Origin of the sequence: Martinezella lusitana (assembly GCF_014207095.1) — a bacterium.
In the GTDB taxonomy this organism is placed as follows: Bacteria; Pseudomonadota; Alphaproteobacteria; order Rhizobiales; family Rhizobiaceae; genus Rhizobium; species Rhizobium lusitanum_B.
In genome coordinates this window covers 1-57,671 of the sequence record NZ_JACHBG010000027.1, presented here as the reverse complement: position 1 = coordinate 57,671, position 57,671 = coordinate 1, and the positions used below count along the sequence as shown (strand labels likewise).

Annotated in this window: 39 protein-coding genes; 27 read left to right on the top strand and 12 right to left on the bottom strand. The window is 58.9% G+C overall.

Annotation, left to right across the window (positions count from 1 at the left end; genetic code table 11):
• Window positions 1–418 precede the first annotated feature (418 nt).
• The 3 genes from GGD46_RS29850 to GGD46_RS29840 form a co-directional block, all read right to left on the bottom strand.
• Complete coding sequence (locus GGD46_RS29850; RefSeq protein ID WP_184710595.1) at window positions 419–1,237, bottom strand: endo alpha-1,4 polygalactosaminidase; 819 nt, start codon at window positions 1,235–1,237, stop codon at window positions 419–421.
• Between the two features lie 321 nt (window positions 1,238–1,558).
• On the bottom strand, window positions 1,559–2,803 hold the full coding sequence (locus tag GGD46_RS29845) for a hypothetical protein (protein WP_184710593.1): 1,245 nt from the start codon (window positions 2,801–2,803) through the stop codon (window positions 1,559–1,561).
• A 290-nt stretch (window positions 2,804–3,093) separates the two neighbouring features.
• A complete protein-coding gene (locus GGD46_RS29840) occupies window positions 3,094–3,252 on the bottom strand; it encodes a hypothetical protein (RefSeq protein WP_184710591.1) in 159 nt (52 codons plus the stop codon).
• 434 nt (window positions 3,253–3,686) lie between these two features.
• Between GGD46_RS29840 and GGD46_RS29835 the strand changes: the two genes are divergently transcribed.
• The 3 genes from GGD46_RS29835 to GGD46_RS29825 are packed head-to-tail and all read left to right on the top strand — an operon-like array spanning window position 3,687 to window position 6,204.
• Entirely contained in the window at window positions 3,687–4,187 is a 501-nt protein-coding gene (locus GGD46_RS29835) for a hypothetical protein (protein ID WP_313206341.1), read from the top strand.
• Between the two features lie 2 nt (window positions 4,188–4,189).
• A complete protein-coding gene (locus tag GGD46_RS29830) occupies window positions 4,190–4,855 on the top strand; it encodes a response regulator transcription factor (protein ID WP_184710589.1) in 666 nt (221 codons plus the stop codon).
• Window positions 4,852–6,204 (top strand): sensor histidine kinase, encoded by a 1,353-nt coding sequence (locus tag GGD46_RS29825; protein WP_184710587.1) that lies wholly within the window; start codon window positions 4,852–4,854, stop codon window positions 6,202–6,204. The genes GGD46_RS29830 and GGD46_RS29825 overlap by 4 nt, the downstream gene beginning before the upstream one ends.
• 195 nt (window positions 6,205–6,399) lie before the next feature.
• Here GGD46_RS29825 and GGD46_RS29820 read toward each other — a convergent pair whose 3' ends face one another.
• Window positions 6,400–7,386 (bottom strand): zinc-dependent alcohol dehydrogenase family protein, encoded by a 987-nt coding sequence (locus tag GGD46_RS29820; protein WP_184710585.1) that lies wholly within the window; start codon window positions 7,384–7,386, stop codon window positions 6,400–6,402.
• 102 nt (window positions 7,387–7,488) lie between these two features.
• On the opposite strand from GGD46_RS29820, the gene GGD46_RS29815 reads away from it, so the two are divergent.
• Complete coding sequence (locus tag GGD46_RS29815; RefSeq protein ID WP_184710583.1) at window positions 7,489–8,388, top strand: LysR family transcriptional regulator; 900 nt, start codon at window positions 7,489–7,491, stop codon at window positions 8,386–8,388.
• A 122-nt stretch (window positions 8,389–8,510) separates the two neighbouring features.
• Here the strand turns inward: GGD46_RS29815 and GGD46_RS29810 are convergent, their stop codons facing one another.
• Window positions 8,511–9,341 (bottom strand): oxidoreductase, encoded by an 831-nt coding sequence (locus tag GGD46_RS29810; protein WP_184710581.1) that lies wholly within the window; start codon window positions 9,339–9,341, stop codon window positions 8,511–8,513.
• 115 nt (window positions 9,342–9,456) lie between these two features.
• On the opposite strand from GGD46_RS29810, the gene GGD46_RS29805 reads away from it, so the two are divergent.
• The 6 genes from GGD46_RS29805 to GGD46_RS29780 all read left to right on the top strand — a co-directional run bounded on the left by GGD46_RS29805 (window position 9,457) and on the right by GGD46_RS29780 (window position 15,868).
• Window positions 9,457–10,356 carry a LysR substrate-binding domain-containing protein gene (locus GGD46_RS29805; RefSeq protein WP_184710579.1) on the top strand — a complete coding sequence of 300 codons (900 nt, stop codon included), beginning with the start codon at window positions 9,457–9,459 and terminating at the stop codon, window positions 10,354–10,356.
• A gap of 308 nt (window positions 10,357–10,664) precedes the next feature.
• On the top strand, window positions 10,665–12,194 hold the full coding sequence (locus tag GGD46_RS29800; RefSeq protein ID WP_184710576.1) for an ABC transporter substrate-binding protein: 1,530 nt from the start codon (window positions 10,665–10,667) through the stop codon (window positions 12,192–12,194).
• A gap of 74 nt (window positions 12,195–12,268) precedes the next feature.
• Window positions 12,269–13,210 carry an ABC transporter permease gene (locus GGD46_RS29795; protein ID WP_184710575.1) on the top strand — a complete coding sequence of 314 codons (942 nt, stop codon included), beginning with the start codon at window positions 12,269–12,271 and terminating at the stop codon, window positions 13,208–13,210.
• On the top strand, window positions 13,210–14,094 hold the full coding sequence (locus tag GGD46_RS29790; protein WP_184710573.1) for an ABC transporter permease: 885 nt from the start codon (window positions 13,210–13,212) through the stop codon (window positions 14,092–14,094). Before GGD46_RS29795 ends, GGD46_RS29790 begins: the two co-directional genes overlap by 1 nt.
• Before the next feature lie 4 nt (window positions 14,095–14,098).
• Window positions 14,099–15,310: an amidohydrolase/deacetylase family metallohydrolase gene (locus GGD46_RS29785; RefSeq protein WP_184710570.1), complete on the top strand. Its 1,212-nt coding sequence runs from the start codon at window positions 14,099–14,101 to the stop codon at window positions 15,308–15,310.
• Window positions 15,311–15,352: 42 nt separating this feature from the next.
• On the top strand, window positions 15,353–15,868 hold the full coding sequence (locus tag GGD46_RS29780) for a RidA family protein (protein WP_184710568.1): 516 nt from the start codon (window positions 15,353–15,355) through the stop codon (window positions 15,866–15,868).
• 69 nt (window positions 15,869–15,937) lie between these two features.
• Here the strand turns inward: GGD46_RS29780 and GGD46_RS29775 are convergent, their stop codons facing one another.
• Window positions 15,938–16,753, bottom strand: a complete 816-nt coding sequence (locus tag GGD46_RS29775; RefSeq protein WP_184710566.1) for an IclR family transcriptional regulator — start codon at window positions 16,751–16,753, stop codon at window positions 15,938–15,940.
• Between the two features lie 151 nt (window positions 16,754–16,904).
• Between GGD46_RS29775 and GGD46_RS29770 the strand changes: the two genes are divergently transcribed.
• The 4 genes from GGD46_RS29770 to GGD46_RS34090 all read left to right on the top strand — a co-directional run bounded on the left by GGD46_RS29770 (window position 16,905) and on the right by GGD46_RS34090 (window position 23,054).
• Window positions 16,905–18,104, top strand: a complete 1,200-nt coding sequence (locus GGD46_RS29770; RefSeq protein WP_184710564.1) for an aminotransferase class V-fold PLP-dependent enzyme — start codon at window positions 16,905–16,907, stop codon at window positions 18,102–18,104.
• Between the two features lie 79 nt (window positions 18,105–18,183).
• Window positions 18,184–20,004, top strand: a complete 1,821-nt coding sequence (locus GGD46_RS29765; RefSeq protein ID WP_184710562.1) for an ABC transporter ATP-binding protein — start codon at window positions 18,184–18,186, stop codon at window positions 20,002–20,004.
• 468 nt (window positions 20,005–20,472) lie between these two features.
• The gene (locus GGD46_RS29760; RefSeq protein ID WP_184710560.1) at window positions 20,473–22,329 is read left to right on the top strand and encodes a YadA-like family protein; all 1,857 of its coding nucleotides are present in this window, start codon (window positions 20,473–20,475) and stop codon (window positions 22,327–22,329) included.
• Between the two features lie 74 nt (window positions 22,330–22,403).
• Complete coding sequence (locus GGD46_RS34090) at window positions 22,404–23,054, top strand: hypothetical protein (RefSeq protein ID WP_246806507.1); 651 nt, start codon at window positions 22,404–22,406, stop codon at window positions 23,052–23,054.
• Between the two features lie 127 nt (window positions 23,055–23,181).
• On the opposite strand, the gene GGD46_RS29750 is transcribed toward GGD46_RS34090, so the two are convergent.
• Together GGD46_RS29750 and GGD46_RS29745 are read right to left on the bottom strand one after the other, a co-directional pair.
• Entirely contained in the window at window positions 23,182–24,078 is an 897-nt protein-coding gene (locus GGD46_RS29750) for an MBL fold metallo-hydrolase (RefSeq protein WP_184710558.1), read from the bottom strand.
• A 26-nt stretch (window positions 24,079–24,104) separates the two neighbouring features.
• Entirely contained in the window at window positions 24,105–24,743 is a 639-nt protein-coding gene (locus GGD46_RS29745; protein ID WP_184710556.1) for a DsbA family protein, read from the bottom strand.
• A gap of 163 nt (window positions 24,744–24,906) precedes the next feature.
• On the opposite strand from GGD46_RS29745, the gene GGD46_RS29740 reads away from it, so the two are divergent.
• From GGD46_RS29740 to GGD46_RS29725, 4 genes are all read left to right on the top strand, one after another.
• The gene (locus GGD46_RS29740) at window positions 24,907–25,818 is read left to right on the top strand and encodes a LysR family transcriptional regulator (RefSeq protein ID WP_184710554.1); all 912 of its coding nucleotides are present in this window, start codon (window positions 24,907–24,909) and stop codon (window positions 25,816–25,818) included.
• 107 nt (window positions 25,819–25,925) lie between these two features.
• The gene (locus GGD46_RS29735; protein WP_184710552.1) at window positions 25,926–28,751 is read left to right on the top strand and encodes a xanthine dehydrogenase family protein molybdopterin-binding subunit; all 2,826 of its coding nucleotides are present in this window, start codon (window positions 25,926–25,928) and stop codon (window positions 28,749–28,751) included.
• Window positions 28,748–29,293, top strand: a complete 546-nt coding sequence (locus GGD46_RS29730) for a (2Fe-2S)-binding protein (RefSeq protein WP_184710550.1) — start codon at window positions 28,748–28,750, stop codon at window positions 29,291–29,293. Before GGD46_RS29735 ends, GGD46_RS29730 begins: the two co-directional genes overlap by 4 nt.
• A gap of 7 nt (window positions 29,294–29,300) precedes the next feature.
• Window positions 29,301–30,584 carry a cytochrome c gene (locus tag GGD46_RS29725; protein WP_184710548.1) on the top strand — a complete coding sequence of 428 codons (1,284 nt, stop codon included), beginning with the start codon at window positions 29,301–29,303 and terminating at the stop codon, window positions 30,582–30,584.
• A 177-nt stretch (window positions 30,585–30,761) separates the two neighbouring features.
• On the opposite strand, the gene GGD46_RS29720 is transcribed toward GGD46_RS29725, so the two are convergent.
• The gene (locus GGD46_RS29720; protein WP_184710546.1) at window positions 30,762–31,136 is read right to left on the bottom strand and encodes a hypothetical protein; all 375 of its coding nucleotides are present in this window, start codon (window positions 31,134–31,136) and stop codon (window positions 30,762–30,764) included.
• A gap of 344 nt (window positions 31,137–31,480) precedes the next feature.
• Between GGD46_RS29720 and GGD46_RS29715 the strand changes: the two genes are divergently transcribed.
• Together GGD46_RS29715 and GGD46_RS29710 are read left to right on the top strand one after the other, a co-directional pair.
• A complete protein-coding gene (locus tag GGD46_RS29715) occupies window positions 31,481–32,479 on the top strand; it encodes a Gfo/Idh/MocA family protein (protein ID WP_184710544.1) in 999 nt (332 codons plus the stop codon).
• 494 nt (window positions 32,480–32,973) lie between these two features.
• Window positions 32,974–34,737, top strand: a complete 1,764-nt coding sequence (locus GGD46_RS29710) for a PAS domain-containing methyl-accepting chemotaxis protein (protein WP_184710635.1) — start codon at window positions 32,974–32,976, stop codon at window positions 34,735–34,737.
• Window positions 34,738–34,916: 179 nt separating this feature from the next.
• Here the strand turns inward: GGD46_RS29710 and GGD46_RS29705 are convergent, their stop codons facing one another.
• Window positions 34,917–35,783 carry a LysR family transcriptional regulator gene (locus GGD46_RS29705; RefSeq protein ID WP_184710542.1) on the bottom strand — a complete coding sequence of 289 codons (867 nt, stop codon included), beginning with the start codon at window positions 35,781–35,783 and terminating at the stop codon, window positions 34,917–34,919.
• Between the two features lie 97 nt (window positions 35,784–35,880).
• On the opposite strand from GGD46_RS29705, the gene GGD46_RS29700 reads away from it, so the two are divergent.
• From GGD46_RS29700 to GGD46_RS29675, 6 genes are all read left to right on the top strand, one after another.
• On the top strand, window positions 35,881–37,266 hold the full coding sequence (locus GGD46_RS29700) for an MFS transporter (protein WP_184710540.1): 1,386 nt from the start codon (window positions 35,881–35,883) through the stop codon (window positions 37,264–37,266).
• 903 nt (window positions 37,267–38,169) lie between these two features.
• Complete coding sequence (locus tag GGD46_RS29695) at window positions 38,170–40,509, top strand: methyl-accepting chemotaxis protein (protein ID WP_184710537.1); 2,340 nt, start codon at window positions 38,170–38,172, stop codon at window positions 40,507–40,509.
• Window positions 40,510–41,418: 909 nt separating this feature from the next.
• On the top strand, window positions 41,419–42,774 hold the full coding sequence (locus GGD46_RS29690) for a TolC family outer membrane protein (RefSeq protein WP_184710633.1): 1,356 nt from the start codon (window positions 41,419–41,421) through the stop codon (window positions 42,772–42,774).
• A 29-nt stretch (window positions 42,775–42,803) separates the two neighbouring features.
• Window positions 42,804–44,957 (top strand): type I secretion system permease/ATPase, encoded by a 2,154-nt coding sequence (locus GGD46_RS29685; RefSeq protein ID WP_184710535.1) that lies wholly within the window; start codon window positions 42,804–42,806, stop codon window positions 44,955–44,957.
• On the top strand, window positions 44,954–46,258 hold the full coding sequence (locus tag GGD46_RS29680; protein ID WP_409527719.1) for an HlyD family type I secretion periplasmic adaptor subunit: 1,305 nt from the start codon (window positions 44,954–44,956) through the stop codon (window positions 46,256–46,258). Before GGD46_RS29685 ends, GGD46_RS29680 begins: the two co-directional genes overlap by 4 nt.
• A gap of 2 nt (window positions 46,259–46,260) precedes the next feature.
• Entirely contained in the window at window positions 46,261–46,917 is a 657-nt protein-coding gene (locus GGD46_RS29675) for a ribbon-helix-helix domain-containing protein (RefSeq protein ID WP_184710533.1), read from the top strand.
• A gap of 62 nt (window positions 46,918–46,979) precedes the next feature.
• On the opposite strand, the gene GGD46_RS29670 is transcribed toward GGD46_RS29675, so the two are convergent.
• Both GGD46_RS29670 and GGD46_RS29665 read right to left on the bottom strand, forming a co-directional pair.
• Window positions 46,980–47,930, bottom strand: coding sequence for a transglutaminase-like cysteine peptidase (locus GGD46_RS29670; protein WP_184710531.1), 951 nt, complete (start codon window positions 47,928–47,930; stop codon window positions 46,980–46,982).
• Window positions 47,931–48,164: 234 nt separating this feature from the next.
• Window positions 48,165–49,376: a hypothetical protein gene (locus GGD46_RS29665; RefSeq protein WP_184710528.1), complete on the bottom strand. Its 1,212-nt coding sequence runs from the start codon at window positions 49,374–49,376 to the stop codon at window positions 48,165–48,167.
• Window positions 49,377–49,617: 241 nt separating this feature from the next.
• Here GGD46_RS29665 and GGD46_RS29660 point away from each other — a divergent pair.
• Window positions 49,618–57,671, top strand: an 8,054-nt coding sequence (locus GGD46_RS29660; protein ID WP_210325761.1) for a DUF5801 repeats-in-toxin domain-containing protein, incomplete at its 3' end; no start/stop codon positions are given.

The window sequence follows — 57,671 nt, the reverse complement described above, 5'->3', positions numbered from 1 at the left end:
CAAATCGTCCGCGTTGATCGCGGCCTTGTGCCGCGGCTTTTGAGAGACGAGTAGGATCCTTGTGGACCTAATTGCATTGAATTTGGCTTTGAGCCTGAAGCGCCATTGTATTGCTGAAAGGTCCAGCCCCGATTGCTAGTCGCGAGGAGGCGATTGTTATCCGGTCATCTGGTCGAAGGCAGCGATAGCCGCCAGACATACAGTGATGCGGCGTGTCTCTGAAAGGACTGCACACGGAAATGGCGAAGATGCCAAGGTTGCGACGTTTGTGTCCGAGCTCCTCGATCACGGCATTTCCCTGCACGGATATCTCATAGGCGCAGGGGAAACCTCGCAAAGCCTGCAACCAACAATGATGGGCGGAGAGGCAGGCTTGCTGCCTCGCGCAACATCTACTCCGCCGGCGCATTCCCACAGGCTATTTGCAAAGCTTGTAGACGTAATCCGGCGACTTGGAAGGCACCAATCCGCGGTCACGGTAAATGACGGAAATCTTATTGCCGCGCGCTGAGCATGCGGCGTTGAAAATGCTGAGCGGATCAACCGGATTACCCTCGGAATCCTTGGTATTGTCATTATATTCGATCTCATAAACCAATCCGCCATAGGCGGCGGTGAACTTGTCGCATTCCTTCCAAATCTGGCATTCCTCGACGATTGCGAAATCGAAGCCGATTTTCGAGGACCCGGTCGGGGCGAGGTCGCTCGCATTCTTCTGCGCGATGGCAAGACCGGCGACGTGCGCGCGCTTCACCAGCAGCTTGGCGAATGCGACGTTGTCGGCCATCGCCAAAACGCCTTTGGACCTTGTCCAGGAATCGAGATTATCCGCATCGATACCCTTGAAACCATCCGTTGCACATCGATCGAACCAGGGCCCGATTATCTCCATGAGAGCGGCTCGTTTCGCGTCCGTCGACGTATCGAGCAGATATTCATTCCACTGCTTGTCGACCACGAATTTCCCATCTTGCCTGACCAGCAGGTCCGGGTGTTTCGATGCCCACCATTTTCCCTCATCCGGTTGGGTTTGGTAGGTATTCACGTAGCATATGTTGTATTTTCCTGTGGCCGGCGGCTTTAGCCGGTCGCGCACGACAATCTTGACGCTTGTTGCCGGATCATAAGCGCCGCCGAGTTGATAGTCGAACTGGCCCTTGACCGGCGGCAGAAGAACTGGCTCTGCGGCCGCCGGTGGCACGCCATATATTGTCATGACGATGACAGCTATCGCCATGCAGAGGCATTGAAGGTAGTTTTCAAAATGCCAAGATCTATCTGATCTGGATGTAAACGTCGAATGAAGTTCGACCAGCGCCTTAAATTCCAATAGCTTCATGTCATTCTCCAATGTACCTTACAGTGTCTATGCCATGCTCAATCGGACATAGATCGATATATGCTACAGGAGCCTCGTCAGTTGATATTGACATAAATATATATGCTTCGTGATATGACCGTAAATCAGGCGCCGGTCCATGTGGATGCGCTTTGCTGGTTCTATCTCAAACACGCCAAAGGAATATCATTTAACTGAATCAATCTTCAGGTCGGTGGATCAGCAATTGGCGGAATCATCTTCACATCTTTGAGCGTCCAGACGATCCTGAATCTCTGGATGAGAGTTGTCGTCTTGTTCTGAACCCCGCTCGGCCGGCGCAATATGTTCGCGGCTCTCCTCGTCATCATCGCGACTATCGCTGTCCTGCTTTGGAGCCTCCGTCTTCTCGATCGGATCATCGTCACGCTCCAGAGCGTCTGCTTTCTCGTCGGCAATGTTGCTGTCGCGTGCCTGTGCAGCTTCTGGTCGCTCTTCATCGTCAAATGGAACGGTAGCATTGGATTCTCTGGATTCTCTGGATTCTGGCTCGCGCGCTGCTTCAGCCGCGTCGAGCGAGACGTTCTCTTGCTCTATGTGGATCATTGTATTGGTGGTGAAGACAGTGTCTTGCGGTGCGGCCGGTATTTCCACCGCCGTTAGGTTTTCCTGAGGCAAGGCCTCGTATTCGACGCGAACCTCGTCGGCCGTGTGGTAAATAGTCTGATATGTAATCTGCGTGCTGTTGTCGACCTCTTGGATCACTATGACAGGATCGTTGATAACGACCGGTTCATCATACCACACAGAGTCGCGGCCATCGTAATAGCCATCATAATAGCCGTCCCAGTACGAGCGCCAGGCGTGGAAGTCGGGACCGACAGGCTCGAAATAGGTGTAGTAGGTCGGATAGTAGACCCGCGTCGTGTAGATAAGCGCCTCGAAGGAGCCGGATACTGTTGATAGCGTCAGCAACATGGCCTGATAGGTCAGGTAGTCATCGGGGCGACTGTCGTAATAGGCCAGATCTTGCCTCAATCGCGTCACCTGCCGTCGAAGGGCCGCATTGGTGGCAACCTGGTCTTCCAGCGCCCCGACGTGCTTTTCCAGAGTGTTTACCTTCCTGCGCAGCGCTCGGACCTGAGCCTGGTCCACCTTTCCGGCTTTGCCGCCAGATTTCCCAAGAACGTAACGCGAGGAATAGCTTCGCCACGCAGCGTTCAGATAGCGCATCCCCTTCTCGGCCTCGGCGTTCTGCGCCGGCGTTAGGGCGTATCGCGTTTGCAGGTCGCCAATGGCTCGTGACAGGTTGCCGGTGGCCTCGGCAATGGCTTTGCCGTTACGTCCAGAAAGCGCGATCTCCATCTGCTCGTTGGCGCGCGCGGCTCGCGTAACGCCCTCGATGACGCTGGTGGCGCTTCTGTGGCGAGCTCCGAATGCATCGCCTTTATAGCTGCGCGCGACCATGCCGAGCGAGATGCGCATGTCCGCAAGCAGCCCCTTGGCATTGCGCTTGGTTTCCGGCGCGGAGGCGGCTGCGGAGGAGGCGAACGCCACCTGCGCCGCGTAGATCGCGGCGGCAACCGGTATCGTGTTCACCGCATAGCTGGACATCGTCAGTATCAGGCCGCCTGACACGATCCTGTTCAACATCGATTTTGGAGGCATATGGAAACCCTTGGGTTTGTCTCTATGTTGGAGCGTTCGCGTCCCCGCATGCATCTTCAGTGAAGACGGGTGGGGTTACGCGTTGGACGAGCAGCCGCATCGTTCGATCAGCGCAGGAGCCTGCAATCGGAATATCGCGCGTTTTCGCAATGCAGGCTCAATGGCTTGCTCACCCGTGACGGCTGAACGATCAGCATCGACAGGACAACGAAAAGCAGCGCCGCGACATAGACGATGGCCGGTGCGACGGAAAAGAGCCTCAGCATGATGTCAGCCCTCAACGGCATTATCGAATGACTTTTAGGGGCGCCGGCGTGAGATGCGTGTCGCCATCGTTACCGAGATCGGCCATTTGCTTGCCTTGGCATGACATTGGCTGGCTGGTCCTGTGGTGCCTGAAGATATGAAACGGCCCGCAGGAATGGGGCGGCCGCATAAGCTGCATCGACAGGAAGAGGGTGGACAGCACGGTCACGTAGATGATCGCCGGCGCAAATCGAAACGGCATATGCATAAAACTATTCCTTCAGTTGCGGTCGAGCCGCGACGAACCCTTGTCCTTGGTCGTCTTGTTTTGTCTCGACGGTGACTGCTATACGTCAGGCTGGCTGAAAATCCCGTGAGGCGGCTGTCAGCGAATTGTCAGCTTTGCCCGTTTAAGCTTGTCGTCCGGCGGCTTCGATGACCCAAGGAGTGGTGTGTGCGTTTCCCGACCATGAGACTTTGCGCGCTTTTCGCAGCCATTGCCCTTGCGTCGCAGTTTTCGGCTGTGGCGAGCGCACAGGCAATGGAACGCGGCTTTCGCGTTATGCTGGTGGCCGACAGTGGCGATTCAGATGGGTCTTCGGGGCAGGATTCGGATTCGGGAGACACGGACAAGGGCTCGGCCGGCGACGATGCCGATACCGGCGGGTCTGACGACGACCAGTCCTACTCCTCCGAGGGACATGGCAATCCCGGGCTTGGCAACAGGTTTGATGGGCCGAACGGTGCGTTGGAGGCCGTTCAAAGCGATCGCGCGCTGCCGCTGGATGGTATTGTCGCCATCACCCGGCGGCTGACAGATGGGCAGATCATCGATACCCGTCTCCATACCGTCAAGGGCGTGTTGCGATATGAGCTAAAGGTGCTCGAAAACAATAACGAAGTTCGCAACTATTCTTTCAATGCCCGTACGGGAAAACTGGTGAAGGTGAGATAGAGATGCGGGTGCTCGTTGCCGAAGATGACCGTCGCATAGCCGCATCGCTCGGCATTGCGCTGTCGACGGCCGGCTTCGTTCCGGAATACGCCACGGACGGAGAGGATGCCTGGTTTCGTGGCGACACCGAACCATTCGACGTGGTGATCCTCGATCTCGGTCTTCCGACGCTGGATGGCTTGACGATCCTTAAGCGCTGGCGCCATGCCGGGCGAAAGACACCGGTCTTGATCCTCACCGCGCGCGGCCAATGGAACGAGCGGGTGGAGGGAATAGAAGCCGGCGCCGATGACTATGTGGTAAAGCCTTTTCGCATGGAGGAAGTCGTGGCGCGTATCCGGGCCATCGTGCGCCGGGCGAGCGGTTTTGCCTCGTCACAGATCGAAATCGGCGAGTTCATGCTCGACACGCGGATGCGGCAGGTGTCGCGGGCGGGCATTCCGGTCGCACTGACACCACAGGAATACAGGCTGCTGGCCTTCATGGCGCATCAGGGTGGTCGCGTCGTCTCGCAGCTCGAAATCGCCGAGCATCTTTATACGCAGGATTTCGAGGGCGGTTCGAACTCGGTCGAAGTCCTCATCGGCCGCCTTCGCAAGCGGCTGGGCGCTGACATCATCGCAACGCGCCGAGGCTTCGGTTATATCCTCGGCGGGAATGAGGCGTGAGGATCCAGTCCCTAAGGATTCGTCTGATACTGGGGGCCGGCGTTTGGATCGCCATTGCTTTGGTGTTGGCGGGGCTTGCCATCGGGTATCTCTTCACGAAGAGCGTCGAGAGCAGCGCCTCCGCGGATCTGTCGGCAACCACGTCCCGCCTTGTCGCACTCATCGATCCGAGCGCGCGCAGTCCCGCGCCGGTGCTCTCCGGTGCGTTGCCTGATCCGCGCTACGACACGCCGATCAGCGGTCTCTACTGGCAGATCACGGATTTGGGCACGCAGCAGACCATTCGCTCCCGTTCGCTTTGGGATCATGTTCTCAAGGCCAGCTCTCCCGTGGAAGGCGGGCAGCTGTCGACCATGCGGGGTCCGGTCGGCCAATGGTTGCTCGCCTTTTCCCTGACGGCCCGCTTTCCGAAAGCCAAGGGCGAGCGGCGGTATCAGATCGTGGTCGCGCAAGACCGGTCAATCCTCGACGAAGCGATCGCCCGCTTCGGGCAGGAATTGGCCGTGGCACTCGCAATCCTCGGTGTCGCCCTGGTCGTCGCCGCCATTTTGCAAGTGCAATTCGGCCTGTCGCCGTTTCGGACACTACGTCAGGACATCGAAAACATCCGCAAGGGCATTGCTCCGGCAATCGAGGCCACCTATCCGCGCGAGGTCGTTCCCGTCGTCAGCGAGGTCAACGCACTCTTGGCCCTGCAGCAGACTTCGATGGACTTTGCGCGATCAAGGGCGTCCGATCTCGCGCACGGGCTGAAGACGCCTCTTGCAGTGCTCGGCACGCTTGCCTACGAACTCGAACGGCGCGGTGATGCGCGCAGCGCAGCCTCGATCATTGGCCTCACGAATGAAATGCGAGACCGCATAGACTATCAGCTGCGTCTCGTCCGCCTGCGTCAACGTACGCGGATGCAAGCCCTTAGCGCATCGTTGAACAGCATCGTGTCCGGCGCGGTGGCGGTCTTGAAGAAGACGCTGACGGGCGAGCAGCTCGAGTGGGTGGTCGATATCGACGACGACCTGAACGTGGACATCGACCCGAACGATCTCATTGAGCTTGTGGGTGTCATCCTGGAGAATGCCGCCCAGTGGGCGAAAACGCAGGTCCACGTTCAAGCAAGAACGGGCGGGGCAATGGTCGAATTGCAGATTTCTGACGATGGTCCGGGCATTGCGCAGTCCGATCTCGATTCGATCGGCCGTCGTGGCAAGCGCGTCGACGAGGCAGGCACCGGTACCGGCCTCGGCTTGGCGATCGCCCGCGAAATCGTCGCCCTCAACAACGGAACGATTGCGTTTGAACGGTCCAGCATCTGCGGACTTGAGGTCGTCATCTGCTTGCCGGCCGCCTGAAAAAGGTTTGCTCTTACGAGTGGCAGGAATGACGGTGGTCGGATCGAATGCGCAGACTAGGCAGGATGCATGATCGTTCCCGGCAAGGCCAGTAAGAGCGCTCGGCGAAGCCTGAGCGCCCGTTTGCCAAGGTCAATCGGGAGCTGGATGTACAGACAAACTCTTTCCGCATCCAGCCCGCCGCCCGCCGGATCCTCAGACCTTCACTACGATCTTGCCAAATTGCTCGTTCGACTCAAGGAAGCGATGAGCGGCGACGATGTCATTGAAAGAAAAAGCCTTGGCGATGCGCGGCCAAAGCGAGCCGGCTCTCAAGCCCTCGAAAATGAACGCCTTGGCGGCCTCCAGCCGGGCAGGGTCGCGCACGATCTCGTGCATGAGATAGCCGCGCAAGGTCAGGCTCTTGCTCAGGACTGCGAACAGTGGAAATGGCGTCGCCTCGGGGCTTAGGCCGCCATATTCGATGAGGATACCACCCTGAGACATCGCGGCCGTAAGCGGCTCGAAAATCGGGCCGCCGATCGAATCGAGCACAACCCTCACCCCTTGCGAGCCGGTGATCTCCTTCAGGCGAGCCTCCAGATCCTCCTCCGCTGTCGCGACGACATGCGCGGCCCCGAAATCCAAAAGCGCCTGCTTCTTGCCGGAGGCGCGCGTTACGGCGATCGGTGTTGCGCCCACCATGTTGGCGATCTGGACCGCGGCAAGTCCGACGCTGCTTGATGCTGCGGTGATAACGACGAAGTCATCCTTGCGCAGCCCGGCGATGTCGATCAAGGCGCCATAGGCGGTGATATATTGCATCCATGCCGCTGCAGCCTCTTCGAAGCTCAAGGTCGAAGGGTGCTTTACCACGCGCTCCGCCGGCACATTGATGTACTCGGCATAGGTCGGCGACTTTGACTGCGAGATCGGCGGAATGATGCTGACGGCATCACCTGGCTTGAAATTGTCGACACCTTCTCCGACGCTCTCGACGATGCCTGCCGCCTCCAGGCCAAGCCCTGACGGCAGCGAGGGTGTCTCGATATAGGTGCCTGCCCGCATGAGCGCTTCGGCGCGGTTAAGGCCCAAGACCTTGACCCTGATCCCGACCTCTCCTGATGCTGGTCGCAGCGCTTCGATTTCGTTGAAGGTCAGGACTTCGGGGCCGCCACGCTTATAAAATCTGACTGCACGCATGTCTGTTTCTCCTAAACAATGGTTTATAATTGTGTTTATCGCGCTAAGGTTTGCCGTTAAATTGATCATGGAGATTGGCAGAATTAACTATTGGTTTTGAATATGGATCGTCTTACGAGCATGGCGGTATTTGTGAAAGCGATCGAACTTGGCTCGTTTGCGGCTGCCGCCGATGCATTGGGCTTGTCTGCTCCGATGGTCGGCAAGCATGTCCGCTTTCTGGAGGACCGCCTGGGCATCCGCCTCATCAACCGGACCACACGCCGCCAGAGCCTGACGGAGTTCGGCTGCGCATATTACGACCGCTGCCGGGTGGTCCTTGCCGAAGCCGAGGCGGCGGATGCTCTCGCCGCCGATCAGATCTCCGTGCCGCATGGCAAGCTGCGGGTGAGCATGCCCGTGCATCTCGGCCGGCGCTGCATTGTCCCGATCCTCATCAAACTTGCGCAGCAATATCCTTCACTGGAACTCGATCTGTCCCTTAGCGACCGGTTCGTTGATCTTGTCAGCGATGGCTACGATCTTGTTATCCGCACAGGCGCCTTGGAGAGCAGGGCCGGGGTGATTGCGCGTCGCGTGGCACGCCAGCGCATGGTCGTCTGCGGTGCGCCGGGTTATCTTGAGACTTATGGCTGGCCACAGCAGATCAAAGATCTCGACGCACACCATGCCGTCGTCTACAGCCGCCTCAACCGGGTCGCCCCATGGCTGTTTCCGCACCAGGACCAGCCGGCGACGGAGGTTGCGCCACGCAGCCGGCTCCGGCTCGACGACCTCGACGCCATCGCTGATGCCGCAAGTGCCGGCATGGGGCTGGCTTGGTTGCCACAATGGCTCGTTCGCGAACGGATCGAGGCAGGCACGCTTGCCCTTGTCCTGCCAGGTCAGCCCGACTTTCTCTATGACTGCAACTGCCTATGGCTGCAGACGCCGCATCTGCCGCAGAAGATTCGCCTTGCCGTCGATGCGCTCGCAACCACACTGCCCAAACTCATGGGCTGATACGACAGTTGTTGCCAGCGCGCGGCATGCTGATGTCGCCGCTTGAGCCCTCGGGCGGCGGCGATCCAGTCACGTGTCGAATTGAGCGCGTCAGGGTTGGTTCACGCGTCAGGACGAAGAGCTTACTCTGCAAAGTCCATGGCAAGCGTGATGTGCCTCCACGCCGCAATCTCTGCCTGCATCAAGGCGAGCTTTTCCTCCACCAGCCTGAGTGCGTCTGACCCGAGGAGCAGATGTGCAGGTGGATTTGCCGAGCCGGCCAATGTCACAACTGCCGCGCCAAGTTTGGCTGGGTCGCCGATCTGCCGACCGTCATAGGCCTTACGGCGCTCGCGAAGCGGGTTCATCAAAGCATCGTAGTCGGCGATGGATCGGGACGTACGGACCATCGAACTGCCTCCCCAATTGGTGCGGAATGACCCCGGCTCAACGGCTGTGACATGGATTCCGAAATCCTTGACTTCCTTGCCAAGCGTTTCAGTGAAGCCCTCCAGCGCGAACTTGCTGGCATGGTAAAAGCCCAAACCGGGCATTGTGATAAAGCCGCCCATCGAGGTGATATTGATGATCCGGCCAGCGCGCCGGATACGCATGCCGGGTAGCACCGCTTTTGTTACGGCGACAGCTCCAAATAGGTTCACGTCGAACTGGCGGCGCATCTCCTCGAGCGTGGATTCTTCAACAATGCCCTCGTGGCCGTAACCTGCATTATTCACCAGCACGTCGATCGGACCTATCTCGCGTTCAACGCGCTCGATTGTCGGTGCGATTGCCGCCTCATCGGCCACATCGAGAAGCACCCCATCGCAACGTCCAGGGGCAATGGCGGAGAAGTCCGCTCGATCCTTCTCAGAGCGAAGCGTGCCGACGACGTGGTCGCCGGCATTAAGCGCCGCTTGGGCGATCGCGCGGCCAAAGCCCGAACTCACGCCGGTGATAAACCAAGTGTTCATGGGATGTCTCCAATTGTGATGCCGGCCGATCCGGCCTCCCAAGGGAAATCTAATGGTTTCCTGCTCATGAAATAATCTGCTATGTTTTTGCTGAAGTAGTGAAGAAATTTCAGCAATGATTGGGATCGACCATAGCGATTTGGCCAGGTTTCTGGCGATTGCCCGGCATCGCAGCTTTCGCAAAGCGGCCGACGAAATCGGCTGCACGCCATCAGCGCTTAGTCACGCACTGCGAACGCTTGAAGAGCGGCTTGAGCTGCGCCTGTTGAACAGGACGACACGCAGCGTGGCGCTCACCGAGGCGGGCGAACAGCTGTTTGCCCGTGTAGCCCCAGCGTTTCTGGATATCGATGACGCAATCGAGGATCTCGGCAAATTCAGAGGAGCCCCGTCGGGCACGCTGCGCATCAATGCCGCCCGGGCATCGGCCGAGATGGTACTGCTGCCGCTCGTGACGCGATTTCTCGCTGCCTTTCCGGGGATCAGCGTGGAGATCACAATTGACTATGCGATGGTCGACATGGTCTCGGAAGGTTTTGACGCGGGCGTTCGATTTGGCGAAACTGTCGCTCAGGACATGATCGCCGTGCCGCTCGGCCCGAAACAGCGCTCAGCCTATGTTGCCTCTCCCGCCTTCTTTCGCCGCTATCCGAGGCCGAGGAGGCCAGAAGATCTTCGGGGACTACCATGCATTGGCTTTCGCTTTAGCAACGGGCGCAATTATGCCTGGGAATTCGAGCGCGACGGATCGGCCCTTACGGTCGAAGTGAATGGTGGGCTGACGCTCAGTGATCAGGATCTTGCCGTAAAGGCAGCACTTGATGGTGCCGGCATCGCTTTTGCCTTTGAAGGCCAGGTGGAGACCGAAATTGCCGAAGGGCGGTTGGAACGCATCCTCGAGGACTGGTGCCCCTATTATGCGGGATTCTATCTTTACTATCCAAGCCGAAGGCAGTTGCCGGGGGCGCTGAGGGCCTTCGTGGACTTCATCAAAAGTGCTGATGTCGCACGATAGGTTTGCGTTGGAGGTGCGCACCTCAATTGCTTAATGCGGGGTGATATTTAGCCGATCAGCAAAGGCTCAGTTGCGAATTTCGGTTTCGGCTCCAGTGACCTTTGGCTTGAAGGGCCGGGTTGCCCTTTCGACTTCGGCGTTTTCGAGACTAGAAGCACCAGGCGATGGACATCGTCAGCGCGCATTGGTCCGATGCCGAAGGTGCATTCTCCTCATCCCGCGCTTCGGCTCTTGACACGGCTCCTCTACGATCTATCATTCCACTATTAAATCTTCTATTCCATAATTGTATAATAAGGGGAGAAGGAATGAAACACCTGAAGCTTGCTATGCTCGTCTCCGCGGCGCTGATCGCGTGGCAGCCATTTGCCTTCGCGCAGCAAAAGGGGGGTGTGATTACGGTTGCCACAGTTGGCGAGCCACCGACGCTCGATCCAATGGTTTCGACGGCCGACCTCGTTGGCATCGTCAGTCAGCATATTTTCGAAACGCTCTATACTTTTGACGCGAACTGGAAACCGACGCCGCTTCTTGCATCGGCATTGCCGGAAATCAGCGGTGACGGAAAGACCTATGTGATCAAGCTCCGGCAGGGCGTGAAATTCCACGACGGCTCGGAAATGGAGGCGAAGGACGTGGTCGCGTCGCTTGAACGCTGGACGAAGCTGGCCTCGCGCGGCAAGCAGACCGCAACCATGATACAAAAGATCGAAGCGGTCGACCCGCTGGCCGTCAAGATCACGCTTTCTGCGCCCTACGCGCCACTGGTCTCGCTGCTCGCCTTCAACAATTCCGCCGCCATCATCCTGCCCGCCTCCAAGCAGGCGGAACCGTTGACCGAATTCATCGGCACAGGACCCTACAAGCTGAAGGAGCGCAAGCCGGATCAATATATCCAGCTGGAGCGTTTTGACGGCTATCAGTCTCCCTCGGGCGACAGCAACGGCTATGGCGGTGCGCGTCACCAGTATCTGGACGAGATCCGCTTCGTGCCGGTGCCTGACGCCAATACCCGTATCGAGGCGGCCATCTCCGGCCAATATGACTATGTGGATTCCCTTCCGGTCGAATCCTATGATCGCATCAAGGCATCGACTGCATCCGAACCCGTCATGCTGAAGCCGTTCGGAATGGCACTGTTTGTTCTCAATTCCGGCGAGGGCATCACCAAGAACAAGGCGCTTCGTCAGGCCGTGCAGGCAGCACTCGGCGACGAGGATATGATGACCGCGGCCTTCGGATCGAAGGATTTCTATTCGGCGGATGGTGCGCTCTATCCGAAGGGTTTTGCATGGAACACGCAAGATGGCGTCGAAGGACACTATAACGTCGGCGATCCTGCCAAAGCCGGCGAACTGCTGAAGCAGGCCGGCTACAAGGGCGAGCCGCTGCGCATCCTCACCAGCCGCCAATACGAGTTTCACTACAAGATGGCGCAGGTCGCCGCCGAATATCTGAAAGCTGCCGGCTTTACGGTCGATCTGCAGGTGGTGGATTGGGCCACGCTGACCCAGCGCCGCAGCGATCCCAAGCTTTGGGACATCTATATCACCCACTCGCCATTCCTGCCGGAGCCGTCGCTGATCGGCATGCTGTCGACCAGCGCGCCGGGTCATTGGGACACGCCGGATCGGGCAAAGGTGGTAAACCCCTTCAACGCGGAATCCGACCCGCAGAAGCGTGTCGCCCTCTGGGCTGACGTACAGAAGGTGATCATGGATGAAGTACCCTTCATCAAGGTCGGCGATTTCAACGCGGTCTCTGCCAAATCCAAGAAGCTGGACGGGGTAGCGCCGGCGCCGTGGCCCTATTTCTGGAATGCATCGGTAAAGAAATAGGACGCTCCATCCGGCTGGGTCAGCCCTGCCGGAATTCGCGTTCCCCTGTCGAGCCGCCGGGACTGTCGTGGGTCATGATACGCTACATAGTACAAAGATTGATTGGCATGATCGTCGTGATGTTTCTGGTCGTCACGATCGTTTTCATCATCGTTCGCGTCACTCCTGGCGATCCGGCCGCAGTCATGTTGGGGCCGGATGCCACGCCGGCCGACATTGCCGCTCTTCGGTCGCAACTGGGGCTCGATCAGCCGCTGATCCTGCAATATGTCTATTATATCGGCAATCTGCTGAAAGGTGACCTTGGTCGGTCGATTTTCCTCAACCAGCCGGTGCTGTCGGCACTCAGCGATCGGGCTGAACCAACTTTCTTCCTGACGCTGTTTTCGATCATCATCGCCTGTGTCGTCGCCTTGCCGGTCGGTATCTACGCTGCCTACAGGCGTGGTTCCCTCGTCGATCAGGTGGCGACAGCGCTTGCCATGTTTGCTGCGAGCATTCCGAGCTTCTGGCTCGGCCTGTTGCTGATCCAGTTTTTCGCGGTACGCCAGGGTTGGTTTCCCGTATCGGGTTACGGTGGACCGGATGCCGGTTTTCTCGACCGCATGTGGCATTTGTGCCTGCCGGCTATTGCCCTCGGCCTTGTATCCTCCGCGCTCATCTTGCGCTTTACTCGCGCATCGATGCTGGATGTTCTGGGCGATGACTACGTGCGCACGGCGCGTGCCAAGGGGCTCGATGAACGACGGGTCGTCCTCAGACATGCATTGAAGAACGCCTTGATCCCGATCATCACCGTCATCGGGCTTACCATGGCCGTGTTGATCTCGGGCGCGGTGGTCACGGAGACTGTGTTCGGCCTGCCTGGCGTCGGCAATCTGGTGGTCTCGGCGGTATTGCGGCGCGATTACCCTGTCATTCAAGGGGCGCTTCTCGTTATCGCCGCGCTCTATGTGTTGATCAATTTTGCCATCGACATGCTTTATTTGCTGGTCGATCCGAGGGTGCGCTACTGATGACCAATACCGCCATCGAATTCACCGGTCAGACCAGACCTCAGAGTGAGCGCATGAAGTTTCTGCGCCGGCTTCTGAAGCGCAAGACCGTTGCCATCGGTCTTGTGATCCTCGTAGTCTTTGTGCTGCTTGCCGTTCTGGCGCCCTGGATTGCGCCCTACAATCCCTACAAGCTCTCGATCGTCAATCGTCTCAAGCCGCCATCGGGCGTTTACTGGTTCGGCACGGACGAGTTCGGGCGCGATGTCTTTTCCCGAACCATCTATGCCGGGCGGCTGTCACTGCTTGTCGGCGCCGCCGTCGTTACGCTCACCTCTGTCATCGGCGTAACGATGGGCTTGCTTGCGGGCTTCTTTCCAAAGCTCGATGCACCCGTAGCTCGGCTGATCGATGCAATGATGGCCTTCCCGGACATTCTGCTGGCGATCGCCCTGGTCGCTGCACTCGGGCCGTCGCTGGCGACCGTGATCGTGGCTCTGTCCATCGTCTATGCGCCGCGCCTTGCCCGGGTGGTGCGTGCCTCGACGCTGGTGATCCGCGAATTGCCCTATGTCGAGGCCGCCGTGTCCATGGGTATTTCGACGCGGCATATTCTGACGCGTCATGTGCTGCGCAACCTGGTGTCGCCGATCATCGTGCAGGCAACCTTCCTGTTTGCGAGCGCGATGTTGGCGGAGGCGGGCCTGTCCTTCCTCGGCCTCGGCGTCAGCCCGGACATTCCGACCTGGGGCACGATGATCGCTGCCGGTCGGCAATATGTCGGACAGGCCGACTGGATGACGCTGTTTCCCGGTGCGGCCATCGTGCTCTCCGTTCTGTCACTGCAAATGGTGGGCGATGGTTTCCGCGACCTTCTCGATCCTCGCCTGAAAAAGGATATATGATCTCATGCCGGCGCATGCTTCTCCCAATGCTTCGCTGCTTATCGCCAATGTCAAACCCGTAGCCTTCGGTGCTGACGGCCATGTGGGACCAATCGACATTCTGGTCGGCCCGGACGGCACGATCGCGACCGTTGGCACGAACCTCTCACAAGAGGGGGTCGGACAGGTGATCGATGGCAAAGGCGCGTGGATTTCACCTGGCTGGGCCGACCTGCATGCCCATGTCTGGCATGGCGGCACGGATATTTCCGTGCGCCCCAATCTGTGCGGCGTGCAACGCGGTGTGACCACCATTGTCGATGCCGGTTCGGCGGGAGAGGCCAATTTTCACGGTTTCCGCGAATATATTATCGAGCAGTCGCGTGAGCGCATTAAGGCCTTCCTCAATCTCGGTTCCATCGGCCTCGTCGCCTGCAACCGCGTCAGCGAACTGAGCGACATCCGCTCCATCGATCTCGACCGTATCGTCGCCTGCTACGAAGCCAATCGCGAGCATATTGTCGGCATCAAGGTGCGGGCAAGCCATGTCATCACCGGCTCATGGGGCGTCACGCCGGTCAAGGTCGGTAAGAAGATCGCCAAAATCCTGAAGATCCCGATGATGGTGCATGTCGGCGAGCCGCCCGCGCTCTATGACGAAGTGCTGGAAATCCTCGGCCCCGGCGATATCGTGACCCATTGCTTCAACGGCAAGGTCGGCAGCAGCATCATCGAAGACGAGGATCTGTTTCAACTGGCCGAACGTTGCGCGAAAGACGGCATTCGCCTCGACATCGGCCATGGCGGGGCATCTTTCTCGTTCAAGGTTGCGGAAATCGCCATCGAGCGCGGCCTGCTACCATTCTCCATTTCGACCGATGTGCATCTGCGCAGCATGAACCAGTCGGTCTGGGATCTCGGCACGACCATGTCGAAGCTCCTGAGTGTCGGCATGCCGTTCGAAAAGGTTGTGGAAGCGGTCACGCATGCCCCGGCGGAGGTGATCCGTCTGCCCATGAACGATTTGTTGAAACCTGGGGCGCGTAGCGAGTTCACAATCTTCGACCTTGTCGATTCCGAACTGTCGGTGATGGATTCGCTCGGTCACAGGGCGACGCTCTCCCGGCTTTTCGAGCCGCGTTACGCCGTCATCGGCGGTGACGTCTTCCCGGCGAACCGTTACCAGCCTGATGCGGTCGGCTGCGGCGACCACAGCCATGGCCATGTTTGCCGCTGATCCTATTGAGAAAGATGGCGGCAGCCGATCCAGCGCCGCAGAATGACAGGAGTTCCCGTGTCGACCCGCATTGCAAATTCAACGACCGGTCGGGATATCGATCCTTACAAGCGTCTCGAAGCTCTCGGCATCCGTCTTCCCGACGCGCCGCCGCCGATCGCCAACTTCGTAACACATGTGCAAGAGGGCAATGTGCTCTATTTGTCTGGCCAGGGGCCGCTTGGAACCGACGGAACCCTGTGCAAGGGGAAGGTCGGGACCACCGTGTCGGTCGAAGAGGCTTACGGGCATGCGCGGTTGACGGGGATCAACCTTCTCGCCGTCATGCATCAGGCATTAGGCGACCTCAACCGGGTCAAACGCATCGTCAAGCTGCTGGGCATGGTCAATGCCGAGCCGGACTTTGGTGAACATCCCCGTGTCATCAACGGCTGCTCGGATCTTTTCATCGAAGTATTCGGTCAGACCGGCCACCATGCTCGCTCGGCGATCGGGGTGGGCTCGCTTCCCAACAATATTTCCGTCGAGATCGAAGCCATCGTCGCCCTGCATGAATAGGGCGGCTCCAGGAAACATGCCGACCGGTTTTCTACTCGCAAGACCGGCCCGGCAAAGAACCAGGATGGATCAATGATTGCGCCAGCCCATCGCCTTCTCGATCCGCTCAGCGGATTGCCGGACGCTTTCGGTGTAATGTGCCGGGTTTTCCGCGATCTTCTGTTCAGGCAGCACGATCGAAATGGTCGCGACGCAGACACCCTTTTCATTGCAGACCGGCGAGGCGATACAGGCGACCGCATAGTCGGACTCTCCAGCCTGGATGGAAAGCCGTTGAGCGAAGGCGCGCTTGGCTGCATCGGACAGGGTTTGCGGGTCGGTATCTGCACGACCGGTGGGCGAAGCTGTGGCGCAGCGTCTGAACAAGGCCAACCGTTCGTCGTCGGGCAGATGGCCAACCAACAGACGTCCCGATGCCGTCCAGTTGAGGGGAACGCGGGTTCCGACCCGCGAAGTGATCTGGAAATGGCCGGGGCCGTCGGCCATCGCGAGAACTTGCATGTGATCACCGTCCAGTCCGCAAAGCTGGATCGTTTCGCCGATATGGCGGCAAAGATCGTGCATTTCACCGTTGGCCACGCTCAGAAAATCCAGCGAGCGTGCATAGGCGAGGCCGTAACGGTAAAGCCGATCGCCCAGCCAGAGATTGCCGTCGGATCCGCGCGACAGCATGCCCTTCTCGACCATGTCCTCCACGATGACATAGACGGTGGAAAGCGGAGCGCCGATGGACTTGGCGATAGCGTAGGCGCCGCTTGGACGCCCGGTATCGTAGAGGAAATCGAGCACCTGCAATACCCGGTCGATGCCGCTGACACGCGAGCGGCGGGCGGCCTTTTCGGTAGCGGACGCAGGTTCGGTTTTAAGAGTGGGTTCAGGGGGCATGAAATGGCTCCGTCGAAGCTTTGGTTGCGACGCAGTATTCCCGCGGCGCGATTGCCGTTTGTTACATAAAACCGAAGTAGATACCAGATTTATGGAATAGTCCGCCACAAAGTGCGCGCCGAACCGTCGGCGCATCGGTCGGGAGATGAAGATGACCAATGTGAATATTCGCAACATGCTTGGACTGCGCGAAGTCGTCAACGTTTCGGGCACGATGACCGGGCTTGGCGCCTCCATCGCCGTGCCTGAAGTGGCGGAGGCGATGAGTGGTATCCTGCCGCAATTCGTGGAGATCAATGATCTTCAGCGCAAGGCGAGTGCAGTGATTGCCCGGCTGACGGGAGCAGAAGCCGGCTTCGTTACGGCCTCTTGCTCGGCGGGTATCACGCTTGCTGTTGCGGGCTGCATGACGCAGGACAATCTCGCTGCTATAGAGCGTCTGCCGGATACAACCGGGCTGAAGAACGAGATCATCGTGCAGATGGGCCATGTGGTGAGCTACGGCGCGCCGGTCGACCAGGCGATCCGCATCACCGGAGCCAAGCCGGTGCTGATCGGGCAGGCGACCAGCGCCTTTGAACATCATCTGGAGGGCGCGATCAACGAACGTACCGCAGCGGCCGTCTATGTCGTCTCGCATCATGTGGTCAATTACGGCCTTCTGGAACTGACCCGCTTCGCGGAAATCTGCCATGCGCGCAATGTTCCGGTGATCGTCGATGCCGCATCAGAATATGATCTGCGTGGTTTTCTCGAAGCCGGCGCCGACGTGGTGCTCTATTCAGGCCACAAATTCCTCGGCGGTCCGACCAGCGGCATTGTGGCCGGCCCGAAAGAAATGGTGCGCAATACCTTCCTTCAGAACGCTGGCATAGGGCGCGGCATGAAGGTCGGCAAGGAGAGCATCTACGGCGCCATGGCGGCGCTTGAGGCCTGGGAAAGGCGCGATCATGCCGCCATTCGCGCGCGCGAAAAATCCTATCTCGACCTCTGGCGCGAGGCGCTCGGCGCCTATGGCGGAGTAAGTGCGGTGATCGAGGCCGATCCCACCCACAATCCGCTTGATCGCCTGCGCGTGACCATCGACCCAACAGTCGCGCATATCACCGCCTGGGATCTGGTCGATGCCTTGGCGCGGGGCAATCCGCCGGTCATCGCGCGAGACCACGAGGTGGAGCATCATTACTTCTATCTCGACCCCTGCAATCTGCATCCAGGCCAGGAAGAGGTGGTCGCCAAACGCCTTGGCGAGGAACTCGACAAGGCACGCGCATCCAATGAGATCATCGCGACGTCGCTTAGCGACCGCAACCGGCGCCGTTTCGACACTCTTCGCCGCTGGCCCGATTGAGCTATGTCTTCCTCAAGATTGAACTGGCTCCGGGGCAAAGATCTGCCGAACAACGTGGAATAAGACAGGAATAGAGATCATGACCCGGAATGACGCTGTTAAGCCTGTGCTCTCAGTGGAGAACCTCACCACATCCTTTCTGGTGGAGGGCGGCTGGAAACCGGTGGTGCGTAACATCTCCTTCACCGTCGATCCGGGCGAGACCGTAGCGGTCGTGGGTGAATCCGGCTCGGGCAAGAGCGTAACCTCGCTTTCGATCATGCGGCTCCTGCAGAAGGACACCAGCCGCATCGAAGGTCGTATCATGCTCAACGGGCGCGATATACTAGCGCTCGACGAACCGATCATGCGGCAGGTGCGTGGCAGCGAAGTGTCGATGATCTTTCAGGAACCGATGACTTCGCTCAATCCGCTCTTCACTATTGGCGAACAGATTTCCGAGGCGCTGATCTGCCACAAGCCGATGAGCCGAGAGGAAGCACACGCCGAAACCATCCGCCTGCTTGAGCGCGTGCGCATCCCGTCTGCCTCTTCGCGTTTCGATGAATATCCGCATCGCTTTTCCGGCGGCATGCGCCAGCGGGTGATGATCGCGATGGCGCTTGCCGCGCGTCCCAAGCTCTTGATCGCCGACGAGCCGACGACCGCGCTCGACGTAACAATCCAAGGGCAGATCCTCGATCTCATCAAGACCTTACAGCAGGAAGAGGGCACCTCCGTCCTCTTCATCACCCATGATATGGGTGTGGTGGCCGAGATTGCCGATCGCACCGTGGTCATGTTCCGCGGTGATGCGGTGGAGAGTGGTCCAACCTCCGAAATATTCCACAATTCACGCCATCCCTATACGCGGGCGCTTTTGTCGGCAGTGCCCATGCTCGGCTCCATGAAGCCCTATTCGCGTCCACTACGCTTTCCCGATCTCGACCCCAAGACGGGTCTGCCCGAGGAGCCGATCGTGTCGCCGGATACGGTGGATCACACCGCGCCGCCGGTGCTTGAGGTGAAGAATCTGATCAAGCGCTTCGATATCCATGCCGGCCTGCTCGGCCGTCTGCAGGGGCGAGTGCACGCCATCGAGAATGTAAACCTCACTCTGCAACCGGGTGAAACCCTGTCGCTCGTTGGGGAATCCGGCTGCGGCAAATCCACGACTGCCCGTGCCATCATGCGCCTGATCGCACCACAGGGAGGATCGGTCAAAGTTGATGGCGAGGAGGTGCTGCGGCTCGACAGCAAGGCGCTGCGTCAAATGCGCCACAAGATGCAGATGATCTTTCAGGACCCCTTCGCCAGCCTCAATCCGCGTATTCGCGTGGGCGAGGCCATTGCCGAGCCCTATCTTGAGCACCGAATGGGCACAAAGGTTGAGGCCCGTGCAAAGGTGGCGGATCTCCTGCAGCGTGTCGGCTTGCAGCCCGATATGGCCGATCGCTTCCCGCACGAGTTTTCCGGCGGCCAGCGGCAGCGCGTCTGCATCGCCCGCGCATTGGCCATGGATCCGAAAATCATCGTCGCGGACGAATCCGTCTCAGCGCTCGACGTTTCGATCAAGGCTCAGGTCATCAACCTGATGCTCGAGCTACAGGCGAGCCTCAAGCTCGCCTATCTGTTTATCAGCCATGACATGGCCGTTGTGGAGCGCGTCAGCCATCGCGTGGCGGTGATGTATCTGGGCGAAATCGTCGAGATCGGCAAGCGGTCGGAAATCTTCGAGAACCCGCAGCATCCCTATACGAAAAAACTGCTGTCTGCGGTGCCTATCCCCGATCCGGAACGTCGACATCTGCGCCACATGATGGAGGTGGAAGAGTTGAAGAGCCCGATGCGGCCCGTCGACTATGTGCCGCCGCGGCGCGACTATCGCCAGCTTAGCGAACATCATTTCGTGCAGACGTGACAATGAGCCCGCCGGTGCCGGGGTTTCCTCAGCGCTGTCCTGTCCGATTTCAGCGGATGCAAGCCGTCGGTGGAATTGCTGCCGTCGTAGTAAGCCGTCGGATGTTGTTCCTTTTTGCTGCTGCTGCGCTCTTTTCATAGCCCCTTTTGGGAACTCCACTTCAGGTGCCTGTTTAAAGAGAACGGGTGCAACCCCAAACATCGCAAGCCGTCGAGACAAGCTGGCGAGCGCTTATCCGCGCGTCGGTTCGACACCGCCATCTTTCGTGGCAATGGCAGGCTTTTCCCTCCAAAGGCGGACGGAGAAAGCGAGGGCACGGGTCGCAATTTAAGGTGAATTCCCATCCTGCCCGTGGATAGACGAGGAAAATATTCAATACATGCTAGAAATCAAAAAGCGTAACTCAACCAAATATTGACTTGCCGAGGCCGTATTGTAATGTGCTTGGCAAAATTGGGGGCGTGGGGCATGGGCAGCATTGTGCATTCTTCGAAAGTCGTCAAAAACGTCGCGACGGCGGTCACGATTGGGATCGGGCTCGCGATCCCATTTAAGCCTTTCAGTGCATTGGCCCAGGTCGCATGCGGAGCGCCCGCCGGCGGGACCGCAACCGGCTCCGCAGCATTTGCCTGCGGTCCTGGCGCAACCGCAAGTGGCGTCGCGACAACCGCGCTCGGTGCAAATGCGATCGCCACGAATCCCAATATCTTCGGCAACAGCGGTAGTACAGCGGTTGGCTCGGGCGCCAATGCCAATGCCGAGGGCGCGACGGCTGTCGGCGCGGACTTAAATAGCGGAACGACTGCGGGAAACTATTCGACGGCTGTCGGAACGGGGGCATTCTCGACGGGTTCTCATTCGGTGTCGATCGGTGGAGCAGGCGTACTCGTTGATTCCACATCGGCCGCGGGTGACAATTCAACAGCCGTCGGCTCATCGGCCAAGGCTTTCGCGAACGGCGCGACTGCGGTCGGGGGAAACAATCTGCAGACCGGATTTAACTCGGCAGGCGCCTTTGCCAGCGGCATCAATTCGACGGCAGTCGGCTCCAATTCTGCTGCCGGGGGCGCGGCTGGTAATGGCTTTGCAAATGAAGGGACGACCGCGATCGGGTCTCAAGCGGCGGCCGGCACAACCGGAACAGGGCAAAGCTTTGCGACGGCGGTTGGTTATGGTGCAGAGGCAAGCGGATCTTCTGCCACGGCCTTAGGCGCGAATTCCCACGCTGGTAGTGATGCCGTCGCGATTGGTCTCTCGAGCGCGGCAACCGGCGGTGTGGCGGCAGGACTGTACTCGAACGCGGGCTATCTGTCGGCATCCATCGGCGCAGGTGCGGGGGCGTCAAACATCGCTTTTTTCGCACCTACTCCAGGCACGACCTCGGCGTTCAACACCTCAGTCGGGGTTGGAGCCGGAACGGTGATGTTCACGACATTTAACGGCGTCGCGGCCTCGACCACGTCGGCCTTCAACACGGCCTTGGGGGCCGGGGCCGGGAGCGGGGTCACTGGTTTTGACAACGTTGCGAGCGGGCTTAATGCCGGAAACAATGTCATAGGCAATGACAACATCGCATTCGGCACCAATGCTGGCAGTAATATCGGCACGTCGGCTGCACCAGTTAGCGATACGATCTCGATTGGCCGGGGAGCCACGGCTAGTCTGAGCGGCAATATAGCGATAGGCGCGGGCGCGGTGTCGTCCGCCGATCCGACCACGGCTGTCGGATTCATGTCGCAGGCGACAGGCAACAATGCCTCGGCATTCGGAGCAAATGCAATAGCTTCCGGCCTCAACTCAACGGCGATCGGCCAAGGTACAAAGGCTGCTTTTGCAAATTCCACCGCTTTGGGTCAGGGAGCTGCGGCAACTCGCGCCGACCAGGTCGCTCTTGGTACCAGCTCCAGTACCTATACGATGTCTGGCCTGACATCGGCTAAAAGCAGCGCTGCCCAGATTGGCGCGACAAATTATGTCACGACCGATCAGTTCGGTAATCTTGCAGCGTCCCCCTACGGCCCAGGTTCGATTGCTTCACTCGAGTCGGGTGTCAAGAATCTACAGGCCGGTATTGATCGGCTAGATAACCGCGTCGATAGGGCATTCGAAGGTGCAGCAATGGCGATGGCGATGGCAGCACCAGCAATGCCCGGCGACAAAAACTATGCCGTTTCCATCAACTGGGGTGATTTTCAGGGCGAGAATGCCTTCGCCAGCACTGCACAGGCGCGGTTGAGTGAAAACCTCATGATTCACGGCGGTATCGGCTATGGAGCGAGAACGCATAGCGTCGGTGGTCGCGTCGGACTGACTTTGGCCTGGTAGCTGCAGTCTGCCATTGAACATTTTCGCCGGCCGTATCGGCATGGCAGGTTATCAGGACCGGGCAAGGCGTTATTATGGGCTTGATTGCTTTCAACCGACTCTTTGTCGCTGCTTTTCTGTTCCTCGGCGCAGAGACCGCCCTTGCGCAACAGCAGGACGCGCAGCAAGGTCCCGTAAGCTCCCCGGAGCAAAAGGTTCCCCAGGAACATAAGAAGACGCGACCGATAAAGCCGCTGGCACAGGTTCGGTCAGCAGATATCGACAAGAATGGCGTGCTCATTCTGGTGAAGTCTGCGTTGATAGCGCTCGATCAGGCAAACAGAACCGGCAATTATACCGTGCTGCGCGATCTCGGTTCGCATAATTTCCAGGCCAACACCGCGGCAAGACTCGCGGAGATTTTCGCGCCGCAGCGGCAGCAGAAACTGGATCTTGCCGGGATCATTGTGCTTGAGCCTCAGCTTACTCTTCTACCACAAATCGAACCGAATGGCATGCTGCACCTGGCAGGATTTTTCCCCTCAACACCAGTACAGGTCAACTTCGAACTCCTCTACGAGCCCGTCAATCGCGAATGGAGGCTTTACGGCCTTTCCGTCAACCTCTCTTCCGGTGGCCCGAAAGCCCCGGAGACGGTTGCTGCAGACGAGCCAGAGGTTTCGCGTTTGCAACCCAAGCCACCCACAGTCGATATCCTTCCGTCGGACAAGAAAACAGGCAAGTGATGGCAGCCACGTGATCCGCTGTTGCTCCCAGAGCAAGTAGTGCGGCTGCGGCGCTATCGTCGCCGGGCCGCAGCACACGTCCTTGGAATTACGCGGATGCGATGCAGCGGAGCTCACATAAGGCCGCTCATCCCCATTTTACCTCACCCTTTACGACCTTGGCACCTAGTTCAAGGGAACCGACATCGGCGAGATTGGGATATCGCTTTGTCATCGCGGCGATCAAAGCTGCGCTGTCCTTGGCCTTCTGTTCTTCCTCATGGAAGGCGACAAGGTAGTCTCGCGTGAACTTGACGGCATCAAGCCCCTGCGGCGCGCCCTCCGTCTGATGGGCGGGGAGGACGATCTCCGGCTTGCGTGCCGCCAGTTCGTCAAGCGCCTTGATCCATGCCTGGCGCTTTTCAGGAGTGGCCTCGTCGGCGACCCAGACATGAATGCCTGAGGATACCAGCACGCCGCCGAAGACGGCCTTGAGGGAAGGAACCCACAAATAGCGGCGATCATGCATGTCGGGAATGTCGACGATCTCGATCTTTTCGCCGTCGAGCTCGAGTACCTTCAGATCCGACGCAGTCGGAATGACGACATCGGCCAATTTCTGCGGACCGTTTTCCTTCAGTTGTGGTCCCCAAGTGGCGAGCTTGCCTTCCACATTGGCATGGATGGCCGCAACCGTGGCAGGCTTGGCTATGACCTTCGCATCTGGAAAAGCGTCAACGATCGGCCGGAGGCTGAAGTAATAATCGGGATCATTGCAGCTCACATAGATGGTACTCAACTGCTTGCCCGCCGACTTGATGGCGTCTGCGACGGCGCGCCCATCGGAAAGGGTGAAGCCGCCGTCGAGGAGGATCGCCTCCTTCTTTCCGGTGAGCAACACGGGCGTGCGGCGAAAGCCTGTCTCGGGCGCCTGGAAATATTGCCAGTTGAGCTTTGCACCTGCGGCGCGGGAGGCAGCCATGGGGATAATCGAGATGGTGCTGGCGGCAAGCGAAAGTTTCAGTGTGTCACGTCTGGTAAACATGCTGGTTCCTTTATCGTTCGCGGGGGTTAAGCGGCTTTCAGATGTGCCACGAGGTTGTCATAGCTGCTGAACAGAGCACTGGCGTCGAGAAGGCGCTGTTGCCCGTTTCTTTCGATCGCAAGCGCCGGAACTCCGTTCGCGCCAAGCCGGCGAAACAGATCCTGACCCTGCGCGATCAGGTGCCGATTGCTGGCAAGGAGTTCGTCCGGCGCTTCTATCAGCAGGCTTGCTGCGTCTGCGAGACCTTCGGAGGCGAGCAGATCGGCGAGGACAGGCAGACTGGTGATGTCGAGCCCCGTCACATAGCGGGCATGCTGTATGACGCGCAGCGCATCGAAGCGCTTGCGATAGTCCACAATGCCGGTCGCTGTGATAGCAAGGGTGGCGGCGCCGGAATCGAACAGCGAGCCTGCCTTATTCAAGACCTTGGAGCGATAGTCCTCGGAAAACGGCTGGCCGCTCAGACGTTCGATGCGCTGATCGTTCGACCAGGCATAGGCTGCAAAGGTTGCATCCATCTCGCGGGCACCGGATCCGGAAAACAGGCCAGTCGGCAGAAGGTGGACGTCGATGCCCGCCGACAGCAGGCGCTCGATCATCGGGCTTGCGCCATAGCACCAGCCGCACAAGGGGTCGAAGAGATATGTGGCTGACAATTCCTGCATGGCTCGGGTCCTCTGTCTAAAGCAGGATGCCGAAAAGTGTATGCGATTTTCGCACGACATCATGCTCTCCTTCTTTGATTCTAGAGCCGGATCATCTCAGCTCTTGCCGTGTGGATAAATATCAGTCAATCGTACAGACCGTATGATCTGATCAGACAATGACATGAGCGAGCTCCTTAATCTCAACAGGCTGGTTTTCTTCACCTCCGTCGTGGAGACGGGGTCGTTCACGGCCGCAGGCGAGCGGCTTGGTGTCGCCAAGGCCGTGGTCAGCCATCAGGTGGCGCGCCTGGAGGAGGAACTTGGCGTCTCATTGCTGATGCGGACGACACGGCGGCTGCATGCGACAGAAGAAGGACGGGCGTTCTACGACCGCTGCGTGATCATCCTGCGGGAAGCGGAAGCCGCCTATGGAGAAATGTCCCTACATGCGAGCGAACCCGCCGGCACACTGACGCTGACCGCACCATTGGATTATGGCGCCGCAGTCGTTGCCTCGGTGGTTGCTGCCTATCGCGATCGCTTCCCGCAAATGCGCGTCGATCTCATATTCGACGACAGCGTGATTGACCTCGCCAATGGTCAGGTGGATCTGGCCATTAGGGTTGGGTGGCTCACCGATATGAGCAACAAGGCGCAGCGCCTTGGTACTTTCCAGCAATATCTGGTGGCAACGCCGGGGCTCGCGGCCCGCTTCCCCGAGACCATGGAGCCCGCCGATGTGTCGGCGCTACCCTGGATCGAGAACGCGGTTCTACGCCAGCCGCTGCGCTGGGTCTTTTCCAAAGAAGGGCGCCAATCGGAGATCGTCGAGATGCGCTCCGCGGTGCGCACGGACAAGACACCCTCTGCCTATGCCTGTGTGAAGGCCGGCATCGGTGTTTCGGTGTTCCCAGACTATATGGTCGTCGATGATATCGCAACCGGACGCTTAAAGCGACTGGTTCCGGAGTGGACGCTGCCTGCCGGCGGAATCCACGCTGTGCTGCCGATTGCCCGCTTTCGTCCCGCCAAGGTGAGACGATTCATCGAGATGCTGCAGGCCGCCGAGAGAGGCCGGCGCAGTCACGCCTGACACTGACGCGAGTTTTCGATCGGCCTTACAACATTCTTGCGAAAAATCAGTCTGTTGATCTAAACTAGCAGTTGGGAACGATCCGAAAGCACGACGGAGTCAGTGCCATGAACAGGGCCTTTTCTCGCAGGGATTTTCTGAAAGCAAGTGTGGCTGCAGGCGTTGCGATCAAGGTAACGTTTCTTGCGCCTGCGGCCGAGGCACGGCTGATCGAGACGCCGCCCCGACCCGGCCCCGACTGGCTGAACAACGCAGGCAAGCCGAAATACCGGCTTGATGCCATCGCCAAGGTCACCGGTGAAAAGACCTTCTCACGCGACTATCGTGCCCGCGACCTCGAAGGATGGCCAAAGGAACAGTCGCATGCCTTTCTGCTGCATGCGACGAGAACGGACCTCGCCTTTGCCGGCATAGACCTCAAGGTGCTCGGTGAGGATCTGAAGCCGGATCGCATGGTGCTGCACGAGGATCTGGCGGCCGACGGCGTCGAAATTCCGGTGCCGGGTTTTTATGGTGACGTCTTTCTGGTGCCGAAGGGGCAGACGGCGCGCCTGCTTGGCCAGCCCGTGGCTCTGCTCATCTATCACGACTTCGCCCGCTATGACGCAGCCAAGCGCTTGGTACGCTTTGACGACAGCGTCGTGCGCTATGGTGAAAAGGCGGCATCCACCACGCCCGGTCCTTACGCCTCTGCGCGCTATGTGCGTATCGACGGGGGCGATCCCGCTGCGGAGGACCGCTATTCATCCCTCAAGGACACGGTGATCCGAGCCGGCTTCAAGGGTGACGAGCCGCAATGGCCGGTCCCCGGTGACGGCGACGCCATGGCGCGGGGCATGGCGGCAGCTGCCGAAATTGAACGGGAAATCGCAACAGCTGGTGACGATGTCCTGGTCCTGAAACGTCACTTCTTTTCTCAGTCGACGGATGCCTCTGCGATGGAGGCCGACAACGGCAATGTCTGGTATGATCCGACAAGTGGAATTCTGCATGCGATGATCGCGACGCAGTCGCCTTATGAGGTCGCAGAGGTTGCAGCTCATATGGTCTCGAAGTCGAAATATCCTCTGAAGGAAGTGGATCTTCGCGTCGGCTATACTGTCGGTTACGGCACGAAGGATCACGCGATCTTCCCATTCTACTGTGTGCTAGCTGGGCTCTACGGCAACGGTCATCCGGTGCGCCTTGCCAATGATCGCTACGAGCAATTTCAGATGGGGCTGAAGCGCCATGCCTTCTGGATGGACAATGTTCTGGTCGTCGACCGCAAGACCGGGCAGTTCCGCGCCATGACCGGTGTCTATAAGAATGACGGCGGCGGCCGCGAGAATTTCTCTGCCTCTGTCGGTGCGGTCGGGGCGACCGCCGCACAAGGGATATACTACCTGCCGAAAAGCGATTTTTCGGCGGCGGCAGTCGCGTCTCGGGCAGTCGACGCCGGCTCGACCCGCGGCTACGGCACGCTCCAAACCATGTCGGCAACCGAGATGATGGTCGACGAGGTGGCCGAGCTGATCGGCATTGATGTCATGGACCTGCGGCTGAAAAACGTCCTGCGTTCGGGCATGAAGAACCAACAAGGTGCCGTTCCCGCCGGCGCCATGCGCCATGAAGAGATTATTCGCAGAGCGCGCGCGCATCCGCTATGGCGTGATCGGCAGAAGAAGAAAGAGGCTTTCGACGCGGCCAATCCAGGCAAGAAATATGGCGTCGGCTACGGACATGTCCACAAGGACTATGGGACCGGGGCAGAGGCTGCGCTCGCCACGATCGAGTTTGATGCCAAGGGGCGGCTGAAGCTCGTCCATGTCGCTCATGAAATCGGCACGGGTGCGACGACATCACAGGCCATCATGGTGGCCGATATTCTCGGCGTAGTGCCCGCTGATACCGAATATGGCAAGGTGCGTTGGCCGCAAATGCCGCTCGAAACCACCGATCAGCCCTACACTATGTCGCAGGACGAGGAAAACCAGCGGATGCGCAATCCACGCTGGACCCCTTCCTTCACGTCCCCAATGAGCGCTTCCAACAGCGTCTACTATCTCGGCCATGCTACGCGCGAGGCGGCTCAGGCCCTGATCGATCTTGCGATCTGGCCGGCGGCTCAGGCGCTCTGGTCTCGAGGCATCGGCGGCGGTCAGATCGCGCCCGAGGCGGTGCGGCGGCGCGACCTGCGGCTCGCGGGCGGAATGGTCAACGCCGCCGGCCTGCAACCGCTCACCTTTGCGGAGGTCGCGGCCGAAGCGCATCGACAGGGGCTGGTCACCGGCGTGACGGTCCATACCTTCAATCGCTGGCAATGGGCGGAAGCGGAGTTCGATCTCGGCACGCTCGGGCAGCATTGTTTCGCCATCGACGCCTTGTCCGTGCGCTATGGTGACGGCGCCCCGGCTGACCGCAAGGCGCTGATGACGCTGGATGGCTGGCAGTTCGTCGACCGCAAGAGCGTTGATTACCCGCAGGTCCAGCGCAACAATGCCGGCGTAACCTACTATACGCCCATGGCGACGCTTGCCGAGATTGTCGTCGATACCGCAACGGGTGACGTATCCCTGCTTTCGCATCACTCGATCATGGATTGCGGCCGGCAGATCGTGCCGGAACTTGTATCGGGACAGATCCAGGGCGGCCTTGCCATGGGTATCGGCCATGCCCTTAAGGAGTTTCTGCCGCTTTATGAGGATGGCCCGGGCGATGGCACCTGGAACTGGAACCGCTACGAGCTTCCGATGGCAAAAGATGTTGCCGTATGGTCGCAGACCTACGAGATTCTGCCGCCGCTCTCTGAAACCGACACGCCCAAGGGAATGGCCGAGGTTGTCATGATTGCCGTCGTCCCGGCGATCGCCAACGCCGTCGCGCATGCCATCGGCAAGCGGTTCTACAGCCTGCCGATCACCTCGGACAATATTCTGGAGGCGCTGTCATGACCCTTTCATCAAAGCAACTGTCGCTCACCATCAATGACAAAGCCGTCGGCCCGATCGACGTGCCCGAAGCAATGATGATGCAGGACTTCCTCTATGAATATCTCAATCTGACGGGCTCGCGCATGGGCTGCGGCCAGGGCATCTGTCATGCCTGTACCGTCATCGTCGAAAAGGATGATGGCGCGCTCGAAGAGATGCGCACCTGCATTGTTGGTGCTCACTGGTTTGCCGGCCGTAAGGTCAGAACCGTGGAGGGACACGCCAAGCGTGACGCCAATGGCGCGATCATGGAACTGTCGCCGGTGCAACAGGCCTTCATCGAGCATTTTTCCTTTCAGTGCGGCTATTGCACGCCCGGCTTCGTGACGGCTGCAAGCGTCCTCCTGGATAAGCTCAGGCGTGAGCCGGTCAGGCGCGCTGAACTCGAACAGGCGATCACGAATACGCTCGGCAGCCACATCTGTCGCTGTACCGGCTATGTTCGCTATTTCGAGGCAGTGCGCGATCTTGCCCTTCAGACCCCCGGTTTGGTGAAGGCGTAGTGCGATCATGATCAGAAAATTGTTTTGGACCATAGCCGGTGCGGTCGTCCTGGGCGCCGTTGTCGCAGGCGCTATTTTCCTGGGACTGTTTGAGAAGAGCGTGGTCGGAAAGGACGTCGACCAGGCTTTGACGGGCGATCAGATGAAGGATCTCGCCAAGCGCGGCGCCTATGTCGCGGTGGCCGCGGACTGTTATGCCTGCCACACCGCGAAGGGCGGGGCGCCATGGGCGGGCGGCCTGCCTTTCAAGACGCCGTTCGGCACGATCTATGCGACCAACATCTCGCCGGACAAGGATAACGGCATTGGCAACTGGACGCGCGCGGAGTTCCATCGGGCCGTGCGCGACGGTGTGGGAAAACACGGGCATTTATATCCGGCAATGCCCTACGCATCCTATCGCAAGATGACGGCGGAGGATGTCGATGCCGTCTACGCCTATTTGATGACGCGCGAGCCGATGAAGGTCGCCAACAAGCAGAATGAGTTGGGCTTTCCATTCGGCATCCGTCAAGGCCTGACCTTCTGGAACCTCTTCAACCTGCATTCGGATCTATCGACTGCGGATCAGGCGCGCTCGCCCGTTTGGAACCGCGGGCGGTATCTTGCGGATGCGCTTGCCCATTGCGGAGAATGCCATACGCCGCGCAATCTACTGCAAGGCATGCGGCAGGACGCCTATCTCCAGGGCTCGGTAATCGAGGGAGCCAATGCTCCCGATATCACCAAGGGCGGCTTGACGCAGATGGGCTTCACCCCACCGGTGCTGGCTGCGTTCATGAAATCCGGTCTGTCGGCTCAGGGCGCGATGACGGGACAAATGTTCGAGGTCGTGCATTTTTCGACGCAATATATGACACCAGACGACCTTAGCGCTTTGTCAGCCTACCTCTTCGACCTTGACGATCTTTCGAAGGGACAAGCGCCTGCGGCATCATCCCCCATCTCTGTTGCGCCCGAGCTCACGGCTTCGGCACGGCCGACCTATCTCGCGCTTTGCTCGGGCTGTCACGGCGTCGAAGGGCAGGGCATCCCGCATGTGGTGGTGCCGCTCGACACCAATGCCACTTTGCGGTTGACCAGCGCGCGTAATCTTGTGCGCTCCGTCGTGGAGGGTATTCCCGCCCAGCAGTTTCCGGGATTGGAGCGGATGCAGCCAATGCCGGGCTTCGGTCATCAGCTTGACGACCGTCAATTGGCTGATCTCGTGAATTGGCTGCGCGAAAGCTGGGGTAATCAGGAGTCCAGACTGACGCCGGATGAGGTGAAACAGCTGCGCGAGGGCAAATGAAGCCGGTAGACTGCCAGCGAAGGGCCTGCCGATTGCGGCAGGCTCAAGGACACGGACTGGGGGATCGACCATAGAGTGGCTCGGACGATCAAACGTCGCTTCGTTGTCCTTGAAATGCCCGGCCTAAGTCAGGTTCAACAGGGCGAGCCGGGGTCAAAACACCGATTGTATGGTGGCTCAACCCGAGACCTTGGTTTCGCTCAGCAGATCGGGTGCCTCTTTGGCCTGTCTGACGACGTGGATGGCCTCGCCGACGATCTCGCGTCGCCGTTGCCTTGCAACGATGATGGCATGCGCTCGCTCCGCCTGCGTTGCCGCAATGTTGGCAGGCGGTACGGAGACTTCATTCTCGATCATGTCAATCAAAAGGTTGCGCATAACGCCATTGTCTTCTTTCAGCCGCTCCAGCTCGCCAATCAGCGGGGACGCTCTCAATCTCTGGTCAATCACGCGATCAATCGCCTTTTCGGCGAGACGGGTCCGCACCGCAAAGAAACGTGCGATGACAAATGTGCAAACAACAGCGCATAGCGTGAGGGTAAAATACGGCATGGCAAGGCTCCTGTAATACAACAGAGATTGGGGCGAGGAGCCGAGGTTTCAATAGATGTAACCTGCTGACGGCATCAATACAGGCTGGGGCTTGCTTCCCACCGGCTCTCCTAGGGCGGAACCTGCGACGATATGCCTGCCACTGACGCCTTCCGATCACCTGAGTGTGGCAATTTAGGTCCTGATCTCCAACCCAAACGGCCTTCCCACCGAACGAAACGCGGGACGACAGCTGCAATTACCGGATGGCAGTTTTTCTGCCGTGACTGGCAGATTTAAAGCGCTTTCTTTCTCCTCGTGCAGCAGCTATCGCCTTTGCAGCACGGTGACGCTGGGGGAATGACATGTTGCGCTGGGGTTTCTTGGGGACGAGCTTCATTTCTCACACGATGGCGAAAGCGGTTGCGAGAAGCGCTGGCTCCAAGCTCGTGGCGGTTTCCGGACGCGACCCGGCGCGACTTGACGCCTTTGGCACACAATATGATGTGCCAAAACGATATGACACGTTGGAGGCTGTCGCAGAAGACGCAGATGTTGACGTGATCTATGTCGGTCTTCCGAACGATCTCCATGCCCGTGCCGTGCTGGCCGCGGCTGCGCAAGGGAAGGCAGTTCTCTGCGAAAAGTCGCTTGCGACCACTATGGACGATGCTCGTGCGATCTCAAAGGCTGTCAGGGATAGCGGCATATTCTTTGTCGAAGGGTTGATGTATCTCGGCCACCCGATCATTGCCGCCTTCGGGGATGTTATCGCGTCCGGTCGCTTGGGGCGCCTGCGCATGGTTTCGGCGACTTACGCGGCGGATATTTGGGATGTCGTCAACCCGAATGGCAATGGCACCGTCTTCAATCTCGGGTGCTATCCGGCTTCGCTGCTGCATTATGTCCTGAAAAGGGGCGGCGGTGACGCTGTATTTGAGCAGAGAAGGGTACAAGCTATCGGTAACCGCTCCCCAAAGGATGGTAATATTTGTGACGCAGCAGCGATCCTCAGGTTCGACAATGGGCTTATCGCGGGACTGACGAGTACCGATAGTTTTGGCATGTCCCATGAGTTCACCGTTCGAGGCGATCTGGGCTCGCTGCGCTTTCTCACCAATCCATGGCTGCCGGCGGCCGGAGACAATAGTTTCGAGATCGAAATTTATGGCCATCCGGTCGAAAGGATTACACACTCATCGGACCATGACGCTTTCGATTATCAGGTCCAGCTTGTGGAAGCGGCGATCGCAAATGGGCATCGCGAAGCCTCGTCGCCATCGCCAAGCCTTGCGGATTCGCTTGAGATCATGAGCCTTCTGACCGAGTGGCAGGACTTGACCGAAAGCGCGATCGCCGATTGATCCGGCCTGTTTGTGCTCCAGCCTGAGCTTGTAGGAGGCAAGTCGTCGCGCTTGGTCGGCTCTCGACCGGACGCAGCCTTTTCAGTTCGCTCTCGCATATGGTTGTCGCCTTCGATCTCCGCGCGGATTGAGTGACGTAGACGATAGCACTTGTCTCTTCGCGCAATGTTTGCCGCACGATCTGCGTTGTTTCGGCGCTCTCAATTCATCTTGGTTCAGCGACTGGCTTCGATTCTCGCTGTTTGAAGCAGAAGTCTTAGAGAAATTACATAGTGTAAAACTCATATATGAACTATTATATGTAAATGATAGTCTACCGGCGTCCCGCGATATTCTATCTCCCAAAGTATTGTCCGTGCGAATTCTCATCCTAAAGATTTCGTTAAGTATTATGGTTTATTAAAGTTGAACATTCTAATTTTGTAGATCCGAAGGAACTAATACCTTCGTCGACTAAATTTCGTGTTGAGAGAGCCGGAAGGGATATGACGACGATGTTTGGAATCCATAGTACTGCTGGAACGATGAAAACTGGTGCGTTGGATGCGATGAGCGCCAATATCATGATCGCCGACGCCAAGCTTAATATCGTCTACATCAATCCGGCGACCCGCGACTTGCTGCAGGAGGCGGAAGGAGACCTCAAGAAGGAATTGCCGCGGTTCAGCATGGCGACCCTGGTCGGGTCCAACATCGATATCTTTCACAAGAACCCCGCGCATCAACGCTCAATGCTGGCGGCTCTAAAGAAACAACACAGGGCAACGATATCCGTTGGCCATCGCATGTTCGACTTGATCGTCACGCCGCTTATGCGGGCGGAAAGGATCATGGGCTTCGTCGTTGAATGGGCCGATGCGAAAGCAAGACTCCAGAATACCGACTATCGCAACCAGCTGTTGGCGATCAATCGCGTGCAGGCGGTGATAGAGTTTACGCCGGATGGCGAGATCGTCAGCGCCAACGACAATTTCCTTGCGGCGGTGGGCTATACGATCGCCGAAATCAAAGGGCGGAATCACCGTATGTTTCTGGCGGAAGGGGAGGTCGGAGACCGTGAGTTTGAACAGCTCTGGACGGATCTGCGTGCCAATAAGCCTCACATCGGAGACATCATTCGCTACGGTAAGGGCGGGAAGGCTATCTATCTCAATGCCTCCTATAATCCGATCACGAACGATGCCGGCAAGGTCGTGAAAGTCGTCAAATTCGCGACGGATGTCAGTGAGCGCGTCTTTGCCGTACGCACGGTCGGCGATGCCTTGTCGAAACTTGCGCTCGGCGATTTGAGCTTCTCGCTGGACCGAGCCTTCGCAAAGGACTTCGAGGCTCTGCGCGAGAATATGAATTCGGCTCTGCAGCAACTTGGCGATACCCTCGCCTCGGTTTCCCGCTCGGCGGGCATGATCGACGATGGCGCACGCGAGATCAGTGACGGCGCCAACAATCTCTCGCGGCGCACCGAGCAACAGGCAGCGGCGCTCGAAGAAACTGCCGCCGCCCTCGATGAAATCACGGTCAATGTCGGTAATGCCGCAAAGCGGGCCAATGAGGCGCGGCAGGCTGCCGCTACGGCTAATGACAGCGCGCATCACTCCGGTCTGATCGTTGCGGATGCCGTCGGCGCAATGGCGCGCATCGAAGAATCGTCGAACAGCATCGGTAACATCATCGGCGTTATCGATGAGATCGCCTTCCAGACCAACCTCTTGGCGCTTAATGCGGGTGTCGAGGCTGCACGCGCCGGTGAAGCCGGCAAAGGATTTGCCGTCGTCGCTCAGGAAGTGCGTGAACTCGCCCAGCGTTCGGCCAAAGCCGCCAAGGAAATCAAGGAGCTGATCCGCAACTCCTCTGAGGAAGTTCGGCATGGCGTGCAACTGGTTCATCAGACGGGTGACGCGCTGAAGGTGATCAAGGATAATATCACCTCGGTCAATGAGCACATGCAGGCGATAGCAGTCTCTGCGAATGAACAGTCCACCGGCCTCACCGAGGTGAACTCCGCTGTCAATCAGATGGATCAGGTGACACAGCAGAACGCAGCAATGGTGGAGGAGGCAACGGCCTCGAGCGCGACCCTTTCCCAAGAGGCCGAAAGACTGCGGCAGATGATTACGCGCTTCAAGCTATCGGGCCTGTCAAGCTATGCCGGCGCAGCTCAACCGACGGCGATATCTGGCGATGAGGAAGCACTCGCTTCATTCGGTAATCCGAAGAAAGTCATACGTCTGTCCTCCAATTCCGCCGCGCGAGGTTGATGAGACAGGACAAAGGTCCTTGCGGATGGATAGATTTGATGCCGGCTCCGAAAATCGATCCGCCGGTCTGCCTCATGGACAATCCGGCGGGAGCCTGGTGTGCTGCTATTCCGCCGGCCATCGCGGTCAAAAGGCGAGGATCGGCCGAACGCCGATCCTCGTCCGGCCCAAACTGGAAACTACGTCGTCAGCAGCGGCTCGCCAGCCACGACATTGATCACGAAGTCCATAACGGCGCGTATCGGTCGCGATTGGCGCAGATCACGATGAACGGCAAGCCAGATGTCGCGCGTAAAAGATGGGAAGCCCTGATCGATGCGGACGAGATCGGGATCCGCTTCGCCGAGGAAACAGGGCAGGCCGGCGACCCCGACCCCGGCCCGCGCAGCAATCAGATGCTCGCTGATATAGTTCAATTCGCAAACGACTGGTCGTTCGCCTGCGATGCCGAGTAGCCACCGTTGCTGTGGCATGTCGGAAAATCCTTGATCATAGGCAATGAACTGCCACCGCTGAGGCGTTGCAAGATGGGCATAAGCGCGATGCGCATAAAGGCCGAACGGCATCGTGCCGATCTTGCGCGCTATGCTGCCCGTTTCATCGGGCCGCACCAGCCGAACGGCGACATCTGCCTCGCGGCGACTGAGTGATACTTGTTCGCCATTGGCCGAAAGTGACAGCCGAATGTCCGGATAGTCCTCATGGAAGCGAGCGAGGTGGCGGGCAAGGAGCGGCGCGACCAGCACGGGCGGTGCGCTAAGCGTGACGCGTCCCGCAAGAGGCTTGTGTGCGGCCTTCGTCAGCCTTGCGATGCCGTCCACGCTGGTCTCGATCGCTAGGGCATGCTCGCGCACGGCCTCGCCGATTGTCGTCAGTCGAGCAGAGCGCGGCAGCCGATCCACCAGACGCACGTCGAGTGCGGCCTCGAGGGAGGCCAGGCGGCGGCTGACCGTTGCATGATCGACCTTCAGCTTGCGCGCCGCCGCCGAAAGCGTCCCGCTCTCGGCAACGGCAAGGAAATGGCGGATATCTTCCCAATCGATCATCTGTGCAAATTCTCAAGGATCACTGGCAGATATACCGAATTTTCGCAGGCAGTGCAGGGATCTATTTTCGAGGAAATCACTTTCTCGGATTATCCCTATGTCACTCACCTCTCAATCGCGTTCGCGTCCGCTGCTGACACTCGTCGGCTCGGCCTTTGGGTTCATTCTCGTCCTTCTCGACGTCAGTGTCGTAAACGTTGCTCTTGATGCACTCGGCACCAGTTTCGAAACCGACATTGTCGGGTTGGAATGGGTCGTGAACGCCTATACCCTCGTCTTTGCCGCGCTATTGCTGACGGCCGGCGCGCTTGGCGACCGCTTCGGCGTGCGCACCATCTTTGTGCTGGGCTTCGTTTTGTTTACGGCGTCCTCCGTCGCTTGTGGGTGGGCGCCGACGCTCACGATGCTGATTGCGGGTCGGATCGCCCAGGGTGTCGGCGCCGCGTTGCTCGTGCCGAATTCGCTTGCTCTCATCCAGCAAGCCTTCCCAACGCCTGCGGCGCGAAGCCGGGCAATCGGCTGGTGGGGCGCAATCGCTGGATCATCGCTGGCGGCCGGGCCGGTGGTTGGCGGCCTGCTCGTTGCCCATCTCGGTTGGCGCAGCATCTTCCTCGTCAATCTGCCGGTTGGGATCGTCGGACTGGCGATCATCCTGTTCAGCGCGCACGAGAGCCCGAAGAAGCCCGGCCGCTCACTCGACTGGCCCGGTCAGATCGCGATTGTCGGAGCGCTTGGGGCTCTGGCAATGACGTTGGTCGAGGCCGGCGGCCTCGGCTGGTCGCATCCACGGATCATCCTTTCAGGCTTGCTTGCGTTGCTCGGGATTGCCGCGTTTCTTTGGATAGAGGTCAAAAGCAAGGAGCCCATGCTGCCATTGACGCTATTCGGCGCGCCGGCTTTCAGTATCGCCTCAATCAACGGCGTGCTGATCAATTTCGCCTACTACGGAATGATCTTCGTCTTCAGCCTGTTTTTTCAATGGGAAATGAAATTGTCGGCGAGCGAGACTGGCTTTGCGTTCTTGCCGATGACCATCATGATCCTGATCGTCAACCTGGTGATGAGCCGGGTGATGACGATGGCAAGCCCAAGGGTGCTGATGGTATTCGGGCAATGCCTTTCAGCGGCTGGCTACCTGCTGTTGATCCCGGCCTCCGCCACCGGTTCTTATGCGACGCTCGTCCTGCCGATGCTGATGGCGGCAACCGGCATGGCGGTTATGGTACCGACCGTAACCAATGTGACGCTCGCTTCCGCTGCAACCTCGCAAGGGGGGATCGCGTCTGGCGTCCTCAACACCGCACGACAGGTTGGCGGCATGTTGGGTGTGGCGATTTTCGGCTATCTGGTGCGCGATGCGGCACCATCGGCCTTCCTGTTCGGTATGCGAATGTCATTTGCCATTGCAGCGGGCCTGCTTCTGCTCGGCGGGCTCCTGTCATTCCTGGGACTGAGAGCAGAACGCAAGAACGTAACGGTATGATCGCAAGCCAGATTTGCCTGAGGCAGGCAATGGTGGGCGAGGATGGGAGTTACGGCTCAAGCCAGCAAGGCGTCCGTCTGGAGGCTCTCGGACAATTCTACTTCGTCAGCTCGTTGACGCGGTTGAGGGCACTGGACAGCGCCTTTAGCCAGTCCGTGAAGCTGAGTGGCTATGCCCGCGCTTGCGCCGACAGCAATGGGTGCCGTGTCGACTGCGAGGCGGATGAGGGGACGAGAAGTTGTCAGCATGAAAACCGTCCTTGAATGCGGCCAGCTTGCACGCCTGCGCACGGGCATATTCTTCGTAAATGTTGCGCGACATGCCGAAGGAGCGCGCCAGATGGGGTAGCGCATTCACATCCGTATCGTTCTGGCGTGCCGTTGTCGCGCCCGCCAGGATGCGATTGTGCCGACGAACAACATCAACGCTTGTAAAGATGTATCAAAATATCGCGTCACGCGAATAGGCGACATAATCATAGACCGTCAGTAACGTTGCATTACCTAGCGAGGAATCCTGGGCCGGCCATTCGGCGGGCGTTGGGGTGAAGCGAAAATGGGCTTCGCCGCATCTCCAACTGCAATTACATTAGTGGGGTGTGTGGTTGGCGTCAGACCTATCCTTTGGACAGTCGAACAAGCACCGCTGCAACTTGCCGATCAGGCGATAAAATGCGCGGATCGACACATACCCATGTGTTTTTAGGGGCGAGCATTAATTCTGTTTCAACAAAGCTCGGTTAACTGTTCTTCCGATTGGACGGGCCATGAGGCGCCTGTGTTCGGGCGTTGCCTCGATAGCTCACGGATTGCAATTTTAGAAACCACACCAAAAGAGCTCCAGAAATTCTGTTTTAGGCGAAGCGGGTTAGCGTCATTGCACCCGGAGCGTAGGTGGGTGATTATGATTTTTTCTCTTCGAAATATACTTGTCGGAATATTCCTTCTTCTCAGTGCCGCACTTTGCGTGTTGACGGGATCGTCCACGCTTGAGGCCTATCGAGGCGAAAGCACCTATTCTGACGTCTCGACGTTTACCGAATTCGACCGGGCGCTTTTCCAGACGCTTGCCAACTTCCGCAACGAGCGAGGCGATGGCTCGTCGCTGGCTAAGCTCGAGCTTGGCACGCAAGACGCAACGATTGCGATGCTGAAGGCGGACCGGGACATCGTCGATAAATATATGGCCGAGGCAAAATCCGTCTCAGCGAAAATTGACGATCAGTCGCTCAAAGCGCCGATCGCCGCCGTTATGAGCGCCTATGATCGCGTCGTCGCATTCCGTTCAAAGCTTGACGGTGAAGTCGCCAAGAAGCTTGCAGATCGCGATCCGACGCTGCAAGCTGCGACATTGGATATCGGCCAGCAATTCTTGACCGCGTTGGAAGCAGGCTCGACCGCAGTTGAGAGCCAGATCCGCGCGAGCGATCCCACAATGGCGGCATTAATCCAGATCCGCGGGCTGACATGGTACACCCGCGCGACCGCCGGCGCGGCAAATCTCCTGTTCGTCAATACGCTTGCCTCGGGCGAGGCGATGAAGCCTGAGGAACTCACCAAGATCCAGCAGTTCGACTATACCGCGAGCTTCACCTGGGGGCAGATCGGCACTCTGGTCAACCATCCGTCGACGCCGCAAGTCGTGAAGGACGCTTACAAGGTTGGCGACGCCACTTATTTCAATGGGGATTTTGCGGCAAAGCACAGTGCATTGGTTGCGAAGTTCGCAGCCGGCGAAAAGAAGCCTATGGCCCTCGACGACTGGCGTCCGCTTGGCAATGCTGCCCTTCTAACCATCACAAACACCGCGGCTGCGGCTGCAGATGGTATGGTGGCAAAGGCCTCCGCCAGCTACAATGACGCTCTCTTCAGCCTGATTGCCTACGGCGCCGCGTTCCTTGTGGCAGCGGCTCTCAGTCTCATCGGCATCAGCATTATCATTTTCCGCGTTACCAAACCCATCGCCGCGCTGACCCATTCGATGACAGCACTTGCCCAGGGCGACCTCTCGGTTGCGATTGGCGGCGTCGAACGGCGTGACGAGATCGGCGCAATGGCGCGTTCGGTGCAGGTGTTCCAACAGGCAGCCATTCGCAACAAGGCGCTCGAAGACGAAGCTGCCGACGCACGCCTGAGATCCGAGCACGAACGCATCGAGGTCCAGCGCCGTGCCGAAGCGGACGCCGAGCAGAGGCTCTTGCAGGCAACAAGCTCGCTCGCGACAGGTTTGCGTCACCTGGCCTCCGGCGACCTGCTTTGCGAGATCGAAGCACCTCTCGATGCACAGTTCGAAGCCTTGCGTCACGACTTCAATTCGTCGGTCGCCCAGCTTCGCGCCGCCATGTCTCAGGTCGGTCAGGCAGCATCGCTTGTAAACAGCGGCAGCTACGAGATTTCGCAGGCTTCCGATAACCTCTCGAAACGTACCGAGCAGCAGGCCGCGTCGCTTGAAGAAACGGCTGCCGCTCTGGAGCAGGTGACCGCCAACGTGCAGTCGACCTCCAAGCGAACAGGCGACGCGCGTGACCTCGTGCGTGGAGCCCGCTCGCGGGCGGAAAATTCGAGCCAGGTCGTAAATAACGCCGTCAATGCCATGGGCAGGATCGAGCATTCCTCCAGGCAGATCAGCCAGATCATCAGCGTGATCGACGAAATCGCCTTCCAGACCAACCTGCTGGCGCTCAACGCCGGCGTTGAAGCGGCGCGTGCGGGCGATGCCGGCAAGGGCTTTGCGGTGGTCGCTCAGGAAGTGCGCGAATTGGCGCAACGTTCGGCCAATGCCGCCAAGGAGATCAAGGCTTTGATCGGTAACTCCGAGGTTGCAGTCAACGAGGGTGTCAGGCTCGTCAATGACACCGGTGAAGGCCTTGCGGCGATCGCTGACCTTGTCCTGCAGATCAATCAGCACATGGACGCAATCGCAACGGCCGCTCAAGAACAGTCCATGGGCCTGTCGGAAATCAATAGCGCCGTCAATCACATGGACCAGGCGACCCAGCAGAACGCCGCAATGGTCGAAGAGATGAACGCGGCTGGCGCCGGCCTGGCCGAAGAAAGCAAGCGTCTCGGTGAGCTCCTGAGCGCATTCCGCACGGGCCAGGTCGAGCGCGCGACGCCGCAGGTGAAGTCCGCAACGCGCATCGCCTCTGCGCCGACAGCGGGTCGTTTCGCCGGACGCGCCGTTCCGGCCACGCAGGGCAATGCCGCGCTTAAACAGCTCCAGCAGGAGTGGTCGGAGTTCTGACCGGTCAGGCGCAGCAAAATCGCTGAAGCTTAACCGCAGTTCAATCCGCAAGACTGTGCCCCGGATCTCTGGTCCGGGGCATTTTTACTTCGTGATTTCAGCACCACCGGCGAGGATGCTATCCTGGCGTTCTTCAGGGCATGGTTCTGACCTCTCGCAGAGGGCTTCCCTGAATGCCGGCCGGGTGACTTCCAATGGTGCCGGCCAGGCATTTCCGTCCGAGTTGGGATTTGGCTTATATTTCTGCGGCTGGAGACCGTTGGCTCCTGAGGGAGGAATGAGCCGGATAACTTGCCGGCTACGCCGAAAAGGACATCGGCGCCGTTTGGAAAGACGTCATCTTCCCTGCTCGAACGTGCGAATCGAGAGGCAGATTGTCGGTCTCAGGCTCGTCAACGTCGGATATACGGACAAGAAAAGCGCAGCCACTGATATGTAGATCTCAAAAGTCTACTTAAGGTCGCATCTTTGAACGAATCGCGTCAACACGTTCTGAAGTAGTAATGAGTTCATTCTAATATTAGTAAAATTTCTCAATATTTTAATCGGATTCACGCAGAAATTCTCTTGTTAACATAGCGGGCTATGCTCAGCCGAATGGCCCAAAAGACTTGTTGCGGCCGCGCAACATCCCCGCTGAGGCTGTGAAAAGCCCAAAAATAGTCCATGGTTTGCCGGCCACTTGGCTTGCGCCCCTGGAAATTAACTGCTTCAGGAGATTAAATAGAAATCTATTTTGCAGAATATATCACTTCGTCTACGGTATGTAGGTGAGTAAGCTTTACAAAATGTTCATGCAAAGTATAGCTTGGGGGAAAGGGCGTAGTTTTGGCTACTAAGACGCGATTGATTGCGGCAGTCGGAATCTCGATGGCCATGAGTTCTTTGTCAATTGGTTCTGCCGGTGCGATGTCACTGCAGCAGGCGATTGAGAAGACAATGAAGACCAATCCCCAGATCATGCAGGCTGCGCAGAACCGGGAAGCAACCGAGTTTCAGCTGCGCCAGGCAAGGGGGCTCTACTTGCCCTCGGTTGATCTACAGTCTGGCTATGGCCGCCGTAGACTGTCGGATACGTCATCCGGCGCCCTGTCGCGCACGCATGATTACCTCAATCCGGCCGATGTAAGCTTGACGATTACGCAGACATTGTTTGATGGCGGCGACCGCAAGGCGCAAAAGGACAAGCAGGCAGCCCGCGTTGATAGCGCATCCTTCCGGGTGCAGCAGCGCTCGGAAGCTCTGGCGCTGGAAGTAACGCAGGACTATCTCGAATATACGCTGCAGACGGAAATCGTCGCTGCGGCGGAAAAGAACGTCGCCTTCCACAAGCAGATGGTCGGCAATATCGAGGACAGCATCAAGGGCGGAGCGCTCACCGATGCCGATCGCCTGCAGGGACGCGAGCGTCTGCAGGCCGCCAATGCACGCCTCCAGGAAGCGAAACGGGAACTGGATGCAACGAAGATTCGCTTCCTACAGGTTGTCGGCGAGCCGATCAGCAATGCGCGTCGTCCAGGCTCCGTCGCGCGCTACCTGCCGAAGACGCTGGATGATGCAGTTTTCATCGCACAGAAGAATAATCCGGAGATCTCCTCGGGCAAGGCTGACGTCAATGCCGCCGACGCTGATGTCCGCGGTTCCAAGTCTGCGTTCCTGCCGAAGCTCGACCTTGTCGGTAGTGCCCGTGTCGGCGACGATGTCGACGGCAATAAGGGCAATACCAACGATGTTCAGGTCGGTGTTGTCGCCAAATGGAACCTCTATCACGGCGGTATCGATACGGCACACCAACAGGAACTCGTCCGCCGCGCGGCGGAACAACGTTTTGCGCTGAGCCAGACCTACCGCGAAGTCGATCAAGCCGTTCGTTCCGCTTGGAGCGAGCGTACGAACCAGGCTCAGCTGGCGGGCATTCTGGGCAGCCAGGAAAAGACCAACGGTCAGTTGGTGACGTCTTATCGTGAGCAGTTCAAGGTCGGTCAACGCTCCCTGCTTGATCTCCTGGATGCTCAGAATACGCGCTTCAACACTGAGGTTCTGGCCAAGACCGCGGAAGTCGCGTCGCTTTTTGCCGAATACAAGATCCTTGCCGCATCCGGCAGCCTCTTGTCGACCATGAAGCTGAAGCCCGTCGATCAGGCAACACCCTACGCCCGTGATCAGTTCGCTGTGTCTTCGAATACGGCTGATCCCGGTTACACCAAATACGACTCGCATCAGAAGCCCGGCGTGCCGATGGATCTGCTCGAGCCGATTCGTTAATCGTTACGATCCGAATTGGATAGTACTGGATGTTGAACGTAGCACCTGACGTGTCTGCGAGCGTGTCGCTGCAGACATTCAAGTCGGCATTTAAATCGGTCGCTGCGTTCTACGGTCGCCCGAACTCGGATACTGTGCTGTTTTCTGGCGTACCGGACGAAGTCCTGGAGGCGATGGAGCAGGACGATGTCGAGCGTCTGTCGGAGCGCATCGGCCTGCAGGTGCTGAAGCACAAGGAGCGAGACTGTCGGCTGGGCAATTTCGACTGCCCCGCCATCGTCACCTTTGCCGATGGCGGCGTGCTGCCCTTGCTCGAAATGACCGAAAACGGCTCCTACGTTACCGAAGTCGCGCCGGTCCAGGGAATGTCGAGCCACCTGACGCGGGATGAGCTGATAGCGCTCAATCCGCAGGCCGCTTTTGCCTTCACGCTCTTCTATCAGAACGCCTCGGAAGAGGCGCTCGTCGGTCACGCTATGGAGATCGAGAAGCGTCACTGGCTGGCAACAGCGCTTGTGCCCTACTGGCGCACCTATGCCCGTGTCATGCTTGCGGCGCTGTTCATCAACATCATTGCGCTCGCCTCGCCGCTCTTTACCATGAACGTCTACGATCGGGTGCTGCCGAACAAGGCATTCCCGACGCTCTGGGTGCTGACCGCCGGCATTTCGCTCGCCTATCTCTTTGATTTTCTGCTGAAGACTGCCCGGGCGTCGCTGATTGACTATGCGGGCCGCAAGGCCGATCTACGTCTGTCGCAGGTGATCTTCGACAAGATCCTGAATTCGACGCTGGCATCTCGGCCGATGTCGACCGGTGAATATGCCAATCGTGTGACCCAATATGAGTTCGTCCGCGAATTCTTCACCTCGAACACGATTGGTGTGCTGATCGACAGCCTCTTTGTCGTCATCTTCCTCGTCGTTATCTATCTGATCGCCGGCTGGCTCGTGATCATCCCGTCGGTTGCCTTTGTCCTGTCCGTGACAATCGGCCTTGTGGCCCAGGCCCAGATCGGCAAGCGCATGGCAACGGCGACCAACGAAGCGTCGCGTCGCCAGTCGCTGCTTGTCGAGACCATTTCGACCATCGAGACGCTGAAGAGCCTGCGTGCCGAGGCAACCATGCTGCGCCGCTGGCAGGAACTGACGAAATATTCGAGCCGGACCAGCGAAGACATCAAGCATATCTCTTCGAATGCCGTCAATTTGACAATGTTCCTGCAGCAGATGGTCAGTGTCCTTATCGTCGTTGCCGGCACCTACGAATTCTCCGAAGGAAGGATCGCCATGGGCGCGATCGTTGCCACCGTCATGTTGGCGGGCCGCGCCGGGGCGCCCTTCGGGCAGATCGCCATGACACTGGCACGCTTTCGTCAGGCCACCATGTCGCTGCGCATCCTCGACAAGATCATGGAGCAGCCTGATGATCGCCCGTCGACCGTCGGCTTCGTCAACCGGCAGATCCGCAGCGGTGGGTTCAGCTTCCAGAACGTCTCTTTCCAGTATCCGGGGTCCGACCAGGCCGTAATCAATCAGCTCTCCTTTACGGTTGCGCCTGGCGAGAAGATCGGGATCATCGGCCGGATCGGGTCTGGCAAGACAACGCTTGGCCGTTTGCTCGACGGGCTTTTCCAGCCATCCAGCGGTCGCGTCCTGATCGACGGCGTCGATATTCGCCAATACCATATGGCAGAGGTGCGTGCTGCCGTGGCGGTCGCGGGCCAGTCGTCGGACCTGTTTTCCGGTACGGTCAAGGAAAATCTGCTGCTTGGTCGGGCCGATGCGACCGACGAGGAGCTGCTGGCGGTCTCGCGCATGACCGGTGTTGAGGAATTCGTTGCCATTCACCCGCGCGGCTTCGATATGCCGGTTGGCGAGCGTGGAGCGAACCTGTCGAACGGCCAGAAGCAGGCACTGACCATCGCGCGGCTCCTGCTGACACGGCCGAAGATCGTTTTCCTCGACGAGCCATCCGGGGCAATGGATCTGGCCAGCGAACGCCATCTGATCAGCAGGCTGACCAACGCATTCGGTTCGGACACGACGCTGCTGGTCGCCACCCATCGCCACAGCATGCTGGAACTGGTCGATCGTCTGATCGTCATCGACAAGGGCCGCATCATCGCCGACGGACCGAAGAACGCCGTGATCGAGGCGATGCAGCGCAAGGCGGTGCAATGATGCGCGCTTCCAGTCACAATATCCACGATAATCCTCCGCTTTTCGCCCGGTTGATCCTTGGTCTCTGTGCCCTGATGATTGTGGCATTTATTGCCTGGGCGGCCTTCGCCGACATCGACGAGATCGCACGCGGCGAGGGGAAGGTGATCCCGGTATCGAAGACGCAGATCGTGCAGTCTTCCGAGCCGGGAATCGTCCAGCAGATCAATGTCAATCTTGGTCAGGTCGTTCACAAGGGCGATCTTCTCGTCCAGCTGGACAACACCACGACTGCATCGACGCTCGGCGAATCTGTTGCAAAGGCTCGTGCGCTCGGTGCGAGGGTCGCGCGACTGGCCTTGGAGGAGGCAGGCGCCTACGACGCGCAATTTGTGTGTCCGGCCGATATCCTGGCTGCCGCGAAGAATGTTTGCGGTAACGAGGAAAAGCTCTTCGAGGCAGATCGCGCGGCCTACAACAATAAGCTCGACGTTCTCGACCAACGCCTGAAGCAACACGAAAACGAGCTTGAAGAGGCTCACGCCAATATCGATCGCCTGAAGCAGAATATTGCCGGCGTCCAGAAGCAGTACGACTTGCTGAAGCCGCTCGGCGACAAGAAGCTCGTCGCTGAAACGGAAGTGCTGAAAGTGCATCGAGACCTGGTCGACCAGCAGGGACAGCTTCGGGTCTATGTCGAAAGCCTGGACCGTCTGCAAGCCGCGGTCAAGGAGGCGACGCTGCAGGTCACCGACCTCGGATTGCAGCTGCGCCAACAGGCACTGACGGACAAGGGGCAGGCGTTGTCGGAACTCTCCGTCGTCGACGAGACGATCCGTGGCGCCTCCGATCGGGTCAAGCATACCGACATTCGCTCCCCTGTCGACGGCATCGTGAATACGCTTGAGGTCAATACGATCGGCGCCTATGTCGACGCCGGCAAGGTGATCGCCGGCGTCGTGCCAACCGCCGATACACTGCTGATCGAGGCGAAGATCTCGCCGCGCGACGTTGCGTTCGTGCGCCCGGATCAACCGGCCGTGATCAAGATCTCGGCCTATGATTTCTCGATCTTCGGTGCGCTGGACGGTAAGGTCGTAAACGTCTCTGCCGACAGCCTTGTCGAGAAGGACAAGAACGAGACCTACTATCTCGTGCGCATCAAGACCGACAAATCAGCGCTGGAGCGCGACGGCAAGCACTATCCGATCATCCCGGGCATGGTGGCGTCGGCGGAAATCATGACCGGCCGCAAGACGATTTTGACCTATCTGATGAAGCCGATTAACAAGGCGCGCTCAGAAGCGCTGACGGAGCGGTGAGGATGGTCATGCGCAAGGGAGCCGGAAAAGACGAAGCCGCGATGATCGCCCGCGAAGACGTCCTGCCGTCGGTCGACGGTGATGAGCTGGAGCCGCGCTTCCGCGCGGTGACGGGCGGCGGCGAGCGTCGCGGAATTCGCCTGGAGCGGATCTACTGGGATGGTCTGGGACGCATGTCTGAGGCCGGCGGCATCAGTATCGGTGACTTGGTGTATCACACGGCTGCGGAAATGCCGGAGACGGGCAACCTCGCCTCATTGCTGCGCGTACTGAGCTTCAAATGGGTTCTCAGCCGTCTCGATGCCGTGGAGGATGTCGCGTCGCTGACCAATCTCAACGCGGTGCTTCAGGCCTCGCCGACGCCGGCGGTGGTGCTGACCCAGGAACGTGGCATCAAGCTCTTTAACGATGCCTTTCTGAAGATGCTGCGCCATCGCTTGCCGATGATTGACGATGTTCAGCAGACGGCGCGCACGCTGCGCCTGTCGATCGACACACAGATCGAGGAAGTGCTGTCTGTCCTTTTAGCCAATCGCGGCAAGACGCTAAACACCGGCTTCAAGATCGGTCTCGGCTCACAATCGCTGACGGGCCACATCAATCTGGCCCTTGCGCCGACGCACGAGGCGCCGATGTTGATCGGTTACATTTCCGTCTAATGTGAATGTTGTCGCCGTCGTGGTGACGGGAGCTTGCCCGAGATTCAAAGGGGCGAGCTCCGTTAGTGGAGCTCGCCTTCGCCCGGAGCCACTTTTGTCAGCGGCATTGCGGCGGCCAGTGCTTGTGCATGAGGATCGCGAGAGCCATGCAGATATCCACGGCCGGCAACAATTGAATAGAGCGGCAGATATTCTGCGATGCGCTTGTCGGACAGAACCTCGTCTCGCATGTTGTCGAGGATCAGATTGTTGCCGTTGACGGAGACCGACAGGACGGCATGGTAGAAATGCCGCTTCTGGTCGAAGAGAACAACGAGAGCCATTTGGTCAAGGTCGACGCCTGCATTGTAGAGGGCTGCCATCTTCAAGATCGCATAATCCTCGCAATCACCTTGCTGGCGTGACAGAGCTTCGCTCGGCTTCGCCCAATGATCCGTCTCATGATAGGTTTCCATGTCGGTGGCGTAGCGGATGGCGTGGTTGACGGTGTAGTTGATCGTGTTGATCTTGTCGCGGATCGAGGCGCCGGCCACCTTCTTTTCGGCAGCTGCGACGGCGCTTTCGGCGGCATCACAGCCCTTTGCTCCGCAATCGAGCGATTTGCCTGAGCGGATTTCGGCGAGCGGGCCTGCCAATTTGTCGAGCGCGGCAAGATGTTTGAAGGGGATTGCGACCGTTCCGAACACCGAATCGCCCATCGGGGCATTGGTTGGCGGCGTAGGCCGTACCGGCTGGAACTTGGCTACATCACTGCGTGCAAGGCCGGCAGGCTCAACTGCCAGGTTTGGGGCCAATGAGGCGAGGTCAACGCTCCCGATTGTCTTGGCAACGCTTCCGATCGATGGCGCAAGGATGTCGATGGCCGTGCCGACAAACGGATTTGCAAGCAGATTGAAAACAGGGCGAACGGCATCGCCAGTTGCTGCTTGGCAAGTCATCGGCGAGGAAAGGCTGAAGGCGAAGGAAGCTGCAGCAAGAGCTGCAAGTATAAGTTTATTCTTCTTGCGTTCCATTGGCGCTTAATTCTCCCTGTTTGAGAGAATAATGCGCGAAACCTCTGAATATGACGTTCTGAAAGCTGGATAATCTAAGTATAAATTGGGCGCTCAAATAAGTATAAAATTTGATTGGGTTCGGTAGGAGATCATTAAGGAAGAGGCTGCCCCATCCGTCGGCGCGATCAAGCGCCGCCGCAGTAGCAGCGCGCGAGCACACCGGAGGCACTGAGCCTGGTCTGTCGCTCTAGCTCAAAACGATTGTGATGGCTGGGTGGTGACCTTCAGTTTGCCGCCGTCGATCTTGTTGATCACCATTTTACGTTCTACCACGCCAGCGGCGTTGAAGCGGAAAAGCCCAGTCGTGCCGCGGAAGCCAACCTTGTTCATCAGGTTCGCGGGCGTTATCGCTAGCGGGCCCTGGGAGCGAATGAGGCCGGAGGCGATCGCCATCGCATCATAGCTATAGGAGGCATAGATAGTCAGCGGATGGTTGAAGTGGCGCTGATAGCGCTCGGCAATAAGCCCGCTGCTTTGAGTATCGTCCGTTGCAACAAATGCACCCGTCACAGCGGGTGTCGAATAGGCTGATTGCGGCCACTTATTGGTGCCGACCATCGCCTGAGCGGGAATGGCTGCGCTGCGCACTGCGCTTGCCACCACGCCCACTTGCGCCGTGTCGCCGAGAATGACGATGATTTCCGCAGACTGAATGAGCGGCCGGTTCTTGGTGAGAATATCTGCGGCCTGATCGTTTGCGTTGTAGCGGCCAAGGCCCATGAAGGTGTTGCCGCTGTTCCAGAGGGCGTTGCTCAACCTCGTGCTGTCGGCTTGTGAGAAATCGGCGGGAACCAGTGCCGATACCTTCTTGTGCCCCCCTGGGCCAGCGGCTTTGGTGCCCTCCGTCGCGCTGTCGATTTCGTCGGAGGCAAGGTTGAAGACATCCGTGCCGGTTGCGGCCATGCTGCTCGCCAGATTCAGCAATGGCGGGCGCTGGGTGGCGGGAATGGCGGCAATAGCAGCGGTCTCCGCCGGCGGCAGATAGCTTACGATCAGTACAGCATTTCGGCCCTTGGCTGCCGCAACTTGCGCGGCCACTCCGGCAACACCTGGGCCGACGTTCTTCACGCGCAGTCGAATTTGATTGTTGCCGAGTTCACCGACGCCAAGTACGGCACCGTCACGAACATCACGGGCTGGACCTTCATAGAGGCCGGCGGTGCCTTTGCGCAGTAGCAACGTAATTTCGGTACCGCTGTCGTTGCCATAACTTTCGTCGATGGCGGTGGACGGCATTTTAATGTCGTCTTTCTTGCCGTTGTTCTCAAGCCCGACACCGTCCATCTGACAGCCGGCGAGGCCAGCACAGAGCATAAGCACCGCGCCGCGCGCTAGTTGCCAATTCCATCTGCGCGCCAGCCGTTCAGTCAAAGGGTTCAACGAAAGGCTGATCGCAAACGGCACAACTCACTCCCCAATTCTCTAGATCAGGCTGCGACAGCCTATTGGGCCGCATTTGCACACCGCGGCTGACGTAAAGTCAAGCGGTATACTTAATGAGTTGTTCTTCGGTTGAGTTAACCATCGGTAAAATAATTCTGCGATGTTGCATAACCGGCTATATCGGTGGGGTTAACGAAGTATTGCAATCAACCCGCTCCCGTAATTGATTGCGGCAAATTATGAGACACCGGGAGCCAGACCCATGGACGACTTGCGCATTTCGACCGTAGACCACGAAGCTGCTTCGCACGATTTTGCGTCGAGCGGCCGGGACGAGGCCAATGCCGTTGCAGACGAAATCAGCGCCCATCAACCGCTGCCACTGTCTGAGAACGCGGATGTTGCAGCTTTCCAGGTGGCGCAGGCAGCAGAACAGCAGGCAAACGGCAAGACCGACCGTCTTGCGGCAAACCAGCCGCAAAACGCAGCCCCGCAGGCGCCGATCCAGATCGTGCCGGATCAAGGCAACGTCGTACATCTGCCGCCGAATACCTCGATCGACGATATTCACGTCGAGGGCCGCAATCTCGTTCTGATTCAGGCCGACGGCACGCGCATTGTCATCGTCAATGGCGCGCTGCATGTCCCGACCTTCCTGATTGGCGAAGTCACGCTGCCGCAGCAGGCCGTTGTCGCCGCGCTCGAACAGCAGGGTATCAATGTTGCCGAAGGTCCCGACGGTTCGGTTCATGCCGGCAACAGTGTGACTTCGGGTCATCAATTCACAGACACCCAGGCGGCAGGCCCTCGCACGCCTCTCAACCTCATTGGTCTTCTCGGCCCCGGCGGCGCGTTCGGCAATGGTGGCGCTGGTGACTTGTCCGGCACACAGACCAGGGTTCCCTTCATCATTCCGCAGGCGACCGAAGCTGCCTCGCTGATCGAACGCGGAACCAGCACTGGTGACTTTCTAACCTCAATCAGCACCGGCCGCTTCGGCTTTGGCGGCAACAACGCTGCGATTACCACTGTCACGCTGGTTGGCGAGGCAGAATTCACCGGCAGCGGCACGCAACCGCTGTCAGGCCTGACCTCCAACGGTGTTTCCGTTGTTGTCACGCAGAGCGGCCAGACCGTCACCGGCGTCGCCAATGGCGTCACCGTCTTTACGCTGGTGTTCAACGCTGCGACCGGCGAATTCACCTTTACGCAGCTCGCTTCCCTCGACCATCCCCGCGGCGCCAATTCCTCGACCGATGTACTTCAACTTCAATTCCAGTACACGGTCTCCGACGCGAGCGGTCATACGGTTGCGTCTACCGCGAACGTCAACATTGCAGACAGTGTGCCGGTTGCGGCCGTCGGGACTGCTGGCTCGGTTACCGAAGGTGCTCTGACGGGCGGCAATGAGAACCCGCACGTCGCCACCGATGCGATTGCGACCGGTTCGCTGAACATCTTCTGGGGCGCCGATAGCGGCAACACCGACAAGGGTGGCCTTGGCGACCGTTCGGTTGCCTTCACCAACGCCAACGTCACAACGGAAGGCCAGGATGGCGCAACGCTGAGCTCTCATGGCCTTGCAGTTCATACAGTCCTGCTGGCCGATGGTACGCTGGTTGGCTACACCGGTGAGGCTGCTCCGACGACTGTCCTGGATGGCAAGGGTGCAGTCAACGCGAACGTCGTGTTCTACGCGACACTGTCGGACACCGACAACGGCCACTATAACTTCACGCTGGTGCAGTCGCTCGACGATGCCAAGGGTTCGGATGCCATCAAGCTGACCTTCGGCTACACGGCAACGGATTCGGATGGCGATAAATCCTCGAACAGCTTCTCGGTCACCGTCGCCGACGACAAGCCGGTTGCCGGCACCGGCGACGCCGGCTCGGTCACCGAAGGCGCACTGGCGGGCGGCAATGAGAACCCGCATGTCGCCACCGATGCGATTGCCACCGGTTCGCTGAACATCTCCTGGGGTGCCGACAATGGCAACACCAACCAGGGTGGCGCCGGCGACCGTTCGGTTGCCTTCACCAATGCCAACGTCACGGCTGAAGGTCAGGACGGCGAGGGCCTGAGCTCGCATGGTCAGGTCGTTCATACGGTCCTGCTGGCTGACGGTACGCTGGTCGGCTACACCGGTGAGGCTGCTCCGACGGCTGTCCTGGATGGCGAGGGCTCGGTCAAATCGAACGTCGTGTTCTACGCGACACTGTCGGATACCGATAAAGGCCACTATAACTTCACGCTGGTTCAGTCGCTCGACGATGCCAAGGGTTCGGATGCCATCAAGCTGACCTTCGGCTACACGGCAACGGATTCGGATGGCGATAAATCCTCGAACAGCTTCTCGGTCACCGTCGCCGACGACAAGCCGGTTGCCGGCACCGGCGATGCCGGCTCGGTCAACGAAGGCGCACTGCCGGGCGGCAATGAGAACCCGCATCTTGCCACCGATGCGATTGCGACCGGTTCGCTGAACATCTCCTGGGGTGCCGACAATGGCAACACCAACCAGGGTGGCGCCGGCGACCGTTCGGTTGCCTTCACCAACGCCAACGTCACGGCCGAAGGTCAGGACGGCGAGGGCCTGAGCTCGCATGGCCAGGTCGTTCATACGGTGCTGCTGGCTGACGGCACGCTGGTCGGTTACACCGGTGAAGTCGCTCCGACGACTGTCCTGGATGGTGAGGGCTCGGTCAAATCGAACGTCGTGTTCTATGCGACGCTGTCCGACACCGACAACGGCCACTATAACTTCACGTTGGTACAGTCTCTCGACGATGCTAAGGATTCCAATGCCATCAAGCTGACCTTCGGCTATACGGCGACGGATTCGGACGGCGATACGTCTTCGAACAGCTTCTCGGTCACCGTCTCCGACGACAAGCCCGTTGCCGGCACCGGCGATGCTGGCTCGGTCAACGAAGGCGCACTGCCGGGCGGCAATGAGAACCCGCTTCTTGCCACCGATGCGATTGCGACCGGTTCACTGAACATCTCCTGGGGTGCCGACAACGCCAACACCAACCAGGGTGGAGCAGGCGATCGTTCGGTTGCCTTCACCAATGCCAACGTCACGGCTGAAGGCCAGGATGGCACGCTGAGTTCGCATGGTCAGGTCGTTCATACGGTGCTGCTGGCCGATGGTACGTTGGTCGGCTACACCGGCGAGGCTGCTCCGACGACTGTCCTGGATGGTGAGGGCTCGGTCAAATCGAACGTCGTGTTCTACGCGACGCTGTCGGACACCGACAACGGCCACTATAACTTCACGCTGGTACAGTCTCTCGACGATGCTAAGGATTCCAATGCCATCAAGCTGACCTTCGGCTATACGGCGACGGATTCGGACGGCGATACGTCTTCGAACAGCTTCTCGGTCACCGTCTCCGACGACAAGCCGGTTGCCGGCACCGGCGATGCTGGCTCGGTCAACGAAGGCGCACTGCCGGGCGGCAATGAGAACCCGCATCTTGCCACCGATGCGATTGCGACCGGTTCACTGAACATCTCCTGGGGTGCCGACAACGCCAACACCAACCAGGGTGGAGCAGGCGATCGTTCGGTTGCCTTCACCAATGCCAACGTCACGGCTGAAGGCCAGGATGGCACGCTGAGTTCGCATGGTCAGGTCGTTCATACGGTGCTGCTGGCCGATGGTACGTTGGTCGGCTACACCGGCGAGGCTGCTCCGACGACTGTCCTGGATGGTGAGGGCTCGGTCAAATCGAACGTCGTGTTCTATGCGACGCTGTCCGACACCGACAACGGCCACTATAACTTCACGTTGGTACAGTCTCTCGACGATGCTAAGGATTCCAATGCCATCAAGCTGACCTTCGGCTATACGGCGACGGATTCGGACGGCGATACGTCTTCGAACAGCTTCTCGGTCACCGTCTCCGACGACAAGCCGGTTGCCGGCACCGGCGATGCTGGCTCGGTCAACGAAGGCGCACTGCCGGGCGGCAATGAGAACCCGCATCTTGCCACCGATGCGATTGCGACCGGTTCACTGAACATCTCCTGGGGTGCCGACAACGCCAATACCAATCAGGGCGGCGCCGGCGACCGTTCAGTTGCCTTCACCAACGCCAACGTCACGGCCGAAGGTCAGGACGGTACGCTGAGTTCTCATGGCCAGGCGGTTCATACGGTTCTGCTGGCCGATGGTACGCTGGTCGGCTACACCGGCGAGGCTGCTCCGACGACTGTCCTGGATGGTGAGGGCTCGGTCAAATCGAACGTCGTGTTCTACGCGACGCTGTCGGACACCGACAACGGCCACTATAACTTCACGCTGGTACAGTCTCTCGACGATGCTAAGGATTCCAATGCCATCAAGCTGACCTTCGGCTATACGGCGACGGATTCGGACGGCGATACGTCTTCGAACAGCTTCTCGGTCACCGTCTCCGACGACAAGCCCGTTGCCGGCACCGGCGATGCTGGCTCGGTCAACGAAGGCGCACTGCCGGGCGGCAATGAGAACCCGCATCTTGCCACCGATGCGATTGCGACCGGTTCACTGAACATCTCCTGGGGCGCCGACAACGCCAATACCAATCAGGGCGGCGCCGGCGACCGTTCAGTTGCCTTCACCAACGCCAACGTCACGGCCGAAGGTCAGGACGGTACGCTGAGTTCTCATGGCCAGGCGGTTCATACGGTTCTGCTGGCCGATGGTACGCTGGTCGGCTACACCGGTGAGGCTGCTCCGACGGCAACATCCGCCACCAACGTGGTCTTCTATGCGACGCTGTCCGACACCGATAAGGGTCACTATAACTTCACGCTGGTGCAGTCTCTCGACGACGCCAAGGCTTCTGATAGCATCAAGCTGACCTTCGGCTACACGGCGACGGATTCGGATGGCGATACGTCCTCGAACAGCTTCTCCGTCACCGTGGCTGACGACAAGCCTGTTGTCACTGGCGCCATCGCTGTCAGGGCCGACGAAGGCGACATTCACAATCTTCTCTCGCTCGGCAACAACCCGCCCGGTGGGACGCATGATGGCTCGTCCTCGCAGCTGGCACTACTCGGCCTCGGCTTTGCGGCGACGGTATCCGGCTCGGTTGCCTCCACCGTCTCGTTCGGTGCGGACGGCGCTGCAGTCGGCGGCGGCTTCAGCTTCACCACCAATGCTACGTCAACCTTGGCGAACCTGCATCTCACCTCGGGTGGCGAAGCGCTCTCCTATACCGTCGTCAACAATGTGATCATCGGCTATATCGATAACGACCACCATAATGGCTTCAATCCGCTTTTAGACCGTCCTGTCCTGTCACTGGCGCTGTCCGGTAATGGCAGCTTCACCTTCCAGCAATACGACCAGCTGGACAATGTCGCCGGTTCCGGCAACGACCTGCGCTCGGGCAATGGCTCGATCCCGGCCATCGACTTCGGCTCCGTCATTCAGGCGACTGACCGCGACGGTGATAGCGTTGTCCTGACGGGCGGCCTGAGCGTCACCATCGTCGATGACGTGCCGAAGGTCACGCTGGCCCTTACGGGATCGATCACGATCGATGAGAGCGGCAGAGGCGATGACGATGTCAGCGCCACTAAGGCGATCGCGAGCCTGTTTGCCGGCATCACCGGCGGCAACGATTCCCACATGTCGACTGTCTATGCACAGCATAACATCGTCTCTGGATGGGTCTCGATAGGCGCCGACGATGCACCGGGTGCGACGAGCAGCTTGACGCTCCATATCGACAATCCCGACTCCGGCTTGAAGACGACCGCAGGTCAGGCGATTACGCTCTCGCAGCTCGCCGACGGCACCGTAATCGGCAAGACCGCAGGTGGCGATATCGCCTTTGCGATCCGCCTCGATACCAGCGGTAAGGTCAGCATCGCCCAGTACATGTCGCTCTACAATCCTGACCCGTCGAAGTCGGATGGCGATTTGGTCAATCTCTCCGGCAAGCTTTCGGCGGTCCTGAGCGCGACCGATAGCGACGGCGACACCGTCAGCAAGTCCGTTTCCATCGGCGGCAGCATCCGCTTCGATGATGACGGCCCGTCGATCGGTAATGCTGTCTCGGCGCAGACACTTGTCGAGCATAATCTTCTGACCGGTTCGGGTGTGCTGTCACCTTCTGGCATCAGCACAGGCTCGGTAGCGCTCAATTTTGCCTTCGGTGCTGACGGCCCAGCTGCCCACGCCGTCACTTTCGTGGCGGGTTCGAACGGCAGCTATTTCGCCGCGAGCTATGCCAACAATCAGACGCTGGACGCGACCAAGCTCAGCTCAGGCGGCCACGCGCTGTCCTATTCGCTCAGCAGCGATGGCATGACGCTGATCGCCTATACCGGCAGCAATTCCGGCGACACGTCGAGCTGGGTCTTCAAAGTTGTGCTGTCCCAGGACGCCAGCCACGCCAGCGGCGCCTACAACTTCACGCTCTACAAGCCGCTCGACGACGTCAACGGTCAAGCCAATCTCTCGGATATCAGACTGACCTTCCAGGTCGCCGGTCACGATGGCGACGGCGATACCACCAAAGGCACGCAGAGCTTCGCGATCGACGTGATCGACGATGTGCCGACGCTGGTTGATCATGCCGCAGTTTCCGCAACTGTCTCGGAAACGGCAATCAATACCCCTGTGGTGACGACGGGATCTTATACGATCGATTTCAACACGGTGACGCCTGCGACTGCCGGGCTAAAAGTGACGGAAGGCACGGTCAGCGGCGACCATCTGGAGCAGTCGGACAAGAATGGTAACATTGCGCTTGCGTCTGCCAGCACAGGCACGACTTTTGTCCTTACGCAGATGGATATTAGTGAGTCCAGCCCAGGCAACTCGAAGGACAAGGCTGTCACCATCACGGGTATCGGGGCGGATGGCAAAACATACACAACGACGTTTACGCCATCCGACGACAATACGACATTTTCGGTTACGGTCGGGTCTCCGCTTTACAATGTACAGCTGACTTCGATCACAGTTTCTCCGCACGACGCGGCCCGGACGATCACGCTCGACAACATCCATGTCACCGACACGGTGACGACGATACCCACCAACGCCCCTGCAGAGACGACGTTGGATCTGAGCTCGCTGGTCCATGCCAGCGCCGACGGCCCAATGGCATGGACTGTGAACGCGATCACCGCCGGAACCTCTTCCGGTAACCTGACCGGCGGAACGGGACTGACCTACAACGGCGCGGCCATCACACTCGCCAGCACGGATGGGCACACGCTTATCGGCTCCGCCGGCGGCGTCACGGTCTTCACGTTGACGGTCGATCCGACCAGCGGTCATGCCACATTCGACCTGTATCATGCGATCGACGGCGGCAAGACGCTTCCGCTCGATTTCTCGAAATATCTGACGGCTACGGATTTCGACGGCGATCCGGTAACTCCGGTCAGCGGCTCCGTCACCGTCGTCGTTCAGTCTGCTACGGACAACCTACCGACGATTTCCTCTGTGGGCCTGGTGTCAAGCGTCAGTGAAAGCGGCTTGTCGGGGGGCACGGGTACGCCGGGCGTTTCCAACGTCCATTCGGGCAGTATTGCGATTACCGCAGGCGATGCACCTTCGACGGTGACAATCGGCGGCCATACGTTCAATGTAGGTGCTGCAATCGCTAGCGGTGATGCCAACGCCAACATTCAGGGTACCTACGGAACGCTACATATCGTCAGCGTCACCGCGACGGCCATCAATTACACCTATACGCTGACCGGCAAGACGATCGGCGCGGGTAATCATGATGACTTTTCTGTCAAGGTCAGCGATGCGCCGATTGATGGTGAAAGCCAGACTGCGACACTGACCTTCAACATCAGCGACGACAAGCCGATAGCAAGTACCGTTTCGCTCGGCTCTATGCTTGAGAACGACAACGCAACCTTTACTCTTGCTGCGGGCACCATTGCTTTCGGTGCCGACGGGGCGGCTGCGAGCGGTGCGATCCATATCGATAGTGTCAAGGCCACGGGCGATCTCGCCGGGTTGACATTGAACCCGTCGATGATCTCGATCGATGCGGGCCATGTGGTTATCACACCTGGAACTGCATTCGATGCCCTATCAGCTGGTCACACATCGATCCTGTCGATCGGATATACCTTGACCGACGGTGACGGCAGCAAGACCAGCGGTACGTTCAACGTTACGATCAACGGCACGAACGATGCTGCGGTGATCACGGGTGACGCATCTGGCAGCGTGACGGAGGCCGGTGGCGTCAACAACGGGACGTCCGGCGTGTCTACGGCGAGCGGCGTGCTTTCGGCGACGGATGTCGACAGCGATCATTCGTTTACGGTGCAAAACAGCGC

What these genes read in the sequence shown, in the direction of transcription:
- GGD46_RS29720 (WP_184710546.1), bottom strand. Translation starts at nt 31,136, where the DNA reads ATGCCGTATTTTACCCTCACGCTATGCGCTGTTGTTTGCACATTTGTC.
- GGD46_RS29845 (WP_184710593.1), bottom strand. Translation starts at nt 2,803, where the DNA reads ATGCGCATCTCGCTCGGCATGGTCGCGCGCAGCTATAAAGGCGATGCA.
- GGD46_RS29760 (WP_184710560.1), top strand. Translation starts at nt 20,473, where the DNA reads ATGGGCAGCATTGTGCATTCTTCGAAAGTCGTCAAAAACGTCGCGACG.
- GGD46_RS29680 (WP_409527719.1), top strand. Translation starts at nt 44,954, where the DNA reads ATGATGCGCGCTTCCAGTCACAATATCCACGATAATCCTCCGCTTTTC.
- GGD46_RS29725 (WP_184710548.1), top strand. Translation starts at nt 29,301, where the DNA reads ATGATCAGAAAATTGTTTTGGACCATAGCCGGTGCGGTCGTCCTGGGC.
- GGD46_RS29730 (WP_184710550.1), top strand. Translation starts at nt 28,748, where the DNA reads ATGACCCTTTCATCAAAGCAACTGTCGCTCACCATCAATGACAAAGCC.
- GGD46_RS29785 (WP_184710570.1), top strand. Translation starts at nt 14,099, where the DNA reads ATGCCGGCGCATGCTTCTCCCAATGCTTCGCTGCTTATCGCCAATGTC.
- GGD46_RS29695 (WP_184710537.1), top strand. Translation starts at nt 38,170, where the DNA reads ATGATTTTTTCTCTTCGAAATATACTTGTCGGAATATTCCTTCTTCTC.
- GGD46_RS29690 (WP_184710633.1), top strand. Translation starts at nt 41,419, where the DNA reads ATGTCACTGCAGCAGGCGATTGAGAAGACAATGAAGACCAATCCCCAG.
- GGD46_RS29710 (WP_184710635.1), top strand. Translation starts at nt 32,974, where the DNA reads ATGTTTGGAATCCATAGTACTGCTGGAACGATGAAAACTGGTGCGTTG.
- GGD46_RS29685 (WP_184710535.1), top strand. Translation starts at nt 42,804, where the DNA reads ATGTTGAACGTAGCACCTGACGTGTCTGCGAGCGTGTCGCTGCAGACA.
- GGD46_RS29800 (WP_184710576.1), top strand. Translation starts at nt 10,665, where the DNA reads ATGAAACACCTGAAGCTTGCTATGCTCGTCTCCGCGGCGCTGATCGCG.
- GGD46_RS29795 (WP_184710575.1), top strand. Translation starts at nt 12,269, where the DNA reads ATGATACGCTACATAGTACAAAGATTGATTGGCATGATCGTCGTGATG.
- GGD46_RS29805 (WP_184710579.1), top strand. Translation starts at nt 9,457, where the DNA reads ATGATTGGGATCGACCATAGCGATTTGGCCAGGTTTCTGGCGATTGCC.
- GGD46_RS29740 (WP_184710554.1), top strand. Translation starts at nt 24,907, where the DNA reads ATGAGCGAGCTCCTTAATCTCAACAGGCTGGTTTTCTTCACCTCCGTC.
- GGD46_RS29705 (WP_184710542.1), bottom strand. Translation starts at nt 35,783, where the DNA reads ATGATCGATTGGGAAGATATCCGCCATTTCCTTGCCGTTGCCGAGAGC.
- GGD46_RS29780 (WP_184710568.1), top strand. Translation starts at nt 15,353, where the DNA reads ATGACAGGAGTTCCCGTGTCGACCCGCATTGCAAATTCAACGACCGGT.
- GGD46_RS29675 (WP_184710533.1), top strand. Translation starts at nt 46,261, where the DNA reads ATGGTCATGCGCAAGGGAGCCGGAAAAGACGAAGCCGCGATGATCGCC.
- GGD46_RS29810 (WP_184710581.1), bottom strand. Translation starts at nt 9,341, where the DNA reads ATGAACACTTGGTTTATCACCGGCGTGAGTTCGGGCTTTGGCCGCGCG.
- GGD46_RS29790 (WP_184710573.1), top strand. Translation starts at nt 13,210, where the DNA reads ATGACCAATACCGCCATCGAATTCACCGGTCAGACCAGACCTCAGAGT.
- GGD46_RS29715 (WP_184710544.1), top strand. Translation starts at nt 31,481, where the DNA reads ATGTTGCGCTGGGGTTTCTTGGGGACGAGCTTCATTTCTCACACGATG.
- GGD46_RS29820 (WP_184710585.1), bottom strand. Translation starts at nt 7,386, where the DNA reads ATGCGTGCAGTCAGATTTTATAAGCGTGGCGGCCCCGAAGTCCTGACC.
- GGD46_RS29770 (WP_184710564.1), top strand. Translation starts at nt 16,905, where the DNA reads ATGACCAATGTGAATATTCGCAACATGCTTGGACTGCGCGAAGTCGTC.
- GGD46_RS29830 (WP_184710589.1), top strand. Translation starts at nt 4,190, where the DNA reads ATGCGGGTGCTCGTTGCCGAAGATGACCGTCGCATAGCCGCATCGCTC.
- GGD46_RS29850 (WP_184710595.1), bottom strand. Translation starts at nt 1,237, where the DNA reads ATGGCGATAGCTGTCATCGTCATGACAATATATGGCGTGCCACCGGCG.
- GGD46_RS29775 (WP_184710566.1), bottom strand. Translation starts at nt 16,753, where the DNA reads ATGCCCCCTGAACCCACTCTTAAAACCGAACCTGCGTCCGCTACCGAA.
- GGD46_RS29670 (WP_184710531.1), bottom strand. Translation starts at nt 47,930, where the DNA reads ATGGAACGCAAGAAGAATAAACTTATACTTGCAGCTCTTGCTGCAGCT.
- GGD46_RS34090 (WP_246806507.1), top strand. Translation starts at nt 22,404, where the DNA reads ATGGGCTTGATTGCTTTCAACCGACTCTTTGTCGCTGCTTTTCTGTTC.
- GGD46_RS29765 (WP_184710562.1), top strand. Translation starts at nt 18,184, where the DNA reads ATGACCCGGAATGACGCTGTTAAGCCTGTGCTCTCAGTGGAGAACCTC.
- GGD46_RS29750 (WP_184710558.1), bottom strand. Translation starts at nt 24,078, where the DNA reads ATGTTTACCAGACGTGACACACTGAAACTTTCGCTTGCCGCCAGCACC.
- GGD46_RS29700 (WP_184710540.1), top strand. Translation starts at nt 35,881, where the DNA reads ATGTCACTCACCTCTCAATCGCGTTCGCGTCCGCTGCTGACACTCGTC.
- GGD46_RS29815 (WP_184710583.1), top strand. Translation starts at nt 7,489, where the DNA reads ATGGATCGTCTTACGAGCATGGCGGTATTTGTGAAAGCGATCGAACTT.
- GGD46_RS29745 (WP_184710556.1), bottom strand. Translation starts at nt 24,743, where the DNA reads ATGCAGGAATTGTCAGCCACATATCTCTTCGACCCCTTGTGCGGCTGG.
- GGD46_RS29840 (WP_184710591.1), bottom strand. Translation starts at nt 3,252, where the DNA reads ATGCTGAGGCTCTTTTCCGTCGCACCGGCCATCGTCTATGTCGCGGCG.
- GGD46_RS29735 (WP_184710552.1), top strand. Translation starts at nt 25,926, where the DNA reads ATGAACAGGGCCTTTTCTCGCAGGGATTTTCTGAAAGCAAGTGTGGCT.